The 55,524-nt window shown below is 72.6% G+C and carries 57 protein-coding genes (1 of these 57 only partly in view); 26 read left to right on the top strand and 31 right to left on the bottom strand.

Annotation, left to right across the window (positions count from 1 at the left end):
- The 5 genes in view from MRBLML1_RS17520 to MRBLML1_RS17500 are tightly spaced (at most 44 nt apart) and all read left to right on the top strand, a layout consistent with a single transcriptional unit that may run on beyond the window.
- A protein-coding gene (locus tag MRBLML1_RS17520; protein WP_364518319.1) for a GNAT family N-acetyltransferase crosses the window boundary here: on the top strand, window positions 1-275 show its final stretch. Its footprint begins 583 nt before the window's first position; 275 of the gene's 858 nt are visible here — the last part of the coding sequence; the start codon falls outside the window, past its left edge; it ends in the stop codon at window positions 273-275.
- 44 nt (window positions 276-319) lie between these two features.
- A complete protein-coding gene (nadA, locus tag MRBLML1_RS17515; RefSeq protein ID WP_364518317.1) occupies window positions 320-1,495 on the top strand; it encodes a quinolinate synthase NadA in 1,176 nt (391 codons plus the stop codon).
- 8 nt (window positions 1,496-1,503) lie between these two features.
- Complete coding sequence (locus tag MRBLML1_RS17510; RefSeq protein WP_364518315.1) at window positions 1,504-2,091, top strand: DUF3043 domain-containing protein; 588 nt, start codon at window positions 1,504-1,506, stop codon at window positions 2,089-2,091.
- A complete protein-coding gene (locus MRBLML1_RS17505; RefSeq protein WP_364518313.1) occupies window positions 2,088-2,747 on the top strand; it encodes a hypothetical protein in 660 nt (219 codons plus the stop codon). The genes MRBLML1_RS17510 and MRBLML1_RS17505 overlap by 4 nt, the downstream gene beginning before the upstream one ends.
- Window positions 2,748-2,775: 28 nt before the next feature.
- Window positions 2,776-3,309 carry a dihydrofolate reductase family protein gene (locus MRBLML1_RS17500; protein ID WP_364518311.1) on the top strand — a complete coding sequence of 178 codons (534 nt, stop codon included), beginning with the start codon at window positions 2,776-2,778 and terminating at the stop codon, window positions 3,307-3,309.
- On the opposite strand, the gene MRBLML1_RS17495 is transcribed toward MRBLML1_RS17500, so the two are convergent.
- Window positions 3,306-4,316, bottom strand: coding sequence for an aldo/keto reductase family protein (locus tag MRBLML1_RS17495; RefSeq protein ID WP_364518309.1), 1,011 nt, complete (start codon window positions 4,314-4,316; stop codon window positions 3,306-3,308). The genes MRBLML1_RS17500 and MRBLML1_RS17495 overlap by 4 nt on opposite strands.
- Before the next feature lie 52 nt (window positions 4,317-4,368).
- Here MRBLML1_RS17495 and MRBLML1_RS17490 point away from each other — a divergent pair, with 52 nt between their 5' ends.
- The 3 genes from MRBLML1_RS17490 to MRBLML1_RS17480 are packed head-to-tail and all read left to right on the top strand — an operon-like array spanning window position 4,369 to window position 5,878.
- Window positions 4,369-4,908, top strand: coding sequence for a GNAT family N-acetyltransferase (locus tag MRBLML1_RS17490; protein WP_364518307.1), 540 nt, complete (start codon window positions 4,369-4,371; stop codon window positions 4,906-4,908).
- Complete coding sequence (locus MRBLML1_RS17485; RefSeq protein ID WP_364518305.1) at window positions 4,905-5,576, top strand: AzlC family ABC transporter permease; 672 nt, start codon at window positions 4,905-4,907, stop codon at window positions 5,574-5,576. Before MRBLML1_RS17490 ends, MRBLML1_RS17485 begins: the two co-directional genes overlap by 4 nt.
- A complete protein-coding gene (locus MRBLML1_RS17480; RefSeq protein ID WP_364518303.1) occupies window positions 5,576-5,878 on the top strand; it encodes an AzlD domain-containing protein in 303 nt (100 codons plus the stop codon). The genes MRBLML1_RS17485 and MRBLML1_RS17480 overlap by 1 nt, the downstream gene beginning before the upstream one ends.
- Here MRBLML1_RS17480 and dapB read toward each other — a convergent pair.
- On the bottom strand, window positions 5,875-6,666 hold the full coding sequence (dapB, locus tag MRBLML1_RS17475; RefSeq protein WP_364518301.1) for a 4-hydroxy-tetrahydrodipicolinate reductase: 792 nt from the start codon (window positions 6,664-6,666) through the stop codon (window positions 5,875-5,877). The two genes, MRBLML1_RS17480 and dapB, sit on opposite strands and share 4 nt — an antisense overlap.
- A 51-nt stretch (window positions 6,667-6,717) precedes the next feature.
- Between dapB and MRBLML1_RS17470 the strand changes: the two genes are divergently transcribed.
- Together MRBLML1_RS17470 and MRBLML1_RS17465 are read left to right on the top strand one after the other, a co-directional pair.
- Window positions 6,718-7,233: a class I SAM-dependent methyltransferase gene (locus MRBLML1_RS17470; protein ID WP_364518299.1), complete on the top strand. Its 516-nt coding sequence runs from the start codon at window positions 6,718-6,720 to the stop codon at window positions 7,231-7,233.
- A gap of 212 nt (window positions 7,234-7,445) precedes the next feature.
- Window positions 7,446-9,227, top strand: a complete 1,782-nt coding sequence (locus tag MRBLML1_RS17465) for a BCCT family transporter (protein WP_364518297.1) — start codon at window positions 7,446-7,448, stop codon at window positions 9,225-9,227.
- Window positions 9,228-9,289: 62 nt separating this feature from the next.
- On the opposite strand, the gene MRBLML1_RS17460 is transcribed toward MRBLML1_RS17465, so the two are convergent.
- From MRBLML1_RS17460 to rpsO, 3 genes are all read right to left on the bottom strand, one after another.
- Window positions 9,290-10,660, bottom strand: a complete 1,371-nt coding sequence (locus tag MRBLML1_RS17460) for a M16 family metallopeptidase (RefSeq protein WP_364518295.1) — start codon at window positions 10,658-10,660, stop codon at window positions 9,290-9,292.
- Window positions 10,657-12,885, bottom strand: coding sequence for a polyribonucleotide nucleotidyltransferase (locus MRBLML1_RS17455; RefSeq protein WP_364518293.1), 2,229 nt, complete (start codon window positions 12,883-12,885; stop codon window positions 10,657-10,659). Before MRBLML1_RS17455 ends, MRBLML1_RS17460 begins: the two co-directional genes overlap by 4 nt.
- A gap of 149 nt (window positions 12,886-13,034) precedes the next feature.
- Window positions 13,035-13,310, bottom strand: coding sequence for a 30S ribosomal protein S15 (gene rpsO, locus MRBLML1_RS17450; protein ID WP_364518291.1), 276 nt, complete (start codon window positions 13,308-13,310; stop codon window positions 13,035-13,037).
- 185 nt (window positions 13,311-13,495) lie between these two features.
- Between rpsO and MRBLML1_RS17445 the strand changes: the two genes are divergently transcribed.
- Window positions 13,496-15,607 (top strand): molybdopterin-dependent oxidoreductase, encoded by a 2,112-nt coding sequence (locus MRBLML1_RS17445; RefSeq protein ID WP_364518289.1) that lies wholly within the window; start codon window positions 13,496-13,498, stop codon window positions 15,605-15,607.
- Window positions 15,608-16,030 carry an alternative ribosome rescue aminoacyl-tRNA hydrolase ArfB gene (gene arfB, locus MRBLML1_RS17440; RefSeq protein WP_364518287.1) on the top strand — a complete coding sequence of 141 codons (423 nt, stop codon included), beginning with the start codon at window positions 15,608-15,610 and terminating at the stop codon, window positions 16,028-16,030.
- Here arfB and MRBLML1_RS17435 read toward each other — a convergent pair.
- The 10 genes from MRBLML1_RS17435 to rimP form a co-directional block, all read right to left on the bottom strand.
- Entirely contained in the window at window positions 16,027-17,199 is a 1,173-nt protein-coding gene (locus MRBLML1_RS17435; protein ID WP_364518285.1) for a molybdopterin-dependent oxidoreductase, read from the bottom strand. The genes arfB and MRBLML1_RS17435 overlap by 4 nt on opposite strands.
- 33 nt (window positions 17,200-17,232) lie before the next feature.
- Window positions 17,233-18,135, bottom strand: coding sequence for a nucleoside hydrolase (locus MRBLML1_RS17430; protein WP_364518283.1), 903 nt, complete (start codon window positions 18,133-18,135; stop codon window positions 17,233-17,235).
- Window positions 18,132-19,034 carry a hypothetical protein gene (locus tag MRBLML1_RS17425; protein WP_364518281.1) on the bottom strand — a complete coding sequence of 301 codons (903 nt, stop codon included), beginning with the start codon at window positions 19,032-19,034 and terminating at the stop codon, window positions 18,132-18,134. Before MRBLML1_RS17425 ends, MRBLML1_RS17430 begins: the two co-directional genes overlap by 4 nt.
- A 1-nt stretch (window position 19,035) precedes the next feature.
- Complete coding sequence (locus tag MRBLML1_RS17420; RefSeq protein ID WP_364518279.1) at window positions 19,036-19,983, bottom strand: bifunctional riboflavin kinase/FAD synthetase; 948 nt, start codon at window positions 19,981-19,983, stop codon at window positions 19,036-19,038.
- Between the two features lie 25 nt (window positions 19,984-20,008).
- Window positions 20,009-20,872 (bottom strand): tRNA pseudouridine(55) synthase TruB, encoded by an 864-nt coding sequence (truB, locus tag MRBLML1_RS17415; protein ID WP_364518277.1) that lies wholly within the window; start codon window positions 20,870-20,872, stop codon window positions 20,009-20,011.
- Window positions 20,872-21,336, bottom strand: a complete 465-nt coding sequence (gene rbfA / locus MRBLML1_RS17410; protein WP_364518275.1) for a 30S ribosome-binding factor RbfA — start codon at window positions 21,334-21,336, stop codon at window positions 20,872-20,874. Before rbfA ends, truB begins: the two co-directional genes overlap by 1 nt.
- An 83-nt stretch (window positions 21,337-21,419) precedes the next feature.
- Entirely contained in the window at window positions 21,420-24,257 is a 2,838-nt protein-coding gene (gene infB / locus MRBLML1_RS17405) for a translation initiation factor IF-2 (RefSeq protein WP_364518273.1), read from the bottom strand.
- 94 nt (window positions 24,258-24,351) lie between these two features.
- The gene (locus MRBLML1_RS17400) at window positions 24,352-24,705 is read right to left on the bottom strand and encodes a YlxR family protein (RefSeq protein WP_364518271.1); all 354 of its coding nucleotides are present in this window, start codon (window positions 24,703-24,705) and stop codon (window positions 24,352-24,354) included.
- Window positions 24,706-24,755: 50 nt separating this feature from the next.
- The gene (gene nusA / locus MRBLML1_RS17395) at window positions 24,756-25,724 is read right to left on the bottom strand and encodes a transcription termination factor NusA (protein WP_364518269.1); all 969 of its coding nucleotides are present in this window, start codon (window positions 25,722-25,724) and stop codon (window positions 24,756-24,758) included.
- Window positions 25,724-26,233: a ribosome maturation factor RimP gene (gene rimP, locus MRBLML1_RS17390; RefSeq protein ID WP_364518267.1), complete on the bottom strand. Its 510-nt coding sequence runs from the start codon at window positions 26,231-26,233 to the stop codon at window positions 25,724-25,726. Before rimP ends, nusA begins: the two co-directional genes overlap by 1 nt.
- A 69-nt stretch (window positions 26,234-26,302) precedes the next feature.
- Here rimP and MRBLML1_RS17385 point away from each other — a divergent pair, with 69 nt between their 5' ends.
- The gene (locus MRBLML1_RS17385) at window positions 26,303-26,803 is read left to right on the top strand and encodes a hypothetical protein (RefSeq protein ID WP_364518265.1); all 501 of its coding nucleotides are present in this window, start codon (window positions 26,303-26,305) and stop codon (window positions 26,801-26,803) included.
- Window positions 26,800-27,240, top strand: a complete 441-nt coding sequence (locus tag MRBLML1_RS17380) for a ferritin-like domain-containing protein (protein ID WP_364518263.1) — start codon at window positions 26,800-26,802, stop codon at window positions 27,238-27,240. Before MRBLML1_RS17385 ends, MRBLML1_RS17380 begins: the two co-directional genes overlap by 4 nt.
- 285 nt (window positions 27,241-27,525) lie before the next feature.
- Here the strand turns inward: MRBLML1_RS17380 and MRBLML1_RS17375 are convergent, their stop codons facing one another.
- The 3 genes from MRBLML1_RS17375 to MRBLML1_RS17365 all read right to left on the bottom strand — a co-directional run bounded on the left by MRBLML1_RS17375 (window position 27,526) and on the right by MRBLML1_RS17365 (window position 30,575).
- Window positions 27,526-28,236, bottom strand: coding sequence for an HAD family hydrolase (locus MRBLML1_RS17375; RefSeq protein ID WP_364518260.1), 711 nt, complete (start codon window positions 28,234-28,236; stop codon window positions 27,526-27,528).
- Window positions 28,237-28,406: 170 nt separating this feature from the next.
- Entirely contained in the window at window positions 28,407-28,775 is a 369-nt protein-coding gene (locus tag MRBLML1_RS17370) for a DoxX family protein (protein ID WP_364518258.1), read from the bottom strand.
- Window positions 28,776-28,823: 48 nt separating this feature from the next.
- Complete coding sequence (locus MRBLML1_RS17365) at window positions 28,824-30,575, bottom strand: hydroxysqualene dehydroxylase (protein WP_364518256.1); 1,752 nt, start codon at window positions 30,573-30,575, stop codon at window positions 28,824-28,826.
- A 149-nt stretch (window positions 30,576-30,724) separates the two neighbouring features.
- Between MRBLML1_RS17365 and MRBLML1_RS17360 the strand changes: the two genes are divergently transcribed.
- Window positions 30,725-31,342: a TetR/AcrR family transcriptional regulator gene (locus tag MRBLML1_RS17360; RefSeq protein ID WP_364518254.1), complete on the top strand. Its 618-nt coding sequence runs from the start codon at window positions 30,725-30,727 to the stop codon at window positions 31,340-31,342.
- 54 nt (window positions 31,343-31,396) lie between these two features.
- The gene (locus tag MRBLML1_RS17355; protein WP_364518251.1) at window positions 31,397-31,948 is read left to right on the top strand and encodes an isochorismatase family protein; all 552 of its coding nucleotides are present in this window, start codon (window positions 31,397-31,399) and stop codon (window positions 31,946-31,948) included.
- A gap of 7 nt (window positions 31,949-31,955) precedes the next feature.
- On the opposite strand, the gene MRBLML1_RS17350 is transcribed toward MRBLML1_RS17355, so the two are convergent.
- From MRBLML1_RS17350 to MRBLML1_RS17335, 4 genes are read right to left on the bottom strand one after another with little or no spacing between them, the layout of a single operon-like run.
- On the bottom strand, window positions 31,956-32,801 hold the full coding sequence (locus tag MRBLML1_RS17350; protein ID WP_364518249.1) for a GNAT family N-acetyltransferase: 846 nt from the start codon (window positions 32,799-32,801) through the stop codon (window positions 31,956-31,958).
- A 48-nt stretch (window positions 32,802-32,849) separates the two neighbouring features.
- Entirely contained in the window at window positions 32,850-34,001 is a 1,152-nt protein-coding gene (gene ispG, locus MRBLML1_RS17345; protein WP_364518247.1) for a flavodoxin-dependent (E)-4-hydroxy-3-methylbut-2-enyl-diphosphate synthase, read from the bottom strand.
- Window positions 34,002-34,031: 30 nt separating this feature from the next.
- Window positions 34,032-35,387, bottom strand: a complete 1,356-nt coding sequence (locus MRBLML1_RS17340) for a M50 family metallopeptidase (RefSeq protein ID WP_364518951.1) — start codon at window positions 35,385-35,387, stop codon at window positions 34,032-34,034.
- A 19-nt stretch (window positions 35,388-35,406) separates the two neighbouring features.
- Window positions 35,407-36,504, bottom strand: a complete 1,098-nt coding sequence (locus MRBLML1_RS17335; protein WP_364518245.1) for a 1-deoxy-D-xylulose-5-phosphate reductoisomerase — start codon at window positions 36,502-36,504, stop codon at window positions 35,407-35,409.
- Between the two features lie 99 nt (window positions 36,505-36,603).
- Between MRBLML1_RS17335 and MRBLML1_RS17330 the strand changes: the two genes are divergently transcribed.
- On the top strand, window positions 36,604-37,386 hold the full coding sequence (locus tag MRBLML1_RS17330; RefSeq protein ID WP_364518240.1) for a polysaccharide deacetylase family protein: 783 nt from the start codon (window positions 36,604-36,606) through the stop codon (window positions 37,384-37,386).
- Between the two features lie 60 nt (window positions 37,387-37,446).
- A complete protein-coding gene (locus MRBLML1_RS17325; protein WP_364518237.1) occupies window positions 37,447-38,610 on the top strand; it encodes a polysaccharide deacetylase family protein in 1,164 nt (387 codons plus the stop codon).
- Here MRBLML1_RS17325 and meaB read toward each other — a convergent pair.
- Window positions 38,597-39,580 (bottom strand): methylmalonyl Co-A mutase-associated GTPase MeaB, encoded by a 984-nt coding sequence (meaB, locus tag MRBLML1_RS17320; protein WP_364518235.1) that lies wholly within the window; start codon window positions 39,578-39,580, stop codon window positions 38,597-38,599. The two genes, MRBLML1_RS17325 and meaB, sit on opposite strands and share 14 nt — an antisense overlap.
- 4 nt (window positions 39,581-39,584) lie before the next feature.
- Window positions 39,585-40,784 (bottom strand): acetyl-CoA C-acetyltransferase, encoded by a 1,200-nt coding sequence (locus MRBLML1_RS17315; RefSeq protein ID WP_364518233.1) that lies wholly within the window; start codon window positions 40,782-40,784, stop codon window positions 39,585-39,587.
- A 129-nt stretch (window positions 40,785-40,913) separates the two neighbouring features.
- Here MRBLML1_RS17315 and mce point away from each other — a divergent pair, with 129 nt between their 5' ends.
- Window positions 40,914-41,384, top strand: coding sequence for a methylmalonyl-CoA epimerase (gene mce / locus MRBLML1_RS17310; protein WP_364518231.1), 471 nt, complete (start codon window positions 40,914-40,916; stop codon window positions 41,382-41,384).
- 13 nt (window positions 41,385-41,397) lie between these two features.
- Here mce and MRBLML1_RS17305 read toward each other — a convergent pair whose 3' ends face one another.
- From MRBLML1_RS17305 to MRBLML1_RS17295, 3 genes are read right to left on the bottom strand one after another with little or no spacing between them, the layout of a single operon-like run.
- Window positions 41,398-42,249 (bottom strand): biotin-dependent carboxyltransferase family protein, encoded by an 852-nt coding sequence (locus MRBLML1_RS17305; RefSeq protein WP_364518229.1) that lies wholly within the window; start codon window positions 42,247-42,249, stop codon window positions 41,398-41,400.
- The gene (locus MRBLML1_RS17300) at window positions 42,246-42,878 is read right to left on the bottom strand and encodes a 5-oxoprolinase subunit B family protein (protein ID WP_364518227.1); all 633 of its coding nucleotides are present in this window, start codon (window positions 42,876-42,878) and stop codon (window positions 42,246-42,248) included. The genes MRBLML1_RS17305 and MRBLML1_RS17300 overlap by 4 nt, the downstream gene beginning before the upstream one ends.
- Entirely contained in the window at window positions 42,875-43,627 is a 753-nt protein-coding gene (locus MRBLML1_RS17295) for a LamB/YcsF family protein (RefSeq protein WP_364518949.1), read from the bottom strand. The genes MRBLML1_RS17300 and MRBLML1_RS17295 overlap by 4 nt, the downstream gene beginning before the upstream one ends.
- 177 nt (window positions 43,628-43,804) lie before the next feature.
- On the opposite strand from MRBLML1_RS17295, the gene ccrA reads away from it, so the two are divergent.
- The 3 genes from ccrA (at window position 43,805) to MRBLML1_RS17280 (ending at window position 47,709) form a co-directional block, all read left to right on the top strand.
- Window positions 43,805-45,145 carry a crotonyl-CoA carboxylase/reductase gene (gene ccrA / locus MRBLML1_RS17290; protein WP_364518224.1) on the top strand — a complete coding sequence of 447 codons (1,341 nt, stop codon included), beginning with the start codon at window positions 43,805-43,807 and terminating at the stop codon, window positions 45,143-45,145.
- Window positions 45,146-45,307: 162 nt separating this feature from the next.
- Complete coding sequence (locus MRBLML1_RS17285) at window positions 45,308-46,564, top strand: hypothetical protein (RefSeq protein ID WP_364518222.1); 1,257 nt, start codon at window positions 45,308-45,310, stop codon at window positions 46,562-46,564.
- On the top strand, window positions 46,561-47,709 hold the full coding sequence (locus MRBLML1_RS17280) for an AI-2E family transporter (protein WP_364518220.1): 1,149 nt from the start codon (window positions 46,561-46,563) through the stop codon (window positions 47,707-47,709). The genes MRBLML1_RS17285 and MRBLML1_RS17280 overlap by 4 nt, the downstream gene beginning before the upstream one ends.
- 6 nt (window positions 47,710-47,715) lie before the next feature.
- Here MRBLML1_RS17280 and MRBLML1_RS17275 read toward each other — a convergent pair whose 3' ends face one another.
- Complete coding sequence (locus tag MRBLML1_RS17275) at window positions 47,716-48,681, bottom strand: DMT family transporter (RefSeq protein ID WP_364518218.1); 966 nt, start codon at window positions 48,679-48,681, stop codon at window positions 47,716-47,718.
- Window positions 48,682-48,720: 39 nt separating this feature from the next.
- On the opposite strand from MRBLML1_RS17275, the gene MRBLML1_RS17270 reads away from it, so the two are divergent.
- Both MRBLML1_RS17270 and MRBLML1_RS17265 read left to right on the top strand, forming a co-directional pair.
- A complete protein-coding gene (locus MRBLML1_RS17270) occupies window positions 48,721-49,257 on the top strand; it encodes a CGNR zinc finger domain-containing protein (RefSeq protein WP_364518216.1) in 537 nt (178 codons plus the stop codon).
- Window positions 49,258-49,333: 76 nt separating this feature from the next.
- Window positions 49,334-50,497 carry an endonuclease gene (locus MRBLML1_RS17265; protein ID WP_364518214.1) on the top strand — a complete coding sequence of 388 codons (1,164 nt, stop codon included), beginning with the start codon at window positions 49,334-49,336 and terminating at the stop codon, window positions 50,495-50,497.
- 12 nt (window positions 50,498-50,509) lie between these two features.
- Here MRBLML1_RS17265 and MRBLML1_RS17260 read toward each other — a convergent pair whose 3' ends face one another.
- Together MRBLML1_RS17260 and MRBLML1_RS17255 are read right to left on the bottom strand one after the other, a co-directional pair.
- Window positions 50,510-51,253, bottom strand: coding sequence for an alpha/beta fold hydrolase (locus MRBLML1_RS17260; RefSeq protein ID WP_364518212.1), 744 nt, complete (start codon window positions 51,251-51,253; stop codon window positions 50,510-50,512).
- 141 nt (window positions 51,254-51,394) lie between these two features.
- Window positions 51,395-52,564 carry a 3-hydroxyacyl-CoA dehydrogenase NAD-binding domain-containing protein gene (locus MRBLML1_RS17255; protein WP_364518210.1) on the bottom strand — a complete coding sequence of 390 codons (1,170 nt, stop codon included), beginning with the start codon at window positions 52,562-52,564 and terminating at the stop codon, window positions 51,395-51,397.
- 131 nt (window positions 52,565-52,695) lie between these two features.
- On the opposite strand from MRBLML1_RS17255, the gene nucS reads away from it, so the two are divergent.
- On the top strand, window positions 52,696-53,394 hold the full coding sequence (gene nucS / locus MRBLML1_RS17250; RefSeq protein WP_364518208.1) for an endonuclease NucS: 699 nt from the start codon (window positions 52,696-52,698) through the stop codon (window positions 53,392-53,394).
- A 110-nt stretch (window positions 53,395-53,504) separates the two neighbouring features.
- Here the strand turns inward: nucS and MRBLML1_RS17245 are convergent, their stop codons facing one another.
- Window positions 53,505-54,767: an LCP family protein gene (locus MRBLML1_RS17245; RefSeq protein ID WP_364518205.1), complete on the bottom strand. Its 1,263-nt coding sequence runs from the start codon at window positions 54,765-54,767 to the stop codon at window positions 53,505-53,507.
- 50 nt (window positions 54,768-54,817) lie between these two features.
- On the opposite strand from MRBLML1_RS17245, the gene MRBLML1_RS17240 reads away from it, so the two are divergent.
- Window positions 54,818-55,396: a DUF952 domain-containing protein gene (locus MRBLML1_RS17240; protein ID WP_364518203.1), complete on the top strand. Its 579-nt coding sequence runs from the start codon at window positions 54,818-54,820 to the stop codon at window positions 55,394-55,396.
- The last annotated feature ends 128 nt before the right edge of the window (window positions 55,397-55,524 follow it).

Here is a 55,524-nt window from a genome sequence, read left to right as displayed (position 1 = left end):
TGCTGGTCGCCGGCGACCGCGCCGGCTACGCCTACGCGAGCCCACGCCGGCTGGTGACGCTCGCGGCCCGGGACGAGGCGACCGCGCGGAGGCTGCTGTGGGAGTGCCTGGCCCGCGCCGAGGGACCCTTCCTGGCCTCCCACGTGACCATGGCCAACGCCTGGGCGGTCGACGTCGGCCTCGCCGCCCGGCTCGAGCTGAGCACCCACGGCTACCTCGGGCTCCGCGGGATGGCGCCCCCGGCGCCGTACCTCCACGACGGGGCGCTGCTGTGAGCACCGATCGGGGTCCGCGGGCCACCCCAAACTAGGATGTGCCCATGACCACCGTGGACCTCCCGCTGCTGCCGCTCGGCCGTGGCACCGACCCGCTCTCCGAGCGGGGCGTCGAGTGCCCCGGCGACCTGCCGGCGGCCTCCGACCCGGACCTGGTCGCCCGTGCGCGGGCCGCCAAGGCCAAGCTGGGCGACCGGCTGTTCGTGCTCGGGCACCACTACCAGCGCGACGAGGTCATCGAGTTCGCGGACGTGACCGGCGACTCCTTCAAGCTGGCCCGCGACGCGGCCGCGCGGCCGGACGCGGAGTTCATCGTTTTCTGCGGCGTCCACTTCATGGCGGAGTCGGCCGACATCCTCACCGGTCCCGACCAGAAGGTGATCCTGCCCGACCTCGCCGCCGGCTGCTCGATGGCCGACATGGCGCGGATCGCGCAGGTCGAGCGGGCCTGGGACGCCCTCGCCGCGGCGGGCGTCCAGGACGTCGTCGTCCCGGTCACCTACATGAACTCCAGCGCCGACATCAAGGCGTTCTGCGGGCGCAACGGCGGCGTCGTGTGCACCTCGTCGAACGCCGAGGTCGCGCTCGACTGGGCGTTCCAGCAGAAGGGCGCCGACACCAAGGTCCTCTTCCTGCCCGACCAGCACCTCGGGCGCAACACCGCGGTGCTCAAGCTCGGCTACTCCCTCGACGAGTGCGTCGTGTGGAACCCGTTCAAGCCCGACGGCGGCGTCAGCCCCGAGGAGCTCGCCAAGGCGCGGATCATCCTGTGGAAGGGCCACTGCTCGGTCCACGGCCGCTTCGCCGCCGACGTCATCGACGAGCTGCGCGCCAAGGTGCCGGACCTCAACGTGCTGGTGCACCCCGAGTGCCAGCACGAGGTGGTGCTCAAGGCCGACCTGGTCGGCTCCACGGAGTTCATCATCAAGACCATCGAGGCGGCCCCGGCCGGCACGAGCTGGGCGATCGGCACCGAGCTCAACCTCGTGCAGCGCCTCAAGAACGCCCACCCGGACAAGAACATCATGTTCCTCGACCGCAACGTCTGCTACTGCTCGACGATGAACCGGATCGACCTGCCGCACTTCGTGTGGGCGCTGGAGAACCTCGTCGAGGGCACCGTCGTCAACCAGGTCGAGGTGGACCCGCAGACCGAGGCCGACGCCCTCACCGCGCTCCAGCGGATGCTCGACCTGCCCGGCAAGACCCACAAGGACTGATCTCCCCCGTGTTCAAGCGCACCAAGGCTCCCGTCGAGGAGACCACCCCTACCGTCGCCAAGCCCGGCGGCAAGGGACGCCCGACCCCCACCCGCAAGGAGGCCGAGGCGGCCGCCAAGGCGCGCGCCCGCGCCCCGCGGGACAAGCGGGAGATGAGCCGCCTCCAGCGCGAGCACCGCACCGAGCAGAGCCGCAAGATCCGCGAGGGCATCAAGTCCGGCGACGAGTCCTACCTGCCCGCACGCGACAAGGGCCGGGTGCGCCGCTTCATCCGCGACTGGATCGACCGCCGCTTCTCGATCATCGACATGCTGATGCCGCTGCTGCTCATCAGCCTCATCCTCGGCTTCGCCGGCAGCCGCACGATGGCCGCCGCGGGCTCGATGGTGATGATGATCGCCGTGCTCTTCGTGATCATCGACATGGTGAGCATCCGGTTCCGGCTGCGCCGCGAGCTCAAGCGCCGCTTTCCCGAGGAGCCGCTCAAGGGCACCACCTACTACGCTCTGACCCGGGCCATGCAGATGAAGTTCATGCGGATCCCCAAGTCGCGGGTGAAGATCGGCCAGGCCCTGCCGGAGGACTACCACCGGTGAAGGTGGTGGCCGCGCTGCACGGCGCGCACCCGGGTCCCGTGCTGCGGGCGCCCGCGCTGCGCACCGCGCTCGCGGCCGGCGGCGCCACCGCGCTGCAGGTCAACGTCGACGACGCGGCCGTCGCCGCCGCCCTCCGCTTCGGCCCCGGTACGCCGATCACGGCCGTCGTCTCGGTGTGGACCCCCGACCCGGCGGCCGCCCTCCACGTGCTGCAGGAGGTCGACGAGAGCGTCGACGCCTGGCTGGTGGAGGAGCGCGAGCCGATCCCGCCGCCCGTCGTGCCGGACGGGGAGCGGGCGGACGCCCTGGCCAACCTCGCCTTCCTGCGCCGCCCCGCGGCGATGAGCCCCGACGTCTGGCGCAGCGACTGGCTCGAGCGCCACACCCAGGTGGCGATCGACACCCAGGGCACCTTCGGTTACGTGCAGAACCCCGTGCTGGAGGCGCTCACGCCCGGCGGGGCCGACGTCGCCGGGATCGTCGAGGAGCTCTTCCCGATGGCCGGGATGAGCGACCCGCACGCGTTCTACGGCAGCGGCGGCGACGACGCCGAGCTGCAGCGACGGCTCACCGTGCTGATGGACAGCTGCGCCCGGTTCGGCGCCGCCGACGGGCTCGACCTGGTGCCGACCAGTCGCTACCGATTCGGCCTCTGAGGACGCCCGCTCGTCGTACCGTGGCGGGATGCGGGTGCACTTCTCCCTCAACCTGACCCTCGACGGCTGCTACGACCACCGCGCCATCGCCGGTGACGCGGAGCTGCACGCCCACACCGCACGGAGCATGGCGCGCGCCGACGCACTGCTCTTCGGCCGGGTGACCTACCAGCTGATGGAGGACGCCTGGCGCCAGCCGCCGGGCGCGCCGGTGCCGGAGGACCCCTTCGTGCGGATCATCGACCCCGCCCGCAAGCACGTCGTCTCCGACACCCTCGACGCCGTCGACTGGAACGCCGAGCTGGTCCGCGGCGCGGACCTGGCCGCGACGGTCGCGCGGCTGCGCGAGGCCCCCGGCGACCGGGTCTTCGTGGGCGGCGTCCGGCTGGCACAGGCGCTCACCGAGCAGCGCCTGATCGACTCCTACGAGCTGCTCGTGCACCCGCACGTCGCCGGCCACGGGCCATACCTCTTCGGTGGCCTCACGCAGCCGTTGGACCTGCGGCTCGTCGACCGCGCCGAGCTGACGTCCGGCGCCGTCGTGCTGCACTACGAGCGCTAGCTGAGCACCTCCGAGCGACGCGGCGACCGCGTCAGCGACGGGTCGGTGAGCACGACGCCCTCGAGCACCCGGTCGATGGCGCCCATCGTGTCGGCGTCGAGCCGCACCCCGGCGGCCTTCACGTTCTCAGTGACCTGCTCGGGGCGGCTCGCGCCGATGATCGCGGCGGAGACGTTGTCGTTCTGCAGCACCCACGCGACGGCGAGCTGCGCGAGCGAGAGCCCGGCCGCGTCGGCGATCGGCTGCAGCAGCTGGACCCGCTCCAGCACGTCGTCCTTGAGCCAGCGGCCGATGTTGTCCGCGCCACCCTTGTCGTCGGTGGCTCGCGAGCCCGCCGGCGGCGGCTGGCCGGGGAGGTACTTGCCGGTGAGCACGCCCTGCGCGATGGGCGACCACACGATCTGCCCGAGGCCCAGCTCCTTGGAGGCCGGGACCACCTCGGCCTCGATCACCCGGTAGAGCATGGAGTACTGCGGCTGGTTGGAGATCAGCGGCACCCGCAGCTCCTTGGCGAGCGCGGCGGCGGCGCGGATCTCCTCCGCACGCCACTCCGAGACGCCGATGTAGAGCGCCTTGCCCGCGCGCACGACGTCGGCGAAGGCGACCATCGTCTCCTCCAGCGGCACCTCGTGGTCGAAACGGTGCGCCTGGTAGAGGTCGACGTAGTCGGTGCCGAGCCGGCGCAGCGAGCCGTCGATCGACTCCATGATGTGCTTGCGGGACAGCCCGTGGTCGTTGTGCGCACCGGGGCCGGTCGGCCAGAACACCTTGGTGAAGATCTCCAGGCCCTCGCGCCGCTCCCCCGCCAGCGCCTTGCCGAGCACGGTCTCGGCCGCGGTGTTGGCGTAGACGTCGGCGGTGTCGAAGGTGGTGATCCCCTCGTCCAGCGCGCGCTGCACGCACGCCCGCGCGGCGTCCTCCTCGACCTGCGAGCCGTGGGTGAGCCAGTTGCCGTAGGCGATGGCCGAGATCCTGAGGCCGCTCGCACCGAGGTTGCGCTTCTCCATGCTTCCGACCCTAGCCACCCGGCCCAGACGACGGCACTGACACACTGGCCACGTGGTTGCCGCAGATGTCTCCGTCCGGGTCGGCTGGCCGGCCGACGCCCCCGGCATCGCCGCGGTGCAGCTCCGCGCCTGGCAGCAGCGGTACGACGGCCGGCTGGCCGCGCTCCTCGCCGAGCAGGGCGTCGGGGTGGAGCAGCTCGCCGAGGCCTGGCGGGGCACCCTCGCCCGCCCGCCCCAGGCCCGCCACCGCGCGCTCGTCGCGCTGCTCCACGACCGGGTGGTCGGCTTCGCGCTGACCGGCCCCAACAGCGACGCCGACGCGGACCCGTCGGTCGACGGCGAGGTCGGCGAGCTGACGATCGATCCCGAGCAGACCCGCGCCGGGCACGGCTCGCGGCTGCTCCAGGCCTGCGTCGACACCCTCGTCGCCGACGGCTTCGCCCGCGGGGTGTGCTGGGTCGACGCCGGCGACGACGTGCTGCGCACCTTCCTCACCAGCGCCGGCTGGGCCGCCGACGGCGCGAGCCGCGAGCTCGCCGACGACACCGGCGCCACGGTGAAGCAAGTCCGGCTGCACACCGCCCTGACGTGACCGAGGCGGACCGGCGCGGAGTCGTCCGCGACAGCCTGGGCGTCGCGATCGCGACCGGCACCTACGGGCTCGGCTTCGGCGCGGTCGGCGTCGCCTCCGGCCTGACCGTCGCACAGACCTGCGTGCTCTCGCTGCTGATGTTCACCGGCGCCTCGCAGTTCGCCCTGGCCGGCGTGCTCGGCGCCGGGGGCTCGGCCGTCTCCGGAGCACTCACCGCCCTGCTGCTCGGGACCCGCAACACCCTCTACGGGCTGCGGATGGCGCCGCTGCTGGGCTACCGCGGCTGGCGCCGGGCCGCCGCCGCGCACGTGCTCATCGACGAGTCCACGGCGATGGCGGTCAACCGACCCGACCGCGACCTGGCCCGAGCCGGCTTCTGGACCACCGGCCTGACCATCTTCGTGCTGTGGAACCTCACCACACTGGCCGGCGCCCTCGCCGGCGAGCAGCTCGGCGACCCCCGCGACCTCGGCCTCGACGCGGCGGTCGGTGCGGCCTTCCTCGCGCTGCTGTGGCCCCGCCTGACCACCCCGACCGCCCGGCTGACCGCGCTGCTCGCCGCACTCGTGGCCGCCGGTGCGGTGACGGCGACCCCGGCCGGCGTACCGGTGCTGGTGGCGGCAGGCGTCGCCGTCCTCGTCGGGTCCCTGCGGCGGGGTGAGCGCTGATGTGGTGGGCGGTCCTCGGCGCCGGCCTCGGCTGCTACCTGCTCAAGCTCGCCGGGCTCTCCGTGCCGGCCCGGGTGCTCGCCCACCCGGTGGTCGCGCGGATCGCGGACCTGGTCCCGGTCGCGCTGCTGGCCGCGCTCGTCGCGGTCCAGGTCCTCGCCGCACCCGAGGGCCGCGCGCTGGTCCTGGACGCCCGCGCCGCCGCGCTGGGCGTGGCCGTGGTGCTGCTGCTCCTGCGGGCGCCGTTCCTGGTCGTGGTGTTCGGCTCAGCCGCCGCGGCGGCGCTGCTGCGCTTGCTCTAGTCGAGGTCCAAGAAGCTCTCGAGACCGACGGTCAGGCCGGGGAAGTCCCCGATCCGTCGTACGCCGGTCAGCACGCCGGGCGTGAAGGCGACCCGGTCCAACGAGTCGTGCCGGATCGTCAGCGTCTCGCCGAGCCCGCCCAGGACGACCTCCTGGTGGGCGACCAGGCCGCGGATGCGCAGCCCGTGCACGCGGATCCCGTCGACGTCGGCGCCGCGAGCGCCCTCGATGCCGGTGCTCGTGGCGTCCGGGATCGGCGGGCTGCCGGCCTCGCGGCGGGCGGCCGCGATCAGCTCGGCGGTACGACGGGCCGTGCCGCTGGGCGCGTCGGCCTTGGTCGGGTGGTGCAGCTCGACGACCTCGACGGACTCGAAGAAGGGCGCCGCGATCGCGGAGAAGCGCATCATCAAGATCGCGCCGATGGAGAAGTTGGGGGCGATCAGCACGCCGGTGCCGGGGCTGTCGGCGAGCCAGCCGCGCAGGGTGTCGAGCCGCTCGTCGTCGAAGCCCGTCGTGCCGACGACGGCGGAGATTCCGTTCTCGACGCAGAAACGGAGGTTGTCCATCACCACGTCGGGGTGGGTGAAGTCGACGACGACCCGGGTCTCGCTGTCGACGAGCGCGGAGATCGGGTCGCCCTGGTCGACCCCGACGGTGTAGTCGAGGTCGGCGGCGTCCTCGACCGCGCGGACCACCTCCGCGCCCACCTTGCCGCGGGCGCCGAGCACCCCGACACGGAGCCGTCCGCCGTCCCCCGAACCTGCCTCCTGCGCGACACGAGTGCTCACGGGACCAAGGTAGTGCGTCACGCGGGGAGCCGTTCTGGCAGGCTGGCCCCCATGGTGAACAAGATCCCGAGCCGGATCCGGTGGGCGGTGGACTTCATGGACGTCCAGCCCAACGACCACGTGCTGGAGATCGGCTGCGGCAACGGCGCGGCGGCCGACCTCATCTGCCGCCGGCTCGAGGGCAAGGGCAAGATGTTCGCCATCGACCGCTCCGAGGCGGGGGTGGACCGCACCAAGCAGCGCTGCGCCGAGCACATCCAGGCCGGGCGGCTCACCGTGCGCCAGATCGACCTGGCGACCCTGCGCGTGCCGGTCAAGCGGCTGACGAAGGTCTTCGCCTTCGACGTCAACCTGTTCTGGGTGCGCGACGCCTCCGAGGAGATCGCGCTGCTCCACGAGCGGCTGATGCCCGGCGGCTCGGTCAACCTCTTCTTCGACACCAGCCGCCCCGAGCAGGTGCCCGACATCCTGGCGAAGACCTCCGCGCAGCTGCGCGACGGCGGCTTCCGGGTCTACATCGTCGACTCCAAGCAGCCGCCGGTCATCGGCATCATCGGCCGTCGCTGAGCGCCCGCCACTTCTTGTAACTACGTGTCCAGACCTCTACCAGGGTGGTAGACCACCCGGGTAGAGGCCACAACGCCCGGGTAGATGCCGCTGCGGGCCGCCACCGGAGGCCGCCGGCCTCCCCACAGCCGTACGGCGGTGGGCACCCTCGGGCGCCGTCTGTGACGACCGTCACAGCGTGAAGTCTTGGTGAGCGGGTACCAGAACCCTTTGTGACTCAAGAGCTGAAAAGACCCACTGACAGCCATCGAGCCGCCGAGATCGCCGAGACCGCGCTGCGCGCGCCGGCCGCGGACGTCGTACCGCACCCGGCTCTGGACCAAGCCATCGAGCCGGAGGACCCGCCGCGCAGCGGGCTGGACCCGATCGTCTTCGGGCTCGCCGCCGCCGTGAGCATCGCCTTCGTGGTGTGGGGGCTGCTCGGCACCGACTCGCTCTCCACCGCCTCGGGACACGCCCTGGACTGGGTGATGACGAACACCGGTTGGCTGTTCGTCCTGGTCACCAGCGGCTTCGTCGTGTTCGTCGTCTGGCTGGCCGTCAGCAAGTACGGCACCATCCCGCTCGGCCGCGACGACGAGGAGCCGGAGTTCAAGACCGTCTCCTGGATCGCGATGATGTTCAGCGCCGGGATGGGCATCGGCCTGATGTTCTACGGCGTCTCCGAGCCGCTCTCCCACTTCGCCACGCCGCCTCCGGGCACCGAGGGCGACCCGGACGCCAAGGTGCAGACCGCCATGGCGACCACGATGTTCCACTGGACGCTGCACCCCTGGGCGATCTACGCCGTCGTCGGTCTCGCCATCGCCTACGGCGTCTACCGCAAGGGCCGCGTGCAGCTCATCTCCGCCGCCTTCGTGCCGCTGCTGGGCAAGCGCGCCTCGGGCGGCGCCGGCCGGCTGATCGACATGTTCGCCATCTTCGCCACCCTCTTCGGCTCGGCCACCTCGCTCGGCCTGGGCGCGTTGCAGATCAGCAGCGGCCTGGAGATCGTCGGTGACATCGGCCCGCTGGGCAACGGCACCCTCGTCGTGATCATCGCCGTGCTGACCGTGGCGTTCGTGCTCTCCGCCGTCTCCGGCGTCGCCAAGGGCATCCAGTGGCTCTCGAACACCAACATGGTGCTCGCCGTCGTGCTGGCCTTCTTCCTGTTCGTCGTCGGCCCGACCGTGTTCATCCTCAACCTGGTGCCGACCTCCGTCGGCAGCTACGTCCAGGACCTGGCGATGATGGCCGCCCGCACCGGCGCCGAGGGCGCCGACACCGAGTCCTGGCTCAGCGGCTGGACCGTCTTCTACTGGGCCTGGTGGCTGTCCTGGACGCCCTTCGTCGGGATGTTCATCGCGCGCATCTCCCGCGGGCGCACCATCCGCCAGTTCGTCACCGGCGTGCTGCTCGTGCCGAGCGTCGTCAGCGTGCTGTGGTTCTGCATCCTCGGCGGCACCGCCATCGACCTGCAGGAGAAGGGCACCGACATCGCCGGCGCCGACGGCCTGGAGGCCCAGCTGTTCGGCACCCTCGAGGCGTTCCCGTGGGCGACCGCGACCAGCATCCTGGTGATGGCCCTGGTGGCGATCTTCTTCGTCTCCGGCGCGGACGCGGCGTCCATCGTGATGGGCAGCCTCTCCGAGCGCGGTACGACGGAGCCACGCCGCCCCGTCGTCATCTTCTGGGGCATCGCCACCGGCGCGGTCGCCGCCGTCATGCTGCTCGCCGGGGGCACCGACGCCTTGGAGGGCCTGCAGACGATCACCATCGTCGCCGCCCTGCCCTTCGTGGTGATCATGATCGGTCTCGCCGCGTCCTTGATGAAGGACCTGCGCGAGGACCCGCTCATGGTCCGCAAGCGCTACGGCGAGGAGGCCATCGAGCAGGCCGTCATCGCCGGTGTCACCGAGCACGGCGACGACTTCGCGCTCTCGGTGGAGCCGGTGGAGCCGGACCCCGCGCCGGGCGAGCCCGAGCTGTCCGAGCCCGCCCAGGGTCGCTCCTAGCGTGCTGGTGAGCGCGGCTCACCGACCGGTCCCCGGTCGGTGAGCCGCGCTCCTGCGCTCTCCTAGGCCGGGCCGACGACGGCCAGCAGCTCAGGCCGGCCGAACACCTCGGCCGCCACCTCGCGCACGTCGTCGAGCGTGACCGCCTCGACCCGGGCGATGACCTCGTCGATGCCGAGCACCTCGCCGTGGACCAGCTCGTTCTTGCCCAGGCGCATCATCCGCGAGCCGGAGTCCTCCAGGCCCAGGATCATCCCGCCCACCAGCTGGCCCTTGCCGCGGGCGAGCTCGTCGGCGGTGATCCCCTCGGCGGCGATCGTCGTCAGCAGCTCGCGGACCACGGCCAGCACCTCCTCCGTGCGGTCGGGCAGGCAGCCGACCGCGACGCCCACCAGGCCGGAGTCTGCGTACTGGCTGGCGAAGGAGTAGACGGAGTAGGCCAGCCCGCGCACCTCGCGGACCTCCTGGAACAACCGGCTCGACGTACCGCCGCCGAGTGCGGTGTTGAGCACGCCCAGCGCGTAGCGGCGCTCGTCGTCGCGGGTCACGCCCTCCCGGCCGATGACCAGGTTGACCTGCTCGAAGGGCCGGTGCACCTCGGCGGCGCCCGTGCCGACCCGGGGCCGGCGGGCTCTCGCCAACGCCCGCGGTACGACGGGCGCGGACGTCGCGCGCAGCCAGTCGTGCCGGGCGAAGGCCTTGGTCACGGCCTTGACGAGCGCGCCGTGGTCGACCGCGCCGGCGACCGAGATGACGGTGTTGGCCGGGACGTAGTGGCGCCGGTAAAAGCGGCGGATCTGGGCGCCGGTCATCGCCCCGATCGAGGCGTCGGTGCCGGCGATCGGGCGGCCCAGCGGGGTCTGCTCACCCCAGGCGAGCGCGGCCAACAGGTTCTGCACCACGTCGTCAGGGTCGTCGTCGTGCATCGCGATCTCGTCGAGGATGACGTCGCGCTCGGCGTCCACGTCGGGCGCGGCGATCGTCGAGCCGGTGATCATGTCACCGAGCACGTCGACCGCCAGCGGCAGGTCGTCGGAGAGCACCCGGGCGTGGAAGCAGGTGTACTCCTTGGCGGTGAAGGCGTTGAACTCCCCGCCCACCGCGTCCAGGGCGATCGAGATGTCCAGTGCGGAGCGCTCGTCGGTGCCCTTGAACAGCAGGTGCTCGAGGAAGTGCGAGGCGCCGTGGGTGGTCGCGGTCTCGTCGCGCGAGCCGACCCCCACCCACACCCCGATCGAGGAGGACCGGGCGCCGGCCATCTGCTCGGTGACGATCCGCAGGCCGGACGGGAGCTGCGTGCGCCGTACGACGGACGTCACCTGGCCCGCCTCGTCGCGCACCGTCTCGAGGGTGCGCGTGGAGGCGCGGGAAACGGCCGACGGCCGGTCAGCGTGCTGCTGACCGGCCGTCGACGTGCGAGACGTGGTGCTCACGCGTCCTCGGACTCCTCCGCGGACTCGGCGTCGCTGCCCTCGGCGTCCTCGACGACGGGGATCAGCGAGAGCTTGCCGCGGTCGTCGATCTCACCGATCTCGACCTGCAGCTTCTGGCCGACCGAGACGACGTCCTCGACGTTCTCGATCCGCTTGCCACCGGCGAGGGCGCGCAGCTTGGTGATGTGCAGCAGCCCGTCCTTGCCCGGCATCAGGGCGATGAAGGCACCGAAGTTGGTGATCTTCACGACCGTGCCGAGGTAGCGCTCGCCCACCTCGGGCATGGTCGGGTTCGCGATCGCGTTGATCGCGGACCGGGCGGCCTCGGCCGCCTCGCCGTTGGTCGCGCCGATGTAGACGGTGCCGTCGTCCTCGATGGAGATCGAGGCGCCGGTGTCGTCCTGCAGCTGGTTGATGACCTTGCCCTTGGGCCCGATGACCTCGCCGATCTTGTCGACGGGCACCTTGACGGTGATGATCCGCGGGGCGTGGACCGACATCTCCTCGGGAGCGTCGATGGCCTCGTTCATCACGTCCAGGATCGCCAGTCGGGCGTCGCGGGCCTGGGTGAGGGCCTGCGCGAGGACCTCGGCCGGGATGCCGTCGAGCTTGGTGTCGAGCTGGAGGGCGGTCACGAACTCCTTGGTGCCGGCGACCTTGAAGTCCATGTCGCCGAAGGCGTCCTCGGCACCGAGGATGTCGGTCAGCGCGACGTACTCGGTCTTGCCGTCGATCTCACCGGAGACCAGCCCCATGGCGATGCCGGCGACGGCGGCCTTGAGCGGGACACCGGCCTGCAGCAGGGACAGGGTCGAGGCGCAGACCGAGCCCATCGAGGTGGAGCCGTTGGAGCCCATCGCCTCGGAGAGCTGGCGGATGGCGTAGGGGAACTCCTCGCGGTTCGGGAGCACCGGCAGCAGCGCACGACGCGCGAGCGCGCCGTGGCCGACCTCGCGGCGCTTCGGCGAGCCGACGCGGCCGGTCTCGCCGGTGGAGAACGGCGGGAAGATGTACTTGTGCATGTAGCGCCGGTGCGACTCGGGCGACAGCGTGTCGATCTGCTGCTCCATCTTGAGCATGTCGAGGGTGGTGACGCCCAGGATCTGAGTCTCGCCACGCTCGAACAGCGCGGAGCCGTGGACGCGCGGGATCACGTCGACCTCGGCGTGCAGCGGACGGATGTCGGCCAGGCCGCGACCGTCGATGCGGACCTTGTCGCGCAGGATGCGCTCGCGCACGAGCTGCTTGTTGACCGAGCGGAAGGCCGCGCCGATCTCCTTCTCGCGACCCTCGAACTGGCCGGCGAGCTTCTCCAGCGCAGCGGCCTTGAGCTCGTCGGTGCGGGTCTCGCGCTCCTGCTTGTCGCCGATGGTCATCGCGGCGGCGAGGTCGGACTTCACCGCGGCCTCGACGGCGGCGTAGACGTCGTCCTCGTAGTCGAGGAAGATCGGGAACTCCTGGACCGGCTTGGCGGCCACGTTGGCGAGCTCGACCTGGGCCTCGACCAGCTGCTTGATGAACGGCTTCGAGGCGTCGAGGCCGGCGGCCACGACCTCCTCGGTCGGCGCCTGCGCGCCGCCGCGGACCAGCTCGATGACGTCCTCGGTGGCCTCGGCCTCGACCATCATGATGGCGACGTCACCGGTCTCGGTGACGCGGCCGGCGACGACCATGTCGAACACGGCCTTCTCCAGCTGGCTGTGGGTCGGGAAGGCGACCCACTGGCCCTCGATGAGGGCGACCCGGGTGGCGCCGACCGGGCCGGAGAACGGCAGGCCGGAGAGCTGGGTGGACAGCGACGCGGCGTTGATCGCGAGCACGTCGTACGGCGTGTCGGGGTTGAGCGCCATGACGGTGATGACGACCTGGACCTCGTTGCGCAGACCCTTCTTGAAGGTCGGGCGCAGCGGGCGGTCGATGAGGCGGCAGGCGAGGATCGCGTCCTCGCCCGGGCGACCCTCGGAACGGAAGAACGAGCCGGGGATGCGGCCCGCGGCGTACATCCGCTCCTCGACGTCGATGGTCAGCGGGAAGAAGTCGAAGTGGTCCTTCGGGTGCTTGCCGGCGGTGGTCGCCGAGAGCAGCATGGTGTCGCCGTCGAGGTAGGCGCTCACCGATCCGGCGGCCTGGCGGGCGAGGACGCCCGTCTCGAACTTGACGGTGCGGGTGCCGAACTTGCCGTTGTCGAGAACGGTCTCGACCTCGGAGATGACGGGTTCAGTCAACTGTTTTCTCTTATTCGAACGTGCGGGACGCGTTGCCCCGCGGGAATGGATGTGATTGTCACCGGCCACACTATCGAGCCGGGACGGAAATGCAGAACGGGCGACCCGCGTGGGGTCGCCCGTCCGTGAGCATCTTTCGGTCGTTCAGGTCAACGACGCAGGCCGAGGCGCTCGACGATCGTGCGGTAGCGCTCGATCTCGGTCTTCTTGAGGTAGTTGAGGAGACGGCGGCGCTGGCCGACGAGCAGGAGCAGGCCACGACGGCTGTGGTGGTCGTGCTTGTGCTGCTTGAGGTGCTCGGTCAGGTGGCTGATGCGGTGCGAGAGCAGCGCGATCTGGACCTCCGGCGAACCGGTGTCACCCTCGGTGGTGCCGTACTCGGCGATGATCTTCTTCTTGGTCTCAGCGTCGGTACCGACTGCCATGGGAACTCCCTGTTCGCTCGTTGCGCGGCGCCCCAGCCTGAAATCCTGGAGCTCTCTTGGTCCGCGGCCGTTCTGACGGCAACCGCACAAGGCTAACAGCGGGCATCGGGGCCGACCGAATCCTTGACCCGCGACGACCTCGGGGGTGATGGCGCTCCCCCGGCACGACGTGTGACGATGCCAGCGTGGCAGAGCAGCGGATCGGCGTGTGCAACCTGTGCGAGGCGACCTGCGGGCTCCTCCTGACCATCGAGGACGGCCGGGTGACCGGCGCCCGCGGCAACCCCGACGACCCGCTCTCGCGCGGGCACATCTGTCCCAAGGGCGTGGCGATCGGCGACATCCACGCCGACCCCGACCGCCTGCGCCGTCCGGTACGACGCACCGGCCGCGGCGCCGACGCGCGCTGGGAGGAGATCGGCTGGGACGAGGCGCTGGACCTGGTGGCCGACGGGATCGCCCGGACGATCAACGAGCACGGCGACGACGCCCTCGCGCTCTACCTCGGCAACCCGAACGCCCACAGCCTCGGCGCGCTGACCCATGGGATCGCGGTGGCGCAGACCTTCCGCACCCGCAACAAGTTCAGCGCGACCTCGGTCGACCAGCTCCCCCACCAGCTGATCGGGCACCTGCTCTACGGCCACCAGCTGCTGCTGCCGGTGCCGGACATCGACCGCACGTCCTACTTCCTGGTCCTCGGTGCCAACCCGATGGCCTCCAACGGCTCGCTGATGACCGTGCCCGACTTCCCCGGCCGCCTGCGCGAGCTGCAGGCCCGGGGCGGCCGGATGGTCGTGTTCGACCCGCGCCGCACCGAGACCGCGCGAGTGGCCGACGAGCACCACTTCGTGCGGCCCGGCACGGACGCCTGGGTGCTGCTGGCGATGCTGCACACGCTGTTCGCGGAGGGCCTGACCACCCCGCCGTCGTACGTCGACGGGCTGGACGACGTCGAGGCGGCCCTCGCCGGCTTCACCCCCGAGGCCGCCGAGCAGGCGAGCGGGGTGCCGGCCGAGGTGATCGTGCGGGTGGCCCGCGAGCTGGCGGCGGCGGACGGCGCGGCGGCGTACGGCCGGATGGGGGTCTCGACCCAGGAGTTCGGGCTGGTCTGCCAGTGGGCGGTGCAGCTGCTCAACCTGGTCACCGGCAACACCGACCGGGTGGGCGGGGCGATGCTCACCTCACCGGCGATCGACGCGGTGGGCCGCGGGCTGCTGGGCCGGGGGCACTACGACCGGTTCCGCTCGCGGGTGCGCCAGGCGCCGGAGTTCGGGGGCGAGCTGCCCGTGGCGGTGCTGCGCGAGGAGATCGAGACGCCCGGCGAGGGCCAGGTCCGCGCGCTGCTGACGATCGCCGGCAACCCGGTGCTCTCCACGCCCGACGGCGCCGCTCTCGACAAGGCGCTGGAGGGCCTGGACTTCTGCGTGGCCGTCGACATCTACCTCAACGAGACCACCCGGCACGCCGACGTGATCCTTCCCCCGACGACGCTGCTGGAGCGCGACCACTACGACCTGCCGTTCCACGTGCTCGCGGTGCGCGACACCGCCCGGTTCACGCCCGCGATCTTCCCCAAGGGCCGCGACCAGCGCCACGACTGGGAGATCTTCCGCGACCTCTACGTGCGGGTGGCCAAGCGGCTGCACCGCAAGCCTCCGCTCAAGCGCCGCCTGCTGACCGAGGCCCGGCTGCGGCTGAGCCCGACGTTCGCGATCGGGATGCTGCTGCGCACGGGGCGCTCCGGCGTCACCATCAGCCAGCTGCGCAAGCACCCGGAGGGCGTCGACATCGGCGCCCTGCGCGGCGGCCAGCTGCCCGGCCGGCTGTTCACCAAGGACAAGCGGATCGCGGCCCTGCCCGACCTCGTCGCCGGCGACCTGGACCGGCTGCGCGCCCAGGAGCTGCCGACCGGCGACGAGCTGCTGCTCATCGGCCGGCGCCACCAGCGCGACTGCAACTCCTGGATGCACAACACCGACCGGCTCACCAAGGGCAAGCCACGCCACCACCTGCTCATGCACCCCGCCGACCTGGACGCCCGCGGCCTGCGCGACGGCGCGCTGGTGACCGTCACCTCGCGGGTCGGCAAGGTCGAGGTGGAGGTCAGGGCCACCGAGGACGTGATGCCCGGCGTGGTCTCGCTCCCCCACGGCTACGGCCACCAGCGCGAGGGCGTCCGGCTCGGCGTCGCGACCGGTGTCGCGGGCGTGTCGATCAACGACCTGACCGACCCCGAGCGGCTGGACGTGTCGGGCAACGCGGCCCTGTCCGGCGTACCCGTCACCGTCGGCTAGATGGACCTCAGCGTCCCACCGGGCCCCGGCCTGCCCGAGGGCCTCCTCATCCCCGACGGCGAGCTGGTCGAGCGCTTCTCCCGCTCCCCCGGCCCCGGCGGCCAGTCGGTCAACACCACCGACACCCGGGTCGAGCTGGTCTGGGACCCCGGTACGTCGGCCGTGCTCGACGAGCGGCAGCGGGCCCGCCTGTCCGGCCCGATCAGCGTGGTCGCCCACGAGCACCGCTCCCAGCTGCGCAACCGCAACGCGGCCCGCGAGCGGCTGGCCGCCCGGATCCGCGAGCTGCTCGCCCCGCCACCTCCCCCGCGCCGCGCCACCAAGCCGACCCGGGGCTCGAAGGAGCGACGCCTGGAGGCCAAGCGGCAGCGCGGCCAGACCAAGCAGCTGCGCGGGCGGGTCCAGGACCGAGGCGGGTCCTAGGCGACCGTCACCGGGTGCTTCACCACCGCGTCGAAGAAGTAGCCGTTGGGGTTGAAGGCCGCCACGTCCGGCTGCCTGCGACCGCGCAGGTCGGTGGCCCGGGCGAGCAGCTGGTGGCTGCCCGCCGTGGGCCGGTGCCAGGTGTGCGCCCAGCGGGTCCACCCGTGCCCCTCGGTACGACGCCCGGTGGCCGGTCGCAGCCGGGCCCGCTGCCACGTCGTCCCGCCGTCGGTGCTGACCTCCACCCGCGCGACCGGCGCCGCGCCGGACCACGACCGGCCGGTGAGCACCACCGGGCGCCCGGCGGCGAGGGTGGCGTTCCAGGGCAGCTCCCACGCGGAGCGGACCGGGTTGACGGTGAGCGGGCCGCCGATGTTGTACCAGCGGGTGTTCCACGGTGAGGTGAGCTCGGTCATCGACACCTCGAGCGAGCCGAGCCACTTGATGCTCGCGATGCCGACCCAGCCGGGCAGCACCAGGCGCAGCGGGAAGCCGTGGTCGGGCAGCAGCGGCTCGCCGTTCAGGCCCCAGGCCAGCAGCGCGTCGTCGAGCGCCTTGGCGATCGGGAACGGGCGGCGCACGCGGCCGAGGTTCTCCCCCTTGTCGACGTACTCGTCGTCGAGGCCCACGCCCTGCACGGAGACCGCGTCCGGGCGCAGCCCGGCCCAGCGCAGCACGTCACGCAGGCGCACGCCCTGCCAGGTCACCGAGCCGACGGCGCCGAGGGTCCAGGCGGTGCCGGAGGCCTTGGCGCCCTGCTGGGTGTCGAAGAAGCTGCGACCGTTGCCGGTGCACTCGTGCACGGAGGTGACCTCGACGTGCCGGAAGCGGCGCTTCAGCTCGGTCAGGCCCAGCGTCACGCCGGCGGGGTCGCGCAGGCCGTCCCCCGCGATCGTGAGCCGGTACGACGCGGGGTCGATCTGCGGCGTCCGGGTGTGGTTGCGCACGAACAGCCGGGCCTGCGGCGTGGCCTGGCGGCGTGGGTCGACCGACGTCCAGCGCATCTCGGCGTTGGTGCCGTAGTCGATGAACTGCTCGGGCGGGAGCGGCTTCTGGATCGCGGGGGCGCCGGCCCACGCTCGCCGGGCAGGGAGCTGGGCGATCCCGGCGGCGGCCAGGCCCGCCACGGGGAGTCCGAGCACGGAACGTCGACGCAGACCGATCTCCATGGCCAGCAGATTAACACGATCGACTTAGTCGAATTAAGAGCCGAGGACCTCGTCGAGCAGGGAGAGGTAGCCGGCCTTGTCGGCCCGCACCGCCACGGTGACCCGGCCGCGGCGCTCGTCGGGCTCCGCGGCGAAGGTCGTGGCGCCGTACCGGCCGGGGTCGGTGCGCTCCACCCGCACCGTGGCCCGCAGCGTGGTCAGCAGCCCCGGCGCGACCAGGGCGGCGACGGCCAGCGGGTCGTGGAGAGGTGCGGGGCCGTCGTACCAGGCGATCCGGGACTCGACGAAGGCCGCGGCCGCCACCGCGGCCGGCGTGCCGAGGGCGCGCAGCCGGGCCGCGTCGGAGGCGTCGAGCGGTGCGGAGAAGGTCGCGTCCATGGTGACCAGGAGCAGGTCGCGCCAGCGGGCGGCGAGCACGTCGGCAGCGGCCTCGGGGTCGCACCACACGTTCCGCTCGGCGTACGGCGTCACGCCGGCCTGGCGGTGCGCCCCACCCAGCACGACCAGCCGCCCCACGGCGTCGACGATCCGCCGGTCGGCCGCCAGCGCGGCGGCCACGTTGGTCAGCGGACCGGTGGCGACCAGCGCGACCGGGTCGGTGGCCGCGCGCAGCGTGGCGACCAGCCACTCGACGGCGTCCGTCCCGGCAGCCGACACCGGCGCGGGCAGGTCGAGGGTCGGCGGCAGGTCCGCGCGCCCGCTCGGCAGCGGCTCGATCCGCGGCCGGAAGGGCTCGTTGCGGCCCGGGTGCACGCCGGCGCCACCGCCGCCGACGAGGTCGAGCACGCGCAGTGCGTTGTCGGTCGTGTGCCGCACGTCGTGGTTGCCCCAGACCGCCGTCACACCGAGCAGGTCCAGGTCCGGGTGCAGGGCGGCCAGCAGGATCGCCACCGCGTCGTCCGTGCCGGTGTCGCAGTCGAGGACGACCGGGATCATGCGGGCGGCTCCGCGGCGCGCAGGTCCCGGTAGGCCGTCCGGGCCTCGACCGCCCGCTCCAGCTCGGCGATCACCGAGGTGAAGAACTGCTTGCGGTAGAGCTCGTCGGTCACGGCGTACACCGTGAAGTAGAGGCCGCTGAACGCCGCGAGGAAGGTCGAGACGCGCAGCAGCTCCAGGCTCAGCCGCTCCCCCAGCCAGTCACCGACGGGGCCGTCGGGCGGCTGTGGCGCGTGCCCGATCCACGAGGTGATGACCGAGGGCTCCATCGCGGCGATGCCGAAGACCAGGAAGAAGGCGTAGACCGCGAGCGCCAGGAGCAGCACCTGGACGACCTGGGCGACCAGCAGGACCAGCAGCAGGTTGGCCCGCTCCAGCCCGCGCACGTCCGGGTCGACGCTCTCCAGCTCCTCCGGCAGCCGGGTCAGCAGGAAGCCGACCGCGATCGCCGCGAAGAGCAGGACCGAGACCCAGAGCACCCCGCCGTCGAGGCTGGAGGCCACCTGCCAGACCTCGGTGTTGATGAACAGGAAGGTCATGAAGAGCAGCAGCAACGGCAGCGCCCGGGTCACCAGCGGCAGGACCAGGCCCAGCGACCCGAGCGTGCGGCGGACCGCCCAGCCGACGATGAGCCAGGCCCGCAGGGTGGCGACGGCGTACACCGCCAGGACGACGCCGGCGACCGTCAGCGCGGCGCCGAGCCCCGCGGCCGCGCCCCAGCCCGCGCCCACCGGCACGCCCGCCACGGCACCGAGGACCACCGCGACCACGAACACCACGACCAGCCGGCCCCGGCGCAGCCCGCGGGCCACACCGGCGCGGTAGCCGTCGACGAAGTACGGCAGGCCGTGGTCGACGAACCACCGCTCCGCGGCGGGGACGTCGTCCGGCAGGCTCACGTCAGCCCGCGAGGATCGTCCGGGCCCGCGCCACGTCGCCGGCCATCGCCACGAGCAGCTCGTCCACCGAGGCGAACTGCACCATCCCACGCAGCCGCTCGACGAAGGCCACCTCGACCTCGCGGCCGTAGAGCTCCAGGTCGGTGCGGTCGAGCACGTACGACTCCACCCGCCGCTCGCGCTCGCCGGCGAAGGTCGGGTTGGTGCCCACGCTGATCGCCGCCGGGTACGTCGCACCCGCGTCCGGCCCGTCGAGCACGGTCAGCCGGCCGGCGTAGACGCCGTCGGCGGGGGCCGCCGCGCCGGGCCGCACCGGCACGTTGGCCGTCGGGTAGCCCAGCTCGCGGCCGCGCTTGTCGCCCTCAACGACCACGCCGCGGGTGGTGAAGGGCCGGCCCAGCGCCTCCGCGGCGCCGGAGACGTCGCCGGCGCCCAGGCAGGTGCGCACGTACGTCGAGGACCACACCTGCGGGCCGCCGTCGAGGCTGACCTCCTCCAGCACGAAGTCGTGCTCGGCGCCCGCGCTGCGCAGCAGGTTGCAGTCGCCGGCGGCGCGGTTGCCGAAGCGGAAGTTCGCGCCGACGACCACGGCCTTCACGTGCAGGGTGTCGAGCAGGATCCGCTGGATGAACTCCGCGGGCGTCCAGGCGGCGATGTCGCGGGAGAACGGGATGACGAGCACGTCGTCCACGCCCGCCTCACCGAGCAGCCGCAGCCGCTCGTCGATCGTGGTGAGCGTCGGCGGCGCGTGCTCGGGACGCAGCACCGCGATCGGGTGCGGGTCGAAGGTCACGGCCACCACGTGGTCGACGCCGACCTCGCCGGCCACCTCCCGGGCACGTCGTACGACGTGCTGGTGACCCAGGTGCATGCCGTCGAAGTTGCCGATCGTCACCACCGTGCGGCCGAGATCGCTCGGCACCTCGGAGAAGTCGCGCCACACTCGCACGGCGGCAACTCTTCCATACGGGGGTTCAGCCGACGAACACCGCCGCGGGCTTCGAGACCTTGCCGTGCGGCTGGTAGAGCGCCAGGAACTCCCCGTCGGGCGCGAAGACCCCGGTCAGGTCGGTGATGTCGAGGGGCAGCGGCCGGCCGTAGCGGACCGCCTGCGCCTGCGCGGCGTCCAGGTCGAGCGCCGGGAAGGAGGCCCGCGCGGCCTCGGCCAGCGGGGTGAGCGTCAGGTCGTCGAGGTCGGTGTTCGCCCCGTCCAAGGTGAACGGGCCGACCGCGTGGCGCCGCAGCGCCGTCAGGTGCCCGCCGACCCCGAGCGCGGCGCCGAGGTCGCGGGCGATGGCGCGGATGTAGGTGCCGCTGGAGCAGCGCACCCGGATGTCGAGGTCGAGCAGGTCGCCCTCGCGTCGTACGTCGCCGGCGGTGATCTCGTGGATCGTGACCGGCCGGGCCTTCAGCTCGACCTCCTCGCCCGCGCGGGCCCGGGCGTAGGCGCGCTGGCCGTCGACCTTGATCGCCGACACCGTCGAGGGCACCTGCTCGATCTCGCCGGCGAAGGCGGCGAGCGCCGTCCGCACGGCCTCCTCGGTGACGTCGGCCGCCGAGGCGGTCGCGGTCACCTCGCCCTCGGCGTCGTCGGTGGTCGTGGCCTGGCCGAGCCGCACGGTCGCGGAGTAGGTCTTCTCGGTCAGCATCAGGTGGCCGAGCAGCCGGGTGGCGCGCTCGACACCGAGCACCAGCACGCCGGTGGCCATCGGGTCGAGGGTGCCGGCGTGGCCGACCTTGCGGGTGCCGAGGGTGCGACGCACCCGCGCGACCACGGCGTGCGAGGTCAGCCCGGCGGGCTTGTCGACGACGACCAGCCCGGAGGGGACCCCGGACATCAGGCCTCGTCGTCCTCGACGGACTCCTCGGCGTCCGCCTCGGCGACCTCGCGGGGCTTCTTGTACGGGTCGGCCTCGCCCGCGGGCTGGGCGCCCTCGCGGGCGGCAGCGACCGCGGCGTCGGCCTCACGGGCCTTGGCGAGCACCTCGTCGAGGTGGCGCGCGGACTCCGGGATGTGGTCGGGCTCGAAGGCGATCGTGGGCACCGTGCGCATGCCGAGCTGCTTGCCGACCTCGGAGCGGATCATGCCGCGCGCCGACTCCAGCGCCTGCGCCGTCGCCTGCTGGTCGGCGTCCTCGCCGAGCACGGTGTAGTAGATGGTGGCGTTCTGGGCGTCACCGGTGAGCCGGACCTCGGTCACGGTGACGAAACCGAGCCGGGGGTCCTTGATGCGTCGCTCCAACAGCTCGGCGACGATCACCTGGATCCGGTCGGCGATCTTGCGCACGCGCGGGCTGGCCATGGTCATTTCCTATCAGTAGGACGGCTGTGCCGTCCGCCCCGGTGAGGGACGGACGGCACAACGCGGGTGGTGCTGGGGGCAGGTCAGCCCCGCGGGATCTCGCGCATCTCGAAGGCCTGGACGATGTCGCCCTCCTTGATGTCCTGGAAGTTCCTGAGCACGAGACCGCACTCGAAGCCTTCCCGGACCTCGGCCGCGTCGTCCTTCTCCCGCTTGAGCGAGGCCAGGTCGAGGTTGTCGGCCACCACGGCGCCGTCGCGCAGCACGCGCACCTTGGCGTTGCGGCGGATGACCCCGTCGATGACCATGCAGCCGGCGATGTTGCCGATCTTGGACGAGCGGAAGATCGCACGGATCTCCGCCTGGCCGAGAGCGTGCTCCTCGTACTCCGGCTTGAGCATGCCCTTGAGGGCCGCCTCGATCTCCTCGATCGCCTGGTAGATGACCGAGTAGTAGCGGATCTCGACGCCTTCCTTCTCCGCCATCTGGCCCGCCTTGCCCTGGGGCCGGACGTTGAAGCCGATGATGATGGCGTCGGAGGCGGCAGCCAGGTCGACGTTGGTCTCGGTGATCGCACCGACACCGCGGTCGATGACCCGCAGGCTGACCTCCTCGCCCACGTCGATCTGGGCGAGGGCGTCCTCGAGAGCCTCGACCGAACCGGACACGTCGCCCTTGAGGATGAGGTTGAGCTCCTGGCTCTCGCCCTTCTCCATGGAGGCCATGAAGTCCTCGAGGGTGCGACGCACGCGACGCTTCGCCTGCAGGGCGGCACGCTCGCGCGCCTCCCGCTTCTCGGCGATCTGGCGCGCCATCCGGTCGTCCTCGACGACGAGGAAGTTCTGCCCGGCGCCCGGGACGGACGACAGGCCGAGCACCATCGCCGGCCGGGCCGGGTCGGCCTCGGACAGCTCGTTGCCGTGCTCGTCGAGCATCGCGCGGACCCGGCCGTGGGCCGGACCGGCGACGATCGAGTCACCGACGCGGAGCGTGCCGCGCTGGACGAGGATCGTGGCGACCGGACCGCGACCGCGGTCGAGGTGCGCCTCGATGACCAGGCCCTGCGCGTCCTGGACCGGGTTGGCCCGCAGGTCGAGCGAGGCGTCGGCGGTCAGGACGATCGCCTCGAGCAGCTTGTCGAGGTGCAGCCCGGCCTTGGCCGAGACGTCGACGAACATCGCGTCGCCGCCGTACTCCTCGGGCACGAGGCCGTACTCGGAGAGCTGTCCGCGGACCTTGGTCGGGTCGGCGGTCTCCTTGTCGATCTTGTTGACCGCGACCACGATCGGGACGTTGGCCGCCCGGGCGTGGTTGAGCGCCTCGACCGTCTGCGGCATCACGCCGTCGTCGGCCGCGACCACCAGGACGGCGATGTCGGTCGCCTGCGCACCACGGGCACGCATCGAGGTGAACGCCTCGTGACCCGGGGTGTCGATGAAGGTGATCCGGCGGTCGTTGCCCTCGACCTCGGTGTGGACCTGGTAGGCACCGATGTGCTGGGTGATGCCACCGGCCTCGCCGGCCACGACGTTGGCGTCGCGCAGCGCGTCGAGGAGCTTGGTCTTTCCGTGGTCGACGTGACCCATGACGGTCACGACCGGCGGCCGGACGACCAGGTCCTCCTCGCCGCCCTCGTCAGCGCCGAACTCGAGGTCGAAGGTCTCGAGCAGCTCGCGGTCCTCGTCCTCCGGGGAGACGATCTCGACGACGTAGTTGAGCTCGTCACCGAGCAGCTCGAGGGTCTCGTCGCCCACCGACTGGGTGGCCGTGACCATCTCGCCGATGTGGAAGAGCATCTGCACGAGCGACGCGGCGTCGACGCCGATCTTCTCGGCGAAGTCCGTCAGGGACGAGCCACGCGCCAGGCGGACGGTCTCGCCGTTGCCCTTGCGGACCCGCATCCCGCCGATCGTCGGGGCCTCCATGGCCTCGAACTCCTGGCGACGCGCCCGCTTGGACTTGCGCCCCCGGCGGGCCGGACCACCGGGACGCCCGAAGGCACCCTGGGTCTGGCCGCGCTGGCCGGGACGACCTCCACCGGGACGGCCACCGCCACCGGGGCCGAAGCCACCGGGACCGCGACCGGGGGCACCGGCACCCGCGCCGGCACCGGGACGACCCGGAGCGCCGCCGCGACCGGGGGCACCGCCGCCGGGACGGCCTGCGCCGCCACCGGGACGACCCGGGCCACGACCGCCGGGACCGGCGCCGAAGGCGGCCGGGGACTTCGGCATCATCGCCGGGTTGGGACGCGGCATGCCGGGACGGCCACCGCCACCGGCACCCGCCGGCGGGCGCGGGCCGGCCGGACCGGCCTCGCCCTCACGCGGCGGCGGGGCGGGACGACGGCCCATGCCCTGGCTGGGCGCGAACGGGTTGTTGCCCGGACGCGGGGTGCCGCTGGGCTTGCCGACCGGGCGCGGGGCCGGGGCGGGAGCCTTGGGCTTGGGCGCACCCGGCTTGGCGGGCGCCGGGGCGGCGGGCGCCTCGGCGGCCGGAGCCTCGGGGGCCTCCGGAGCCGGCTTCTCGGCCGGCGCCTTCGGGCCCGGACGCGGACCGGGGCGCGGCGCGGCCGGCTTGTCGGCGGCGGGCGCCTCCGGGGCGGCGGGCGCCTCGGGAGCGGCGGCAGCGGGCGCCTCGGGGGCGGCCGGAGCCTCGGGGGCGGCGGGCGCCGCGGCGGCCTTCTTGGTCGGGGCGGGCTTGGGCGCCGCCTTGGCCGGCGCCGCGGAGGCGTCACCGGCAGGCTTCATCTTGGCGAGCAGCTCGGCGCCGTAGGTCGCCTCGAACTTCTTCACGGCGGGGAGCTCGATGCTGGAGGACGCCGTCTTGGCGAACTCACCGATCGCGCTCAGCTTCTCCAGCGCTTCCTTGCTGGGGATGCCGTACTGCTTCGCGAGTTCGGAAACTCGGGTCTTGGCCACGGTTCTCCTTCTGGCCGAGACCCGGGGGTGGATCTCAGACCGTTGGTGGGTGGTGCAGAACGAACTGGCTCATCGCGAGGTACTCATCGAGTGCTCATGAGCTGTTGCTCCAGTTTCTGTCGGTCGGATCGGTCCGCGAGGCGACGTACTCCCCCACCGGCGCAGTGGACAGCCCACCCGCACCCGGAGTGACCCGGAGCGCACGGGAGAAGGCTTTCCGCCGCACCGCGAGGTCGTAGCAGCCGGTGGTGGGGTGCAGGTGCGCTCCACGTCCCGGCGCGCTGGCGTCAGGATCGGGAAGGACGACCAGGCCGTCGCTGCCCGAGCTGGCGGTCAGCCGCAACAACTCGCATTTGGCGGCCCGCTGCCGACATCCGATGCAGGTCCGGACGGGACCCTCGGGAGGGAGTGCGTCCGGGCGTGCGGGAGATTTCAGTCGGCGAGCCACCGAGGCTCAACTCTACCGCTTGTCCGGTCGCGGGACCGAACCGGCGTGGCCTACGCCTCCTCGTCGGAGTGGATGTCGATGCGCCAGCCGGTCAGCCGGGCGGCGAGACGGGCGTTCTGGCCCTCCTTGCCGATGGCGAGCGAGAGCTGGAAGTCCGGTACGACGACGCGCGCCGACCTCGCCGCCGCGTCCACGACCGTCACCGACTGCACCTGGGCGGGCGAGAGCGCGTGCGCCACCAGGGTGGCCGGGTCGTCGGACCAGTCGACGATGTCGATCTTCTCGCCGTGCAGCTCCGACATCACGTTGCGCACCCGCTGGCCCATCGGGCCGATGCACGCGCCCTTGGCGTTGACGCCGGAGACGGTGGAGCGGACCGCGATCTTGGTCCGGTGCCCGGACTCGCGCGCGATGGCCGCGATCTCGACGGTGCCGTCGGCGATCTCGGGCACCTCCAGCGCGAACAGCTTCTTCACCAGGTTCGGGTGCGAGCGGGAGAGCGTGATCTGCGGGCCGCGCATGCCCTTGCGGACCGAGACGACCAGGCACTTGATCCGGGTGCCGTGGCTGTAGTCCTCCCCCGGCACCCGCTCGCTGGAGGGCAGCTGGGCCTCGAGCTTGCCGAGGTCGACGAGCACGTCGTCGGGGTTGCGGCCCTGCTGGATGATGCCGGAGACGATGTCGCCCTCCTTGCCGGAGAACTCGCCGAACTTGATCTCGTCCTCGGCGTCGCGCAGGCGCTGCAGCATGATCTGCTTGGCCGTCGTGGCGGCGATCCGGCCGAAGTCGGCGGGCGTGTCGTCGTACTCCCCGACCTTGGTGCCCTCGGCATCGAGCTCGGCGGCGAGCACGCTGACGTGGCCGGTCTTGCGGTCGAGCTCGACGCGCGCCTGCGCGACCGAGCCCTCGGTCTTGTGGTAGGCCGTCAGGAGGGCCTGCTCGATCGCCTCGACGAGGACGTCGAACTTGATCTCCTTCTCCCGCTCCAGCGTCCGCAGGATGTTGAGGTCGATGTCCATCACTCGGCGTCCTTCTCGTCGTCGCTCGTCTTGCGGTTGAACTCGATCTGGACGAGCGCCTTGCGCACGTCCGCGTAGGGCACCCGGCGCTCGGCGCCGTCGACGTCCAGGGTGACCCCGTCGTCGTCGGAGTCGCCGATCCGGCCGGTGAGGGCGGTGTCGTCGGCGAGGCCCACCTTGACCAGGCGCCCGGCGTTGCGCCGCCAGTGCCGCGGCAGCGTCAGCGGCCGGTCGACGCCCCGGGAGGTGACCTCCAGGGTGTAGGGCAGCTCGCCCATCACCCCGGACGCGTCGCCCTCGAGGATCGCGTCGATCACCTTGGTCGCCGCTGCGACGTCGTCCAGCGTCGGCCCGCCGTCGGTGTCGAGCGCCACGCGCAGCACCCGCCGCTTGCCGGCGGGAGTGAGCTCCACCGCCTCCACGTCGAGTCCGAGCTCGGCGAGCGGGCCCGTGAGGACGTGCTCGATCCGCTCCGTCGTCGCTCGCTGAGCGCCCTGGCCCGAACCCATGATCGAGTCCTCCCGTGTCCTGTTGTGGCTGTGCCCGCCCACCATAGCGGGTGGAGATAGGGTTCCCCGGTGCCCGCACGAGCGACCCCGATCACGCGCCGCGCCCTGGTGACGGGCTCGCTCGCCGGAGCGGCGCTGCTGGCCACCGGCTGCGACCCGGTCGACGGGCTGCTCGGGGACGACGACGACCCGGGCGTGTCGGGTGCGGTGACGCCCACCGCGCCCGCCGTGGACGCCGACAGCGACCTGGTCGCCGAGGTGGCCACCGCCGTCGCCTCGGTCGCCGCCCTCGCCACCGCCACCGGTACGTCGTACCCGCCCCTGGCGCCGACGACGACCCGGCTCGCCACGCTCCACGCCGCCCACCTCGCCGAGCTCGGCGGCGCCGACCCGGCCACCCCGCCGGCCGTGGCCGGCAACCGGGCCACGGCGTTGCAGGGCCTCGACCAGGCCGAGACGCGGCTGCAGGACCGCCTCGTCCAGGCGGCCGGCGGGGCCGAGAGCGGGGCGCTGGCCCAGCTGCTGGCCTCGATGGCGGCCGCGGTCGCCCAGCAGCGGGCGGCCCTGTGAGCGACCCGACCCCGGCGCCCGCGGACACCGTGGAGGCGCTCCAGACCGCACTGGCCGCCGAGCACGCCGCGGTCTTCGTCTACGGCGCGCTCGGCGCGCAGACCTCGCGCTCGGCGACGCCGACCCTGTTCGCCCGGGTGACCGCGGCCTACCGCCTGCACCGCACCCGCCGCGACCAGCTCGCGGCGATGATCCGCGCGGCGGGCGGCGACCCGGAGCCGGCCGCACCGGGCTACTCCCTGCCCGCCGAGCTCGGCACCTCTCGGGCGGTGCTGGCCCGGGCGCTGCGCCTGGAGCAGGACGCGGCACGCACCTACGCCTACCTGGTCGCCCGGACCACCGGCCCGACCCGGACCTGGGCGGTCACCGCCCTGCTCGACGCCGCCGTGCGCGGGCTCGGCTTCGGTGGCCGGCCGGAGGACTTCCCGGGGCGCTGACCCCGCTCCCGGGCTGCGAGCCCACCTGGCCCAAAAACGCCAGTGGTTCGCGGCTTCCGTTCTCCGGGGAACTCCCGAGACGTCCCCCGAAGTACGGGGCCGCGAACCACTGGTGACCGGGGACAACGGTCATCTTGAGTGACGGGAGAGGTGGGGCTCACCGATCACCTGTGCACAATCATGCAACAGATGCAGCCCCCGGTCTGCACCTTGCGATCCTCATAAACATGCAGTGCACAAACCTGCAGTTCCGGGCGGGTCCGGCCGGGCCGCCGCTAGCGGCGCTCAGCGCCAGGGCGCGAGCAGGTCCGGCAGGTCCGCGAGCCGCTGGGCGACCGCGTCCGGCTCCCCCTCGGTGTGACCGACCTGGTCGGTCGGGATCGTGCTGTGTGGGACGTGGATCGCGCGCATCCCGGCGCTCTGCGCGCCCCAGACGTCGTCGAAGAGCCGGTCGCCGACGTAGACGCACCGGGCGGGGTCGCTGACGCCGACGGCGTCCATGGCGGCGCGGAAGGCGTGCGGCGAGGGCTTCGTCCACGGCACCTCGCTGGTGTAGACGTCGCCGTCGATCAGGTCGAGCACGCCGTCGCGCTCGAAGAACCCGCGGTGCCAGCGCCGCGGCCAGATCGTGTTCGACAGCACGCCGACCTTGATCCCCTCCGCGCGCAGCCACCGGAACAGCGGGGCCACCTCGGGGTCGGTGAGGGTGTGCGGCTCCCAGAAGCCGTAGTAGGCCTCCAGCAGCTCCGGGTCGTGCTCCAGGCCGGCCTCGGTGAACAGGTCGTCGATCGTCGCGCTCTCCTGGTGGTCGCGGCTGCGACCCCAGATCACGCTGCCGGCCTGGTGCAGCCGCTGCGCGAAGGCGTGGTGGTCGTCGCTGGTGTCGGGGGTGGTGAGCACCGCCTGCGCCAACGCCAGCGACTCCGCGTGGAAGTCGATGTCGTGCCAGGCCGTGAGCGTGCCACCCCAGTCGAAGATGACCGCCTCGATCGTCATCGTCAGCCCTCGACGGTGGCGCGGATCGACGCCGGCACCAGCAGCCCGTGGCTCGGGACCTCCGCGTCCGAGGGGGCCTCGCGCAGGGTCCGGACGAACAGGGTCGACATCCGCATCAGCACCCGCGCAGCCTACGGCCGCGCGTACGGGTGCGGCGAACCAGTAACGGCTCAGGCGCTGCGCGCGGCCTTCAGCATCCCGCGGATCATCGGCGCCTGGAGCGGCACGCGTGCCATCGTCGCCACCTTGTACGCCGTGCTGGACGACTTCTGCGCGTCCGCGGCCATCTTCGCGTTGCCCGGCAGCACCCCGGCGAGCAGCGCGGCGCTGGCGTAGGCGGCGGCCTTGCGGGTGCGCGGGTGCAGCATGCCGGTGGCGCAGGCCAGCTCGGCGTACCCGCTCCAGGTCACCCAGGCCCGCGCGCCACCGGGCAGCTGCTCGGGGATGAGCGGCTCGAACACCTCGGGCTTGACGAGGTGGATCACGCCGCTGACGAAGAAGGCGCCGGTGACGGCCTTGGCCGTGAAGGGAACGGGCATGTGCTCACTCTGCCAGCCCCGGCCTCACGCCAGGTCTCAGGCCAGGTCTCAGCCCAGGTCGAGCAGGTTGCGCGCGCCCAGCTTGTAGAGCAGCCGGTCGGTGGCCTTGAGGGCCTCGAACTCCGGCGGGTCGTAGAGCCTGAAGGTCTTCACCCGTGCCGCCGTGGAGCGGGACTCGTCGAGGATCGCGTTGACGGCGTGGCGGGCCGACTCGTTGGCGCCCTCCATCGTGGCGAGGTCGATGTCGGTCTGCACGAAGTCGCCGGTCATCAGCAGGTTCGGGATCGTGGTGCGGGCGGTGGGCCGCCGGCGCCAGGAGTCGACGGTGTTGACGAGCAGCGGCGTCTCGTTGGTGTTGCGGCGGTTGGCCGCGTCCCACTGCACGCCCGGGTCGAGGAACCAGGAGTGCACGATGCCCTCGGGCATCAGGTCGCCCACGGTGTGGTGGTCACGGACCTGCGCGAGCACCTCGGCGGCGATCTCCGTGGCGGTGCACTCCTTGGCGGGCTTGCCGTAGAGGATGCCCTTGGCGTCCCAGTTGGAGATGTCGACCGAGAGGATGTCGACGACCTCGCCGTCGCCGTAGTCGCGCGAGATCTGGCGGTCGGCCCAGAACTGGCCCTGGGTCAGCGCGGTCAGCGACCAGGGCGAGTCGATGAAGGTGATGTGCCCCTTGGTCACCTCGACGTGGTCGCGCAGGAAGAACTGGATGCCGACCATCCAGTCGGTCTGCAGCGAGGAGAGGCCCTTCAGGCCCGGGTCGAGCGCCAGCACGTCGGGCGTGAGCGTCGGTACGACGCGCTCGACCGGCATCGCGCTGACGAACCAGTCGGCCTCGACGCGGCTCGTCGTACCGGCGGCGTCGGCGAGGACCGCGGCGGTGATCCGGCCCCCGGAGGTCTCGTAGCGGACCAGCCGCTGGCCGGGGACGAACCGCACGCCGAGCCCACGCAGGTAGGTCATCCACGGGTCGATCCACGCCTCGTTGGTGGGCAGGTCGAGCACGCGGTCCAGCGCGCCGTCGTTGCCACGGCCCATGATGTTGTAGACGAAGGCCTCGCCCATGTTGCCGATGGTGCGGGTGCTGGCGATGGTCTCCTTCGCGGCGACCAGGTTGCGGGTCAGGCCGGCGGCGAGGATCTTCTGGTAGGGCTGCGAGCGCTTCCCCGCGCCCACGAAGTCCCACCACGAGACCTTCTCCCACTGCCCGAGGCGGCGCTCGTCGCAGCTGGTGAGGAAGACGAGCAGGCGCTCGACGAAGTAGGTCAGCTCGTGCGGCGGCACCGCGTGGCCGCCGAGGTTGTCGAGCAGGAAGCGGCGCAGGCCGTCGACGGTGAGCAGCTGCTGCGGGTCCGGGCCGACCCCGAAGACGAAGGCGTCCGCGTGGTCGCCGCCGCGCAGGAACTTGCCGCCGCTGGCCGCGACCAGGTTGTCGCCGACGGTGCCGGAGCCGAACGGGATGCGTCGCATCGTGTCCGGCACGTGGTGGTAGAAGCCCGGGAAGAAGCGGAAGCCGTGCTCCCCCGGCAGGTCGGCGCGGCCGCCGGTGCCGGTGCCCGCGAACGGGATGCTGCGCGCCTTGCCGCCCCAGGCGGAGGGCTCGAAGACGGTCACGGTGAAGCCGCGCTCGACCAGCTCGTGGGCAGCGGTCAGGCCGGCCATGCCGCCACCGAGCACCACGGCGTTCTTGCCGGGGGTCGCCGCGAAGGCCGGGGCGAGGCCGGCGCCGGCCAGCGCCACGCCGGCGCCGACGGCGACCGAGGAGCCGAGCAGGGTACGGCGGTCGAGCTGGTGCGTCATCGAGGTCTCCCCATGAGATCAACCGACAGTGGTGTCGGTAACTGGCGAGACCGAGTATCGTGACGACCACCACAGCAGGTCAAGAGGCCCGGGCTCACCACCGGGCTCACCACCGACATCTGTGTGGGTACGACGACGAGGAGGCTCCCGTGGCCACGACGGACACCGTCCGCCGCCGGCTGAGCGCGCCCGCCCGTCGGCAGCGGATCGAGGCCGCCGCCGTCGAGGTCTTCGCCGGCCGCGGCTACGACGCCGCCTCGGTCGGCGAGATCGCCTCCGCCGCCGGGGTGTCCCGGACCGTGCTCTACGACCACTTCCGCTCCAAGCGCGAGCTCTACCTCCAGGTGCTCGACAGCCAGAACGCCGCGATGCTGGCCGAGGTCGGCGCAGGCATCACCGGCGCCGGCGCCGGCGCGGACCGGCTGCGGGCCACCGTGGCGGCGTACCTCTCCTTCGCGCGGCAGCGTCCGGCGGCCCGGCGTCTGCTGGTCGACCCGGTCCCGACCGGCGACCCGGACCTCGACAGCGTGCTCGCGGCCTACCGCACCGCCCGCGCCCAGGCGGTCACCTCGATGCTCGCCCCCGACCTCGCCCGGTCCGGGCTCCAGGCCGGCGCGACGGGCTCGGCGGTGGTCGTCGAGCTGCTCATCACCGGCGTCGACGGGGTGGCGCGCTGGTGGCAGGAGCACCCCGACGTGGCGCTGGACGAGGTCACCGACGTGGCCGCCCGGCTGCTCTGGAACGGGCTCCCCCGGCTCAGCCGCTGACCGCGTCGCCCGGCCCGCTGGTCGGTGTCGGAGGGCCGGTCTAGCGTGCAAGCCATGACCACCGCACTCCTCGTCATCGACGTCCAGCAGGGCAACACCGCCGAGGCCTACGACCGCGCCGGGGTGATCGGCCGGATCCGCGGCCTCATCGACCGGGCGCGCGCCGACGACGTGCCCGTGATCTGGGTGCAGCACGAGGCGGGTCCGTTCGTGCCAGGCTCCGAGCCCTGGCAGATCGTCGAGGAGGTGCGACCGGGCGAGGGCGACCCGGTCGTGGCGAAGACCTACCTCGACTCCTTCGCCGACACCGACCTGCGCGCGCGGCTCGACGCGCTCGGGGTCACCCGCCTGGTCCTGTGCGGTGCCGCCACCGACGCCTGCGTGCGCAGCACGGCCGCCCGCTCGCAGGTCGAGGGCTACGACACGGTGCTGGTGGCCGACGGGCACACCACCGACGAGGGGCCGTGGCCGCTCCCCCTCCCCGACGGCAGCACCGTGCCGGTCGGGGCGAAGGAGATGATCGCGTTCACCAACTTCTTCGTCGCCGACACCGACTACCCCGGGATCACGACCGAGGTGGTCCCCGCCGAGGAGGTCACCTGGTGAGCGTGTCCTAGAACATCACGGTCGCGAAGCGCGTCGTCTCCGCGAAGCCGACCCGCTCGTAGACCGCCCGCGCGGCGGTGTTCCAGTCGTTGACGTAGAGCGAGACCGTCGGCGCGATCCGCGCCCGCACCTGGTGGACCACGGCGGCCATCCCGGCCGTGGCCAGCCCCTGGCCCCGGCGGTGCGGCGGCACCCAGACCCCCTGGATCTGGGCGGCCTGCGGCGTCGCGCAGGCGACCTCGGCCTTGAAGACGAGCTCCTCGCCGTCGTACCGGACGAAGGACCACCCGCGGCCGATGAGCTGGGCGACGCGGGCCCGGTAGAGGTCCCCGCCGCCACCGGACTCGGGCGAGACGCCGACCTCCTCGGTGTACATCGCGACGCAGGCCGGGTAGAGCGTGGCGAGGTCGCTCTGCACACCGGCGCGCACGCCCTGGTCGGGCGCGAGCACGGGCGGGCCGTCGAGCGCGAGGTGGCGCTGGTCCCAGCGGGTGTCCCGCGGCTGTCCCCAGTGCGGGGCGACCTCGGCCCAGAACGGCCGGACGGCGGACTGCGGGCCGACCAGGGTGGACGCCGTACGACGCCGGGCGAGCGCGCGCTCGGCGAAGGCGACCGCGTCCTCGGGGCCGGCCTGCACCGGGACGAGGTTGGCGGCGACGTGGCACGCGGCGACCAGGTGGCCGTTGTCGAAGCGCCCCCACATCTCGCCGCCGAGCCAGCGGGGCTCGAGGTTCGTGGTGTGGGCGCGGTGCAGCGCGAAGACGTTGACGACCGGGTCCTGGCTCGCGAGCTCCACGAAGGCGGGGACGTCGGCGCTCGCGAGGACGCGCACGCCGTGCCGGGTGGTCAACACGGCACCACCCTAGGGTGTGCCGCGGCTCCGCAGGGGGTCAGGCGAGGGTCAGGAGACCGACACGCTCGGCTCGGCGCCCTCGACCGGCTCCATGGACTCGGCGATCTTCATCGCCTCCTCGATGAGGGTCTCCACGATCTCGGCCTCCGGCACGGTCTTGATGACCTCGCCCTTGACGAAGATCTGGCCCTTGCCATTGCCGGAGGCGACGCCGAGGTCGGCCTCGCGCGCCTCGCCGGGACCGTTGACGACGCAGCCCATCACGGCGACCCGGAGCGGGACCTCCAGGCCGTCGAGACCGGCGGTGACCCGCTCGGCGAGGGTGTAGACGTCGACCTGGGCGCGGCCGCAGGACGGGCAGGAGACGATCTCGAGCTTGCGCGGGCGCAGGTTGAGCGACTGCAGGATCTGGATGCCGACCTTGACCTCCTCGACCGGCGGCGCGGAGAGCGAGACCCGGATGGTGTCGCCGATGCCGCGCGAGAGCAGCGCGCCGAAGGCGGTGGCCGACTTGATGGTGCCCTGGAAGGCGGGGCCGGCCTCGGTGACGCCGAGGTGCAGCGGCCAGTCACCGGCCTCGGCGAGCAGCTCGTAGGCGCGGACCATGACGACCGGGTCGTTGTGCTTGACCGAGATCTTGAAGTCGCGGAAGCCGTGCTCCTCGAAGAGGCTCGCCTCCCACACGGCGGACTCGACGAGCGCCTCGGGGGTGGCCTTGCCGTACTTCTCCAGCAGCCGCTTGTCGAGGGAGCCGGCGTTGACGCCGATCCGGATCGAGGTGCCGTGGTCCTTCGCGGCGGCCGCGATCTCCTTGACCTGGTCGTCGAACTTCTTGATGTTGCCGGGGTTGACCCGGACCGCGGCGCAGCCGGCCTCGATGGCGGCGAAGACGTACTTCGGCTGGAAGTGGATGTCGGCGATGACCGGGATCTGGCTGTGCCGGGCGATCTCCGGCAGCGCGTCCGCGTCGTCCTGGCTGGGGCACGCCACCCGGACGATGTCGCAGCCCGCGGCGGTCAGCTCGGCGATCTGCTGCAGCGTGGTGTTGACGTCGCTGGTCAGCGTGGTGGTCATCGACTGCACCGAGATCGGGTGGTCGCTGCCGACCCCGACCTTGCCCACCTGGATCTGGCGGGTCGGGCGGCGGGGGGCGAGCACCGGCGGCGGTGCGGCCGGCATGCCCAGGCTGATCGACGTCATGCCCCCAGATTAGTCGCGGGGAGGTGGAGATCAGGATTCGAGGTGGACCGGTACGACGAGGTCGCCCACGATCAGCACCACGCCCATCACCAGGATGGCCAGCCCGACGACGTAGGCGACGGGCAGCAGCTTGGCGACGTCGACATACCCGGGGTCGGGGCGACGCCGCACCCGGGCCCAGCCACGGCGCAGCGCCTCCCAGAGCGCACCCGCGATGTGCCCGCCGTCGAGGGGCAGCAGCGGCACGAAGTTGAACATGCCGATGAAGAAGTTGAAGCCCGCGACCAGCATCAGCAGCGAGATCATCTTCTGCTTGACCGGGATCTCCTCGTGCGAGGCGGTCTCCCCCGCGAGCCGGCCGCCGCCGACGATGCTGACCGGGCCCTGCGGGTCGCGCTCCTTGACCCCGACGATGGCCTGGGCCACGCCCCAGACCTTGGCGGGCAGGGTGCCGAGCGCCTTGACGACGTCGACGGTCATCGTGCCCATCTGGTCGAGGGTGTAGAGCACGCCGCCCGTGGTCGGGTGGGTCCGCGGGGTGACGCCGAGGAAGCCGACCGTCTTGTCGGCCTTCTCGCCCACCTTGTCGGGCGGACGGACCACGGTCGTGGTCTGGAACGTCAGCTGCTCGCCGTCGCGCTCGACCACGACGCTCGCCTTGGCGGTGCCGTTCTTCTTGACCAGTGCCTGCATCTGGTCCCAGCTGGTGATCGCGACGCCGTTGAAGGAGACCATCCGGTCCCCGGCCTCGATCCCGGCCTGGTACGCCGGGGTGGGGTTCTTCGCCAGCTCCTCCGGGGTGCAGACCTTCCCGGACTCCTCGGCGGGCTTCACGCAGGCGGACACCTCGCCGACCGTGGTCTCGATCGCCGGGTCGCCGGCGTTGCCGTAGGTCGCGAAGACGCCGACGAAGATGCCGAACGCGATGAGGATGTTCACCGTCGGGCCGCCGCCCATCACGATGACCTTCTTCCACCACGGCATCTTGTAGAACAGCCGGCCGGAGTCGGCGGGCGTGATGGTCTCCCACTCCGCGGCGCGGGCGTCGGAGATCAGCTGGGTGAACATGCCGGTGTTGGACTTGCGGACCTTCACCACCTGGTTGCCGTCGGCGTCGACCTCGACGCCGTCGGCGAGGTCGGCCGCACCCGGCGGCAGCATCCCGACGATCTTGACGTAGCCGCCGAGCGGGATCGCCTTGACGCCGTACTCGGTCTCACCGACCTGCTTGCTCCACACGGTCGGCCCGAAGCCGATGAAGTACTGGGTGACCTTCCCGCCGAAGGCCTTGGCCGGGATCATGTGGCCCAGCTCGTGCAGGCCGATGGAGGCGAGGATCGCCACGGCGAAGACGACGACGCCGAGGGTGTAGAGCAGAACGGTCATCACGGGCGGTCGGGTGTCCTCAGTGCGATGGAGCGGCGGCGATGGTGCGGGCGGCGGTCTCCCGGGCCCACGCGTCGGCTGCGAGCACGTCGTCGAGGGAGATCCGCCCATCCGAGGGTACGTCGTGGGCGGCTACCACGCTGCCGACCACGTCGACGATGCCGGGAAATGCCAGCCGGCCGGCGCGGAAGGCGTCCACCGCGACCTCGTTGGCGGCGTTGTAGACCGCCGGCGCGGTGCCGCCGCGCTCCCCCGCCGCCCGGGCCAGGGCGACCGCCGGGAAGGCCTCGTCGTCGAGCGGGAGGAACTCCCAGGTCTCGGGGCGCGACCAGTCCACGGCGGGCGCGGCGCCCGGCACCCGCTCGGGCCAGTCCAGGCCGAGCGCGATCGGGATCAGCATGGTGGGCGGGCTGGCCTGCACGATCGTCGAGCCGTCGACGAACTCCACCATCGAGTGGACCACGCTGGTCGGGTGCACCACGACCTCGATCCGGTCGTAGGGGATGCCGAAGAGCAGGTGCGCCTCGATCACCTCCAGGCCCTTGTTGACCAGGGTCGCGGAGTTGATGGTGATGACCGGGCCCATGTCCCAGGTCGGGTGCGCGGCCGCCTGCTCGGGCGTGACATCGGCGAGGTCGGCCCGGGTCCGGCCGCGGAAGGGGCCACCGCTGGCGGTGAGCACGAGGCGTCGTACCTCCTCGGGCGTGCCGGCGCGCAGGCACTGCGCCAGCGCGCTGTGCTCGGAGTCGACCGGCACGATCTGGCCCGGCTTCGCGCGCTCGAGCACGAGCGGGCCGCCCATCACGAGCGACTCCTTGTTGGCCAGGGCCAAGGTGGTGCCCGCGTCCAGCGCGGCGAGGGTGGGGCGCAGGCCGACGGCGCCGGTGATCCCGTTGAGGACGACGTCGCACGGCAGCGCCGCCGCCTCGGTGCTCGCCTCCTCGCCGAGGCCGGAGAACCGGGGCGCGAGCTCGGCCACCTGCTGCTCGAAGAGCTCCGGGTTGCTGCCGCCGGCGGTCAGCCCCACGACCCGGAACCGGTCCGGGTTGGCGCGCACCAGGTCGAGCGCCTGGGTGCCGATCGAGCCGGTCGAGCCGAGGATGACGACGTCCTTCACCCGGTCATCCTCTCAGCCACCGCCGCCGCCCCCACACCTGTCACGGTCCTGTGATGTCGGCGCCGCCACTTTGTGAGGTCCTCGCCGCAACCTTCCCGCATGTCTCCGCGTCTCCTTCCCGTGACCATCACCGCTCGCCTCGGGACCGTCCTCGTTCTCGGGCTCCTCGCCGTCCTCGTCCCCCTCCTGCCGCTGCCGCCGCAGTCGGCGATGCCGGCCGTGACCGCCGTCCCGGCCGCCGTCGCCGCTCCCGACCCGGCGGCGGAGCCCGCCCCCGCGCCGGCGGAGCGCAAGCGTTGTGTGGGCCGGGTCGCGCTGACCTTCGACGACGGCCCGTCGCCGCGGGTGACGCCCGGCCTGGTGCGTGAGCTGCAGCGGCTGCACGTGCCCGCGACCTTCTTCATGGTCGGCCGCAACGTCGCCGCGCACCCGGAGACCGCCCGGCTGGTGCAGCGGGCCGGCTTGACCGTCGGCAACCACACCTGGTCGCACGCGGACCTGCGCACCCTCTCCGGCCCCCAGGTACGGCGCGAGCTGGCCCGGACCCGCCAGGCACTCGTGCGGGCCGGGGTGCGTCCGAGCCGCCTGGCCCGCCCGCCGTACGGCGCCCTGGACTCAGAGGCCCGCCGCGCGCTGCGTCGCGAGGGACTCGTCCCGGTGCTGTGGACGATCGACTCGCGCGACTGGGCCGACGGCAGCACCCGGGTCATCGCGCGACGCATCCTGCGGGCGCTGCGCCCGGGCGACAACGTCGTCCTGCAGCACGACGGGGTGGCCCGCTCACCACTGTCCGTCGCGGCCGTCGCGGAGGTCGTGACGAAGGCCCGGCGACGGGGCTACTGCTTCACCGGGCTCGACGGATCCGGTGACGTCCGCCACTGAGGACGGCGTGCCTCCTGCGAAATGCCCATTTCCCGCGCTCCCAGCCCCCATGCTTCGTACGTGCTGCTCTCCCGTGTCCGGTCGGCGGTCACGGGACGGAGGCTCGCGACCGCTGGTTCCGCGCTCGCCATCGTGCTCCTCGCCCACGTCGTCAGCGCCGGGCCGGTGCCGCCCGAGGCGTCCGGACGCGCCGTCCCCGCGGCGCAGCTGGCGGGTGCAGCGGCACCTCGTCCCCGGCCCGCCCCGGCGCCCGCGCAGCGCGCCGGGTGCACCGGCACGGTGGCGCTGACCTTCGACGACGGCCCCGTCCCCGGTACGACGCCGCGGCTGGTCCGGGTGCTGCGCGAGCTGCGCGTGCCGGCCACCTTCTTCATGGTCGGCAGCCGGGTCCAGGCGCACCCCGAGCTGGCCCGGCTGGTCGAGCGCTCCGGCTTCCTCGTCGCCAACCACAGCTGGGCGCACGAGAGCCTGCCCTCCCGCTCGGACCAGCAGGTCCGGGCCTCGATCGCCGGCACCAACCGGGCGCTGGTGCGCGCGGGTGTGCACCCGACCCGGCTGATGCGCCCGCCGTACGGCGCGATGAACGCGCGGGTGCGCGCCGACATCGTCGGCCTGGGCTACGTCCCGGTGCTGTGGGACATCGACTCCCTCGACTGGCACAGCGGCACGCCCGACCAGATCGCGGGCCGGATCCTGCGCGGCCTGCACCGCGGCCACAACGTGGTGCTCCAGCACGACGGGGTCTCCCGGTCCCCGCTGTCGGTCGACGCGGTCGCGAAGGTGGTGCGCACCGCGCGGCGGCACGGCTACTGCTTCACCGCCCTCGACGGACGGGGCCTGCCGGGCTACCCGGTGCCGGTCGCGTCGGTGTCGGTCCGGAACGCTCCCGAGGGCCGCTCCGCCGTCGCGGTCGTCCGCCTGGACCGGATGGCCGCCCGCCCCACCTCGGTGGCGCTCGCCATCCGCTCCGCGAGCGCGACCATCGGCAACGACCTGCCGGCGCTGCGGGCGCGGGTCACCGTCCAGCCGGGCCGGCTCACCGCGAGCATCGCCATCCCGATCCGGGCCGACGGGCTCACCGAGCCCGACGAGCGGGCCGTGGTGTGGATCAGCGGGCCGAGCGGGGTGCGCATCGGGAGGTCGATGGCGCTGCTGACGATCCCCGCGCAGACGGCGGGCGGACCGGCGCGGTGGTCACCGCTGACCGGGCTCAGCCGCCCGTGAGGACGTCGGCCGCGGCGTAGGGGTCGCTCTCCCCGGCGACCACCGCGGCGGCCAGGTCGTCGAGACGGTCCCCGTCGCCGACGCTGCCCCAGCGCTTGCGCAGCGCGGTGAGGGCGAGCGTCTCGATCTCGTCGCGTGCCCGGCGCACCCGGCGGCGCTGCAGCTCGCCGCTCTCACGCAGCCACGCGCCGTGCTCCTCCAGCGCGTCCACCACGTCGGTGACGCCGTCGCCGGTGGAGGCCACGGTCTTGAGGACGGGCGGTCGCCAGGTGTCCTCCCGGCGCTCGGCGAGACCGAGCATCGACCGCAGGTCGCGGCGCACCTTGTCGGCGCCGTCGCGGTCGGCCTTGTTGACGACGTACAGGTCGCCGATCTCGAGGATGCCGGCCTTGGCGGCCTGGATGCCGTCGCCCATCCCCGGCGCCAGGAGCACGACGGTCGTGTCGGCCTGGCCGGCCACCTCGACCTCGCTCTGGCCGACGCCGACGGTCTCCACGAGCACGTAGTCGAAGCCCGCCGCGTCGAGCACCCGCAGCGCCTGCGGGGTGGTCCAGGCGAGCCCGCCCAGGTGGCCCCGCGCGGCCATCGACCGGATGAAGACGCCCGGGTCGAGGACGTGGTCGCCCATCCGGATCCGGTCCCCCAGCAGGGCGCCGCCGGAGAACGGCGAGGACGGGTCGACCGCGAGCACGGCGACCCGCTGGTCGCGCCGGCGCAGCTCGCCGATGAGGGCGTTGGTCGAGGTCGACTTGCCGACCCCGGGCGAGCCGGTGAGCCCCACGATCCGGGCATGCCCGGTGTGCGGGGCGAGGGCGCGCATCAGCTCCGGCAGCAGCGGCGACTCGTCCTCGACCTGCGAGACCAGCCGGCCGACCGAGCGCGGGTCGCCCGCGCGCGCCTTCTCCACCAAGGCAGGAACGGCCGCCGCGGTGATCCCGCGGCGGCCGCCCTGGACGTCCTGCTCAGGCAACGGGTCAGGCAGAGGGGACCCGGATGACCAGCGCGTCGCCCTGGCCGCCACCGCCGCAGAGGGCGGCCGCGCCCACGCCGCCACCGCGGCGCTGGAGCTCCAGCGCGAGGTGCAGCGTGATCCGGGCACCGGAGGCGCCCAGCGGGTGACCGATGGCGATCGCGCCGCCGTTGACGTTGACCTTGTCGGCGTCGATGCCGAGCGCGCGGGCGGACTCGATGCCGACCGCGGCGAAGGCCTCGTTGAACTCGACCAGGTCGAGGTCCGCGACGCTCAGGCCGGCCTTGTCGAGGGCCTTCTGGGTGGCGTTGGCCGGCTGCAGCTGGAGGCTGGAGTCGGGGCCCGCGACCTGGCCGTGGCTGACGATCTCGGCGAGGATCGGCAGGCCGAGCTCCTCGGCCTTGGCCTTGGAGGTGACGACCACGGCGGCAGCGCCGTCGGAGATCTGCGAGGCGGAGCCGGCGGTGATCGTGCCGGTCTTGGAGAACGCCGGGCGCAGGCCGGCGAGGGACTCGGCGGTGGTGTCGCCGCGCACGCCCTCGTCCTTGCTGATGACGACCGGGTCGCCCTTGCGCTGCGGGATGCTCACCGGGACGATCTCGTCGTCGAAGACGCCGTTCTTCTGCGCGGCGGCGGCGAGCTGGTGCGAGCGGGCCGAGAACTCGTCCTGCTCCTCACGGGTCAGCGCGTTGTCGCGCTCGGCGTTGACGGCCTCGGTGAGGTTGCCCATCGCCTGCTGCGTGGCCTGGTCGTAGAGCGCGTCGTAGGCCATCGAGTCGACGAGCGTGGTGTCGCCGTACTTGAAGCCGTCGCGGCTCTTGGGGAGCAGGTGGGGGGCGTTGGTCATCGACTCGGTGCCACCGGCGACCACGATGTCGGCCTCGCCGGCACGGATCAGGGCGTCGGCCTGGGCGATCGCGTTGATGCCCGACAGGCACACCTTGTTGATGGTGATCGAGGGAACGCTCGCGGGCAGGCCCGCGGCGAGACCGGCGGTGCGGGCCGGGTTCTGGCCGGCGCCGGCCTGGAGCACCTGGCCCACGATGAGGTAGTCGACCTGGTCGGGCGCCACGCCCGCCTTCTCCAGCGCGCCCTTGATGGCGACACCGGCGAGGTCGGCGGCCGACAGGGTCTTGAGGCCGCCGAGCAGGCGGCCGATCGGCGTACGAGCGCCGGCGACGATGACGCTGGGGTTGTCGGACATGCTTCCTCCGTTGAGCTCCGTGAGTGGAACGGGTGTGACCTTCTCGACTCTACTCGGGGGTAGCCGAGGCGAGCGAGGGGTCCATCGTCCGGTCGGTGAGTCGCTCGTCACAGCCTCCACGTGGGCAGAATGGGGGCCATGAGCATCACTGACCCGGTCACCAGCGCAGTCCCCACGCACCTGTTCACCGCCATCGACCACGTCGGCATCGCGGTGCCGGACCTGGACGAGGCGATCGCGTTCTACCGCGACAGCTTCGGCATGCACGTGACGCACGAGGAGACCAACGAGGAGCAGGGCGTGCGCGAGGCGATGGTCGCCGTCGGCGACACCGACTCCAAGATCCAGCTGCTCGCCCCGCTCAACGCCGAGTCGACGATCGCGAAGTTCATCGACCGCAGCGGCCCGGGCCTCCAGCAGCTCGCCTACCGCGTCACCGACCTCGACCAGGTCTCCGCGATCCTGCGCGAGCGCGGCCTGCGCCTGCTCTACCCCGAGGCCAAGCGCGGCACGGCCGACAGCCGGATCAACTTCATCCACCCCAAGGACGCCGGCGGCGTCCTGGTCGAGCTCGTCGAGCCCGCGGCCGACGCGCACTGAGCGCCCCGGGCGCTCACGCCCAGCGGAACCGGAGCTCCTCACCCGGCCGCAGCTGGGACAGCCGGTCGGTGTCGGCATCGGCCACCACGGCGACCACGGGATAGCCCCCGGTCACCGGGTGGTCCGGGCCGAACACCACCGGCCGCCCGTCCGGCGGCAGCTGGACCGCACCGCGAAGTGCGCCCTCGCTGGGCAGCTCCCCCCGGTCCGGTACGACGCCGAGCGGCTCCCCTTCGAGCCGGAGCCCCACCCGGTCACTGTCCGCGGCGACCCGCCACGGCCGGGCGACCAGGGCGTCCGCGTCGACCGCCCAGTCGTCGCGGGGGCCGCGGTGCAGGCCCACCGTCACCGGCCCCTCGTGGCGGCGGGACGCGACCGCGTCCACCAGGATCTCGCCGGCGAGCTCGCGCCCGACCGCGATCCGCTCGCCCGGCCGGACCGGCGCGGGGCCGAGCCCGGCGAGCGTGTCGTGCGCGCGGGAGCCCAGCAGCCGGGGCGTGTCGAGCCCGCCGCGCACCGCGAGGTAGGACCGCAACCCGCTCGGCGGCGTGCCCAGGGTGAGCCGCTCCCCCGGCCGCAGCGCGAGCACCGCGCCCGTCGGCTCGGCCCGCCCGCCGACGGCGAGCTGCGCGGGGGCGCCCGTGACGCAGACCCAGAGCATGCCCTCCGCCTCGACCTCCAGGCCGCCCAGCACCACCTCCAGGGTGGCGGCACCGGGGTCGTTGCCGAGCAGCCGGTTGGCGAGGTCGTGGGACGCGCGGTCGGCCGCGCCCGCCGTACCGACGCCGATGGCGGCGTGGCCCGGCCGGCCCCGGTCCTGGACCAGCACCGGGCCGCCGACGGCACGCACCACGAGCGCGCTCATCGCGCCTCGAAGCGCACGGTGAGGCCGGCGGTCAGCAGCGCCGGCGGGTCGCGGTCGAGGTCCCAGAGCACGAGGCCGGTGCGGCCGAGCAGCTGCCAGCCGCCGGGCGAGGCGCGCGGGTAGATCCCGCTGAACTCCCCCGCCAGCCCCACCGACCCGGCCGGCACCGTGGTGCGCGGCTGCGCCCGGCGCGGCACGTGCAGCCGCGGGTCGCCGCCGACGAGGTAGGCGAAGCCCGGCGCGAAGCCGCCGAAGGCCACTCGCCACGGCGTCCGCGTGTGCGCCGCGACGACCTCGCCCGGCGTCAGCCCGGTCAGCGCCGCGACGTCGGCCAGGTCCGCGCCGTCGTACGTGACCGGCACGACGAGCTCCCGCTGCGGTAGTCCCTGACGAAAAGCACTGATTTCCGGCCCGAAAGCGTGCTTTTCGTCAGGGACTACCCCGCGCAGCCGCTCGACGGAGACCCCCGGCCGGGCGACGAGGAGCACCGTCCGGGCCCCCGGTACGACGTCGAGCGCCACCTCCGCGACCCCCGGGTCCGCGCGCAGGTGGGCCACCAGGGCCACCACCGCAGGCGTGTCGGCGAGCTCCACGAGGAGCCCGCGGTCGCCGTACGGGAGGAGGTTCATGCGAACGGCGCGACCGTGGCCCCGGCCGCGTCGAGCGCCACGCGCACCGCGGCCGCGAGCTCCGGTGCGCCGGGCGAGTCCCCGTGCACGCACAGCGAGCGGACCGTGCCCGAGGCCGCGAGCCGGACCGCCTGCGCGGCGACGACGGCGGGGTCGAGGAGCAGCGCGCCGGGCTCGGAGCGGGGCACCAGGCCGCCGCCGGGGAGGTAGGCGCGGTCGGCGAAGCCCTCGCCCACCGCCGGCAGACCGGCGTCCGCGACGACGTCGAGGAAGGCCGAGCCGGCGAGACCGAGCACCGGCAGCCCACCGAAGGCGGCGACCGCGCGGACCAGCGCCCGCGCCTGCTCCGGGTGCCGGGAGACCGCGTGGTAGAGCGCACCGTGCGGCTTGACGTAGGCGACCCTGGCGCCGGCGGCCCGGGCGATGCCGTCGAGGGCACCGAGCTGGTAGAGCACGTCGGCCTCCAGCTCGGCGGCGGGCACCTCGACGTACCGGCGCCCGAAGCCGGCGAGGTCGCGGTAGCCGACCTGGGCGCCGATCACGACGCCGTGCTCGACGGCGAGCGCGCAGGTGCGGACCAGGGTGAGCGGGTCACCGGCGTGGAAGCCGCACGCCACGTTCGCGCTGGTCAGGTGCGGGAGCAGGGCGGCGTCGTCGCCGAGCTGCCAGCGGCCGAAGGACTCGCCGACGTCGGCGTTGAGGTCGACGGTCCCGCCCCCCTCCTTCGTGGACGGGTCACCCCGATGCAACGTCACGGGGCCTATGGTGACCCATCAGCGCGCCGCCGAGCCCAGGACGGTGCACCTGCGACCACGACGCCGCCGGATGAGACGCCCGTCACGAAGCCACCACGAGGTGGTTACCGATGGGTAATCTACGCCGCGGCCGTATTGCCATCCGCCAGCATTCCTAGGGAGACGACGACCGTGCAGCACATTCTCGACGCCATCCAGGCCGAAGGGACCTCCTCGGAGGACTTCGCCAACCTCGAGCTCCCGGAGTCCTACCGGGCCGTGACGGTCCACAAGGACGAGGTCGACATGTTCGAGGGCATCGCCTCGCGCGACAAGGACCCGCGCAAGTCCCTGCACGTCGACGAGGTGCCGATGCCCGAGCTCGGTCCCGGTGAGGCGATCGTCGCCGTGATGGCCTCCGCCATCAACTACAACACCGTGTGGACCTCGATCTTCGAGCCGGTCTCCACCTTCGGCTTCCTCGAGCGCTACGGCCGCGAGTCCGAGCTCGCCAAGCGCCACGACCTGCCCTACCACATCGTCGGCTCCGACCTGTCCGGCGTCGTCCTCGCCGTCGGCCCGGGCGTGACCCGCTGGAAGGCCGGCGACCGCGTCGTCGCCCACTGCCTCTCCGTCGAGCTCGAGGCCCCCGACGGCCACAACGACACGATGCTCGACACCTCGCAGCGGATCTGGGGCTTCGAGACCAACTTCGGCGGCCTCGCCGACGTCGCGATGGTCAAGGCCAACCAGCTCATGCCCAAGCCCGAGCACCTCACCTGGGAGGAGGCCGCCTCCCCCGGCCTGGTCAACTGCACGGCCTACCGGCAGCTCGTCTCCGCCAACGGCGGCAACATGAAGCAGGGCGACAACGTCCTGATCTGGGGCGCCTCCGGCGGCCTCGGCGGCTTCGCCACGCAGTACGCCCTCAACGGCGGCGCGAACCCCATCTGCGTGGTCTCCAACGAGGAGAAGGCCCAGATCGTGCGCAACATGGGCGCCGAGATGGTCATCAACCGCTCCGAGCTGGCCCCGAAGTTCTGGAACGAGGACGGCACCAAGCAGAACCCGAAGGAGTGGCAGCGCTTCGGCAAGGCCATCCGCGAGCTCACCGGCGGCGAGGACATCGACATCGTCTTCGAGCACCCGGGCCGCGAGACCTTCGGCGCGAGCGTCTACGTCACCCGCAAGGGCGGCACCATCACCACCTGCGCCTCGACCACGGGCTACATGCACGAGTACGACAACCGCTACCTGTGGATGAACCTCAAGCGCATCATCTCCAGCCACTTCGCCAACTACCGCGAGTCGTGGGAGGCAAACCGCCTCATCGCGCAGGGCAAGATCCACCCGACCCTGTCGCGCACCTACAAGCTCGAGGACACCGGCCAGGCCGCCCTCGACGTGCACCACAACAAGCACCAGGGCAAGGTCGGCGTCCTGTGCCTCTCCCCCGAGGAGGGCCTGGGCGTGCGCGACGAGGAGCTGCGCGCCAAGCACCTCGACAAGATCAACCTGTTCCGCGGCATCTGAGGCGGACCTACGACGGGCCGGCGCGACACGCGCCGGCCCGTCGGCCATTTCCCGGCCCTCCGTCCTGTCCTGGCGGGCCGGGCTGGGAAAGCTCAGGTCCATCGGGAATCATGGGGCCATCCCCCCACTGCCCGCACCGAGAGCCAGGGAGGCTCCGTCCCCATGAGCGACCAGGGTCTGTCCATCTTCGACGACGAGCCCCACACCACCGAGGAGTCCGCCCCCGTGACGACCAAGTCCAGCGACGAGGAGCCGACGCAGGTCATCCCGGCGGTCAAGAACGACGCCCCCGCGGCGCGCCAGCCGGCCGGCTCCGACCGTCCGACCGCGGCCCAGCCCGACCGCGCGGCCGCGACCTCTCCCCGTCCGACCGCCCGCCCGGCCGCTCCCGCGGCCCCACGCCCGGTCGGCTTCAACGCGCCCTCCGGCGGCGGGCTGCCGATCGTGCGCAAGGGCGGCTACGACCGCGAGGCCGTCGACACCCACATCCGCCAGCTCTCCAGCGAGAAGGCCACCCTGGGGGCCAGCCTCACCGAGTCCGAGCAGCGGGTCATCGAGCTCGAGCAGGAGCTCGCCAAGGCGAAGGCCGAGCTGGCCGAGACCGACAACCCGTCGTACGCCGGGCTGGGGGGTCGCGCGAGCGCGATGCTCCGCCTCGCCGAGGAGGAGGCCGCCGAGATCCGCACGACGGCCGAGTCCGACGCCACCGAGATCCGCGACCAGGCCACCCGCGACGCCAAGGCGATCCGGGCCGAGGCGGCCCGCGAGGCCGACGACATGCGCGCCGTCCAGCTCCGCGAGCTGGAGGAGAACCGCACCCGCCTGCTCACCGACGCCGAGCAGGAGCGCGCGCTGGCGCAGAGCGAGGCCGAGGACACCCGCGCGTCGGCCCGCCGCGAGGCCGACCAGCACCGCCTGGCCGCCGAGCAGGAGGTCTCCGAGCTGCGCAGCCAGGCCCAGCGCGAGGTCGAGCAGGCCCGGGCCGCGGTCGACCGCGAGGTCCAGGAGGCGCGTCGCGCGCTCGCCGTGGAGAAGGAGCGGCTGGCCCGTGAGGCCACCGACCACCACAACAGCGCCGTCGCCGAGACCCGCCGCCTGGTCGAGGAGGCCGAGCAGCGCGCCACCGCCGCGGAGGCGCGGGCCGCCGAGGCCAGCAAGCAGGCCGCCGCCAACCGGGCCGCCGCGCAGACCGAGTCCGAGGGGCTGCTCACCCGTGCCCGCCGCGAGGCCGAGCAGGTCATCGCCTCGGCGCGTGCCCAGGCCGAGGCGATCGCCGCCAGCGGCGACTCCGAGCTGCAGCGCGAGATCGCCTCGCGCCGTGCCGAGCTCGACCGGCTCACCAAGCGCCGGGCCGCCATCACCGCCCAGCTGTCCTCCCTGGCCGACCTCGTCGCCGGCTTCGGCGAGGACGAGAGTTGAGCGGGTCCGGCGCCGTCGACGAGGCGCCGGACGGGGTGACCGAGCACGGCGGGGTCGACCCCGCCGCGCCGGCCGCGGCGGCCGAGGAGTCGCCGTACGGCAAGCCCGGCAAGCCCTTCGACCGGCGCTCGCCGTACTACTACGGCTTCGTCGGCGCGCTCGGCGCGCTGACGGCGTTCTGGCTGTTCCAGGCGATCGTGGGCATCGGCTCGGTGCTGATGCTCGTGGTGGTCTCGTTCTTCCTCGCCGCCGGCCTCAACCCGGCGGTGATGTTCCTGGAGCGGCGCGGGCTGCGCCGCTCGCTGTCGGTCACCGTCGTCATCCTGGCCGCGATCGGGTTGGTCGCGCTGTTCCTCGTCGCGATCGTCCCGGTGATCACCGACCAGGTGCAGGCGATCACCAAGAACGCCCCCGGCTGGCTCGACGAGCTGCAGAAGAACAAGCGGATCCAGCGGCTGGACGACGAGTACCACATCATCGACAAGATCAAGGACCGCATCGACGAGGGTGACCTCGTCGCCGGCATCTTCGGCAACGCCGTCGGCATCGGGCTCAAGGTCGTCTCGGGCCTGTTCAACGCGTTCGTCATCCTGGTCCTGACGCTCTACTTCCTGGCCTCGCTCGACAGCAGCAAGGCCGCGATCTACCGCCTCGCGCCGGCCTCGCGCCGCGAGCGGGTGGCCAAGCTCGGCGACAAGGTGATCGCCAACATCGGCGGCTACGTCTCCGGCGCCTTCATCGTGGCGCTCTGCGCGGGGCTGAGCTCGCTGGTCTTCCTGTGGTTCACCCCGGTCGCCAAGTACGCCGTCGCGCTGGCCTTCGTGGTCGCGGTGCTCGACGTGATCCCGATGATCGGTGCCACCCTGGGCGCGATCATCGTCTCCGCGATCGCCTTCGCCACCGACATCAAGACCGGCATCATCTGCGTGATCTTCTACGTGATCTACCAGCAGTTCGAGAACTACGTGATCTACCCGCGGGTGATGAGCCGCTCGGTCGACCTGCCGGGCGCGGTGATCGTCATCGCCGCCCTCGTCGGCAGCGCCCTGCTGGGCGTGGTCGGCGCGCTGCTCGCCATCCCGGCCGCCGCGGCGGTGCTGCTGATCATCCGCGAGGTCGTCGTCAAGCGGCAGGACCAGCGCTAGCCGGGCTCACCCGAGCACGGGCTCCTCGGTCGCGACCGCCGGCTCCCCGAGCCGCACCCCGACCACGCCGAGCACGATCAGCACCCCGCCCAGCAGCTGCACCACGCCGGGCAGCTGGCCCAGCAGCAGCCACGCCCACGCGACGGCGGCGACGACCTCGCTGAGCGCCACGAAGGACGCCAGCCGGGAGCCGAGCCGCCGTCCCGCGGCGATGCCGGTGCCGTAGGCCACCGCGGCCGTCACCAGCCCGAGGACCAGGATCGCGAGCCAGGGGGCGACCTCGACGCCGGCGTACTCCACCGGGGTGGCGGAGCCCTCGACCGGCATCAGCCGGAGCAGGCCGAGCAGCCCGAGGATCAGTCCGCCGAGCAGGAGGCCGCCGGCGGCCAGCGCCATCGGGGGCAGGCCGTGCCGCTCGTCGGCGGAGATCACGAAGTACGCAGCCGCCCCCACCATCGCGGCCAGCGCCCAGGCCGCACCGCGCAGGTCGAAGTCGGCACCGGAGAACAGGTCGAGCACGAGCAGCAGGCCGAGCGCCGCGACCGCCGCGCCGAGCACGGTGACCCGGCCGGGGCGCTGACCGTGGACGAGCCACATCCAGACCACCACGGCGACCGGGGCGGTGTACTCGATGAGCAGGGCCGGTCCGACCTCCATCGTCTGCACCGCGGAGAAGTAGCAGAACTGTGCCCCGGCGACCGCGAGGCCGCCGTAGAGGACCAGGGTGGGCAGCGCCGGGCGCAACAGGTGCCAGCGCCCACGCATCGCCCGTACGCCGAGCGGCAGCACCGCCAGCGCGCCGACCGCGATCCGCAGCAGGACCACCCCGCCCGCGCTCCAGCCGCTGTCGAGCAGCGGGCGCGCCAGCGCCCCGGAGAGCCCGAAGGCGAAGGCGGAGACGAGCGCCAGCAGCAGGCCGGGCCCGGTCCCCGGTCGCGCCACCCTGGCCTCGTCACGGGTCAAAGTCATCATGGCTAATGACGGTACGGCGGGGTGCGGTAACCTGTCAACGTGGTTTTCGCCCATGACACCGCCGTCTCGCTCCAGGCCGCCGTCACCCTGGTGAACTCCGCCCTGGAGCCGGTCGGGATGACCACTCCCGAGGAGCTCGACGACTTCTTCGCCGACTACGGCTACACCGGCCGCCACGACGGCGACGAGGCCGAGCTGGCGCAGGTGCGCGCCGTCGTGCCCCGGCTGCGCGAGGTGCTCACCGCCCGCCGCGACGACGCGGTCGACCTCCTCAACGCGATGCTCCGCGAGGCCTCGGCCGTCCCCCAGCTGCGCCGCCACGACGGCCTGGACTGGCACGTGCACGCCATCGACCAGGACCGCCCGCTCGCCGAGCGGATCCTGGTGGAGACCGCGATGGCGATGATCGACGTGGTCCGTGCCGACGAGATGTCCCGGCTCGCGATCTGCGCCGACGAGACCTGCGAGGGGGTCGTGCTCGACCTCTCCCGCAACCGGTCCAAGCGGTTCTGCTCGGTCACCTGCGGCAACCGCAACGCGGTCGCGGCCTACCGAGCCCGCCAGAGCAGCACCTGACAACACCGGGTGACGAGCACGTGAACGCGGCGCGGGGGGCTGGCCCCCCGGCCGGTCGTGGGCCAGGATCTCCTCCATGACTCGCATGCTCGGGATGCGACGGTCGCCGCTGTGCGCCCTCGTCCTCACCCTCCTCCTGTCCTCCTTCCTGCTGGTCGCCCCGCGCCCGGCGCCCGCCGACGCCGCCACGCCGCTCACCGTGGCCCAGGCGATCGGCACCCAGAGCTCCTCGACCGCCACCGTGCGCGGGTACGTCGTGGGCCAGCCCACCGCGACCTCGACCGTGGTGACGAGCGGCTTCCCCAACGACTACGCCCTCGCCCTGGCCGACTCCCCCGGCACCACCGCGACCGGGTCGATGCTCTACGTGCAGATCCCCTCGGCCTTCCGCTCGGCCTGGGGCCTGAAGACCAACCCGTCGCTGCTGGGCAAGCAGGTCGACGTCACCGGCACGCTGGCGGCGTACTTCTCCCACCCCGGCCTGACCAGCAGCAGCGCCTTCGCGCTCGCCGGGGGCGGCACCACGACGCCGCCCGGCGACACCGGCTCCTCCGGCATCCCGGCCGGCTACTACGACGCCGCCGCCGGCAAGTCCGGGGCCGCGCTCGCGACCGCACTGCACGGCATCATCGACGGCAACCGGACGCTGACCTACACCCAGGTCTGGGACGCCCTCAAGGTCACCGACCAGGACCCCGCCAACAGCAACAACGTCATCGAGATCTACTCCGGCCGCTCGATCGCCAAGTCCAACAACGGCGGCGGATCCGGCCAGTGGAACCGCGAGCACACCTGGCCGCAGAGCCACGGCGACTTCGGCACCTCCGCCGGCCCCGGCACCGACCTGCACCACCTGCGTCCCGAGGACGTCACCGTCAACTCCACCCGCGGCAACAAGGACTTCGACAACGGCGGCTCCGCGGTCGCCAGCTGCTCCGGCTGCTTCACCGACGCCGACTCCTTCGAGCCGCGCGACTCGGTCAAGGGCGACATCGCCCGCGGCCTGATGTACATGTCCGTGCGTTACGAGGGCGGCGACGGCTTCGCCGACCTCGAGCTCAACAACACCGTCAACGGCACGGTGCCCTACCTCGGCAAGATCTCCGTGCTGCTCGCCTGGAGCGCCGCGGACCCGGTCTCGGCCGCCGAGCGGGCGCGCAACGACCGGATCTACAGCGACTACCAGGGCAACCGGAACCCGTTCATCGACCACCCGGAGTACGCCGAGTCGATCTGGTGACGAGGTGACCCGCTAGTCCCCCAGGAACCGCTGGATGATCTCCAGGAAGAGGTCCGGGCGCTCGGAGTGCAGCCAGTGGCCGGTGTCCTTGAGGGTCACCTTGCGGTTCCGGGGGAACCAGCGGTCCATCGCGGCGTCGTACGCCGGCTGGACGTAGGCCGACCGGCTGCCGGCGAGCCACAGCACCGGTCCGTCGTACGGCGCCGTGTGGGCCAGCTCCTGCTCCGGCCAGCCGCTGATCACCGGCAGGTCCCGGGCCAGCCCGTCGAGGTCGACCTGCCAGCTCCAACCGTGCTGGGCGTGGGGGTCGCGGCGCAGGTTCTGCAGCAGGAACGAGCGGATCGTGGTGTCCGGCACGGCCGGCTCCAGCAGCCGGTCGGCATCGGAGCGGTGGACGACCTGCGAGAGGTCCATCCCGCGCAGGGCGGCGAAGTAGCCCGGGAACTCCCGGCCCTCGGGATAGGCCACCGGTGAGATGTCGGCGACGCACAGCCGCTCCACCCGTGCGGGGTGGAGCAGGGCGAGCACCATCGCGACCTTGCCGCCCAGGGAGTGGCCGACGAGCGTGAACGGCTCGTCGTCGGGGATCGTCTCGGCGACCAGCTCGGCGGACCGGGCGAAGTCGAAACGCTCGGGCCAGTCCGAGCGGCCGTGGTGCGGCAGGTCGACGAGCAGCACGCGATGCCGCACGGCGAGCCGCTTGGCGACGCCGGTCCAGTTCTTGCCCTGGCCGAACAGGCCGTGGAGAAAGACCACACGGCTCCCGGTGGAACCGAGAGCCGTGTGGTGAAGAGTCACGCGGTGAAGGTTACTTCGGGCGCCGCGCGGCAGCGCGGCGGGAGTCGGCCGCACAGCAGCTTGCTGCCGACCTGCGCCGACGGAGACGCGCTCGCGCCATCAGGAGTAGTCGTGGAAGCCGCGACCGGTCTTGCGACCGAGCTCGCCGGCGGCGACCTTCTCCTCCAGCGTCTTCGCGGGCGCGAAGCCGGGCTCGCCGAACTCGCCGTACAGCTCCTTCTGGATGGCCAGCGAGACGTCGTTGCCGACCACGTCGAGCAGCTCGAACGGGCCCATCGGGAAGCTCGCGGTCTCCTTGATCGCGGCGTCGATGCTCGCCAGCTCCTCGCCGCCCTCGGCGAGCTTGATCGCGTCGTTGAGGTAGGGGAAGAGCAGCAGGTTGACGATGAAGCCGGAGCGGTCGCCCGCGGAGACGCCGACCTTGCCCACGTTCGCGGTCAGCGCGCGGACGGTCTCGTCGACCTCGGCGGAGGTGTCCGGGGTGGTGATGATCTCGACGAGCTTCATCACCGGCGCCGGGTTGAAGAAGTGCATGCCGATGACGTCCTGCGGGCGGCCGGTGGCGGCGCCGAGCTGGGTGATCGGGAGCGAGGAGGTGGTGGTCGCCAGGATCGCGCCGGGCTTGACGATCTTGTCGAGGTCGCGGAACAGCTCGAGCTTGATCTCCAGGTCCTCGGCGATCGCCTCGACGACGATGTCCACGCCGCCGAGCGCCTCACGCTCGGTGGAGCCGGTCAGGCGGCCGAGCAGCACGTCCTTGTCGCCCTCGGTGCCCTTGCCCTTGGCGATGGCGCGGTCGAGGTTCTTGGTGATGTAGCCGACGACGCCGTCGAGCTTGTCCTGGCTGCGGCCGACGTAGATGACCTCGTAGCCGGCCTGGGCGAAGACCTGGACGATGCCGGAGGCCATCGTGCCGGTGCCGACCACGCCGACCTTGGTGATGTCGTGCTTGAACTCCGGCGCGGCGGACTCGCCCGCGGCGGCGGCCTCGTCGGCGAAGGTGCGCCCCTCGGCGACGAGCTTCTCCAGCAGGTCGGCCGGCTGGTGCAGGTGGTCGCCGGACTCGGCGTACCGGGCGGCGAGGAGGTCACGGACCTGGGCGGCACCGATCTCGTCGACGACCGTCAGCGGGCCCTTCGGGTAGCCGCAGCCGAAGCGCATCGCGGCGTCGATGTCGGCCACCGAGGCGTAGCCCGACTCGTAGGTGCGCACCGCGTGGTTCAGGTACGGCAGCACCAGCGTGTTGAAGATCTGCTCGCTCGAAGTCATGCGCCGGATTGTGGCAGCCCTGCGGGCCGGTGACTACCAGTCGGTAACCATGTGGACACTTCGAGACCGAGGTCACACCCCGGCGGTGCGGGGCGCGGCGTCGTACCGGGTGGCGGGTATGTTCGTCGCTCGTGAGACTCGTCGTTGCGCGCTGCCAGGTGGACTACGCCGGCCGGTTGACCGCCCACCTGCCGATGGCGACCCGGGTGCTCATGCTCAAGTCGGACGGATCGGTGCTCGTGCACTCCGACGGCGGCTCCTACAAGCCGCTGAACTGGATGTCCCCGCCGTGCACCGTGCGCGAGGGCAGCACCGAGGACGGCCAGGTCGAGTGGACCGTCACCGCGAAGGCCGCCAAGGGCGCCACCCCGGACACGCTGCGGATCCTGATCGAGGAGATCATCCACGACAGCCTCCACGACCTGGGCGTCGATCCCGGGCTGCAGAAGGACGGCGTCGAGAAGCACCTGCAGGAGCTCCTCGCCGAGCACCCCGCCACCCTGACGCCCGGCCTGACCCTGGTCCGGCGCGAGTTCCCCACCGCGATCGGCCCGGTCGACCTGATGTGCCGCGACGAGACGGGCCTGAGCGTCGCGGTGGAGATCAAGCGCCGCGGCGACATCGACGGCGTCGAGCAGCTCACCCGCTACCTGGAGCTGCTCAACCGCGACCCCCTGCTCACGACCAAGGGACCGGTGCGCGGGATCTTCGCCGCTCAGGAGATCAAGCCGCAGGCGCGGGTGCTCGCCGAGGACCGCGGGATCGCGTGCGCGGTCGTCGACTACGACGCACTGCGCGGGCTCGACAACGCCGAGGACCGGCTCTTCTGACGACGCCTCGTAGCCACGCGGACATGATGTGAAGGATGTGACGCAGGAGGCTGGTGAGACACCCTCACCGGGCCTCCTGGTGCAGCTACGTCCTTCCGGCTACGACGGACTCAGCACAGCCCGGCTGAGCGCGGCCGCTCGGTGGGCGCCTCGCTGGAGGCGTCCTGGCCGGGTGAGCCCGACGCCGAGCCCGACGCCGAGCCGGACGCCGAGGGCGAGGTCGAGGTCGAGGCCGTCCCGTCCGGGTTCGTGGCGGCGTTGATCGCCTCGTCCTCGAACTCGCGCGTGAGCGGCTGGTCGCGGCGGACCAGGCTCCACAGCTTGGCGACCGAGGAGGTCCACTGGATCCGGTTCCCCGGGTCCTGCGGCCAGGGCTCCCACGGCGTGGTCACGAAGGAGATGTTGTCGAGGCCGATGCTCCGCAACGAGCCGGCGAGGTCGGCCATCTGGGCGACGTTCTCGAAGTTGGTGGTCAGCGACCTCGTGGTGGCGTTCACCAGGCTCAGCAGCTTGTCCGGACGCGCCAGCATGTCGGCGCGGAAGGCGCCGTTGATCATCGAGGCCATGAAGGCCTGCTGACGCTTGATCCGCTGCGGGTCGCTGCCGTCGCCGCCGGTGACGCCCTTGCGCACCCGCACGTAGGCCAGGGCCTCGTCACCCTCGATCCGGCGGGTGCCGGCATCCAGGGTGATCTTGGTCTCCGGGTCGACGATCCGCTCGGGGATGCACACCTCCACGCCACCGAGGGCGTCGACCATGTCCTTGAAGCCGGAGAACTTCACCACGACGTACTTGTCGGCGCGCACGCCGGTGAGCTTCTCGAACTGCTTGATCGTGCAGGCCTGGCCGCCGGCGGTGTAGGCGGCGTTCCACAGCGCGTCGGGCTGCGCGGGCACGACGGTGCCGTCCTTCTTCGTGCACGCCGGCCGGTCCACGATGACGTCGCGCGGGATCGAGATGCCGTAGGCGAAGGTCCGGTCCGCTGAGAGGTGGATGAGGATCGTGGTGTCCGAGCCGCCGCCGCTGGCCGTGTCGACCTTGTTGCGCTTGCCCTGGCGCGTGTCGTCGCCGAGCACCAGGATGTTGACCTGCCCCTTCACGGCGTTCTCCGGGCGGTCCGGGCCGAGCTGGGCGTCGACGTCCTCGACGTCGAGGTTGCCGTTCCAGTGCCGGTAGGCGACGGTTACCCCGACGCCGGTCAGCACCCCGAGCGCCAGCAGGCTGGAGACGATCACCGCGACGACGGTGCGCACCGGCCGGGTCGCCTTGCGCCGTCCCCGCCGCCCGCCCGTACGACGCACCGCGGCCGCGCGGGAGGTGCTCACCCGTCGCGCTCGCCTGCCCGGCTCCCCCGGACCCCCGTCCTGGCTCATCGGCACCACCGTAGGCAACTGAGCAAGCGCGGGCTGGCAGGATCGCCCGCATGGCCACGATCTTCCACCTCGCGCTCGCCTCGGAGTGGGCCGCGGCCCAGCGCTCGGGCGCCTACACGACCTCGACGCTCGGGCGCTCCCTCGCCGAGGAGGGCTTCATCCACGCGAGCCGGGCCGACCAGTGGACGGGCGTGCGGGAGCGGTTCTACGCCGAGGTGACCGAGCCGCTGGTGCTGTTGCACATCGAGACCGACCTGCTCGACGTACCCGTGGTCGAGGAGCCGCCCGCCCCGGGCGTGACCGAGACCTTCCCGCACATCTACGGCCGGCTGCCGGTCACGGCGGTGGTCAAGGCCATCCCGCTGGACGGCACGCCGCCGCGGGCACCGGCGACGCCGACGGCGCCGGCTCCCGAGCCGGGTGCGACCTTCTCCTCGGTGTTTCTGCGGGAGATGTTCTTCAACGTGCTGGTGGCGAGCATCGCCATCGTGGTGAGCGTGCTCGGCATCGCCCTCGGGATGGCCGTGGGCGGCGACGTCGCTCCCGGCGTCCTCGGGCTGGTGGGCCTGGTGGTGGGCGTGGGAGTGGCGGTGCTGGTCTACCGGCGTCGCCACCCGAAGGTGGCCTAGCTGTGATGTCCAGGGAGGTTGTACCGCCCGGCATCGGTGAGCCTGTCTGACAGACGAAGGCCTCCGGTTGTGAAGTGGAGCTGTCTAGGAACCGCTTCACCCGACCGGAGGCCCTCATGTCCCACGCT

Origin of the sequence: Nocardioides sp. LML1-1-1.1, assembly GCF_040676175.1 — a bacterium.
Classification (GTDB): domain Bacteria; phylum Actinomycetota; class Actinomycetes; order Propionibacteriales; family Nocardioidaceae; genus Nocardioides.
Note: the sequence above shows the minus strand (reverse complement) of the source record. Positions and strands in the feature narration are given on the sequence as shown.

Bases quoted from the DNA above. Each gene is read 5' to 3' on its own strand.
- arfB (WP_364518287.1), top strand. From the start codon at position 15,608: ATGGACCTCAGCGTCCCACCGGGCCCCGGCCTGCCCGAGGGCCTCCTC.
- MRBLML1_RS17245 (WP_364518205.1), bottom strand. From the start codon at position 54,767: ATGAGCCAGGACGGGGGTCCGGGGGAGCCGGGCAGGCGAGCGCGACGG.
- MRBLML1_RS17255 (WP_364518210.1), bottom strand. From the start codon at position 52,564: ATGACTTCGAGCGAGCAGATCTTCAACACGCTGGTGCTGCCGTACCTG.
- MRBLML1_RS17370 (WP_364518258.1), bottom strand. From the start codon at position 28,775: ATGCCCGTTCCCTTCACGGCCAAGGCCGTCACCGGCGCCTTCTTCGTC.
- MRBLML1_RS17470 (WP_364518299.1), top strand. From the start codon at position 6,718: ATGGTGAACAAGATCCCGAGCCGGATCCGGTGGGCGGTGGACTTCATG.
- rbfA (WP_364518275.1), bottom strand. From the start codon at position 21,336: ATGGCCAGCCCGCGCGTGCGCAAGATCGCCGACCGGATCCAGGTGATC.
- MRBLML1_RS17435 (WP_364518285.1), bottom strand. From the start codon at position 17,199: ATGGAGATCGGTCTGCGTCGACGTTCCGTGCTCGGACTCCCCGTGGCG.
- MRBLML1_RS17355 (WP_364518251.1), top strand. From the start codon at position 31,397: ATGACCACCGCACTCCTCGTCATCGACGTCCAGCAGGGCAACACCGCC.
- MRBLML1_RS17285 (WP_364518222.1), top strand. From the start codon at position 45,308: ATGAGCGACCAGGGTCTGTCCATCTTCGACGACGAGCCCCACACCACC.
- MRBLML1_RS17315 (WP_364518233.1), bottom strand. From the start codon at position 40,784: ATGTCCGACAACCCCAGCGTCATCGTCGCCGGCGCTCGTACGCCGATC.
- mce (WP_364518231.1), top strand. From the start codon at position 40,914: ATGGGGGCCATGAGCATCACTGACCCGGTCACCAGCGCAGTCCCCACG.
- MRBLML1_RS17330 (WP_364518240.1), top strand. From the start codon at position 36,604: ATGTCTCCGCGTCTCCTTCCCGTGACCATCACCGCTCGCCTCGGGACC.
- rpsO (WP_364518291.1), bottom strand. From the start codon at position 13,310: ATGGCAGTCGGTACCGACGCTGAGACCAAGAAGAAGATCATCGCCGAG.
- nadA (WP_364518317.1), top strand. From the start codon at position 320: ATGACCACCGTGGACCTCCCGCTGCTGCCGCTCGGCCGTGGCACCGAC.
- MRBLML1_RS17480 (WP_364518303.1), top strand. From the start codon at position 5,576: ATGTGGTGGGCGGTCCTCGGCGCCGGCCTCGGCTGCTACCTGCTCAAG.
- truB (WP_364518277.1), bottom strand. From the start codon at position 20,872: ATGTCCGGGGTCCCCTCCGGGCTGGTCGTCGTCGACAAGCCCGCCGGG.
- MRBLML1_RS17300 (WP_364518227.1), bottom strand. From the start codon at position 42,878: ATGAACCTCCTCCCGTACGGCGACCGCGGGCTCCTCGTGGAGCTCGCC.
- ispG (WP_364518247.1), bottom strand. From the start codon at position 34,001: ATGACGTCGATCAGCCTGGGCATGCCGGCCGCACCGCCGCCGGTGCTC.
- MRBLML1_RS17305 (WP_364518229.1), bottom strand. From the start codon at position 42,249: ATGAGCGCGCTCGTGGTGCGTGCCGTCGGCGGCCCGGTGCTGGTCCAG.
- MRBLML1_RS17340 (WP_364518951.1), bottom strand. From the start codon at position 35,387: ATGACCGTTCTGCTCTACACCCTCGGCGTCGTCGTCTTCGCCGTGGCG.
- MRBLML1_RS17495 (WP_364518309.1), bottom strand. From the start codon at position 4,316: ATGGAGAAGCGCAACCTCGGTGCGAGCGGCCTCAGGATCTCGGCCATC.
- MRBLML1_RS17375 (WP_364518260.1), bottom strand. From the start codon at position 28,236: ATGACGATCGAGGCGGTCATCTTCGACTGGGGTGGCACGCTCACGGCC.
- rimP (WP_364518267.1), bottom strand. From the start codon at position 26,233: ATGGGTTCGGGCCAGGGCGCTCAGCGAGCGACGACGGAGCGGATCGAG.
- MRBLML1_RS17500 (WP_364518311.1), top strand. From the start codon at position 2,776: ATGCGGGTGCACTTCTCCCTCAACCTGACCCTCGACGGCTGCTACGAC.
- MRBLML1_RS17430 (WP_364518283.1), bottom strand. From the start codon at position 18,135: ATGATCCCGGTCGTCCTCGACTGCGACACCGGCACGGACGACGCGGTG.
- MRBLML1_RS17275 (WP_364518218.1), bottom strand. From the start codon at position 48,681: ATGATGACTTTGACCCGTGACGAGGCCAGGGTGGCGCGACCGGGGACC.
- MRBLML1_RS17240 (WP_364518203.1), top strand. From the start codon at position 54,818: ATGGCCACGATCTTCCACCTCGCGCTCGCCTCGGAGTGGGCCGCGGCC.
- nusA (WP_364518269.1), bottom strand. From the start codon at position 25,724: ATGGACATCGACCTCAACATCCTGCGGACGCTGGAGCGGGAGAAGGAG.
- MRBLML1_RS17265 (WP_364518214.1), top strand. From the start codon at position 49,334: ATGACTCGCATGCTCGGGATGCGACGGTCGCCGCTGTGCGCCCTCGTC.
- MRBLML1_RS17365 (WP_364518256.1), bottom strand. From the start codon at position 30,575: ATGACGCACCAGCTCGACCGCCGTACCCTGCTCGGCTCCTCGGTCGCC.